Origin of the sequence: Streptosporangium canum, from assembly GCF_900113865.1 — a bacterium.
In the GTDB taxonomy this organism is placed as follows: Bacteria; Actinomycetota; Actinomycetes; order Streptosporangiales; family Streptosporangiaceae; genus Streptosporangium; species Streptosporangium canum.
In genome coordinates this window covers 1-56,843 of sequence record NZ_FOQY01000007.1, presented here as the reverse complement: position 1 = coordinate 56,843, position 56,843 = coordinate 1, and the positions used below count along the sequence as shown (strand labels likewise).

49 protein-coding genes (1 of these 49 running past the window's edge) are annotated in these 56,843 nt (G+C 72.2%); 19 read left to right on the top strand and 30 right to left on the bottom strand.

The features are described from left to right. Positions 1-702 carry the 3' portion of a hypothetical protein gene (locus BM085_RS12615; RefSeq protein WP_093887196.1) on the top strand. It extends 3 nt beyond the left edge of the window, so 702 of the gene's 705 nt are visible here — the last part of the coding sequence; its start codon lies off the left edge, out of view; it ends in the stop codon at positions 700-702. On the opposite strand, the gene BM085_RS12610 is transcribed toward BM085_RS12615, so the two are convergent. The 4 genes from BM085_RS12610 to BM085_RS12595 form a co-directional block, all read right to left on the bottom strand. After that, positions 642-1,304: a response regulator gene (locus BM085_RS12610; RefSeq protein WP_031170607.1), complete on the bottom strand. Its 663-nt coding sequence runs from the start codon at positions 1,302-1,304 to the stop codon at positions 642-644. The genes BM085_RS12615 and BM085_RS12610 overlap by 61 nt on opposite strands. Before the next feature lie 57 nt (positions 1,305-1,361). Further along, a complete protein-coding gene (locus tag BM085_RS12605; protein ID WP_093887195.1) occupies positions 1,362-2,564 on the bottom strand; it encodes a sensor histidine kinase in 1,203 nt (400 codons plus the stop codon). Between the two features lie 79 nt (positions 2,565-2,643). Next, entirely contained in the window at positions 2,644-4,158 is a 1,515-nt protein-coding gene (locus BM085_RS12600) for a serine/threonine-protein kinase (protein ID WP_245789286.1), read from the bottom strand. A 5-nt stretch (positions 4,159-4,163) separates the two neighbouring features. Beyond that, positions 4,164-5,786, bottom strand: coding sequence for a zinc ribbon domain-containing protein (locus tag BM085_RS12595; RefSeq protein WP_093887193.1), 1,623 nt, complete (start codon positions 5,784-5,786; stop codon positions 4,164-4,166). Between the two features lie 186 nt (positions 5,787-5,972). On the opposite strand from BM085_RS12595, the gene BM085_RS12590 reads away from it, so the two are divergent. Both BM085_RS12590 and BM085_RS12585 read left to right on the top strand, forming a co-directional pair. Beyond that, positions 5,973-8,030 carry a hydantoinase/oxoprolinase family protein gene (locus BM085_RS12590; protein WP_093887192.1) on the top strand — a complete coding sequence of 686 codons (2,058 nt, stop codon included), beginning with the start codon at positions 5,973-5,975 and terminating at the stop codon, positions 8,028-8,030. Beyond that, positions 8,027-9,868, top strand: coding sequence for a hydantoinase B/oxoprolinase family protein (locus tag BM085_RS12585; protein ID WP_093887191.1), 1,842 nt, complete (start codon positions 8,027-8,029; stop codon positions 9,866-9,868). Before BM085_RS12590 ends, BM085_RS12585 begins: the two co-directional genes overlap by 4 nt. 18 nt (positions 9,869-9,886) lie before the next feature. Here BM085_RS12585 and BM085_RS12580 read toward each other — a convergent pair whose 3' ends face one another. The 9 genes from BM085_RS12580 to BM085_RS12540 all read right to left on the bottom strand — a co-directional run bounded on the left by BM085_RS12580 (position 9,887) and on the right by BM085_RS12540 (position 18,595). Beyond that, positions 9,887-10,477 carry a Uma2 family endonuclease gene (locus tag BM085_RS12580; RefSeq protein WP_093887190.1) on the bottom strand — a complete coding sequence of 197 codons (591 nt, stop codon included), beginning with the start codon at positions 10,475-10,477 and terminating at the stop codon, positions 9,887-9,889. A 49-nt stretch (positions 10,478-10,526) separates the two neighbouring features. Then, positions 10,527-11,216: an adenosylcobinamide amidohydrolase gene (locus BM085_RS12575; RefSeq protein WP_093887189.1), complete on the bottom strand. Its 690-nt coding sequence runs from the start codon at positions 11,214-11,216 to the stop codon at positions 10,527-10,529. A 49-nt stretch (positions 11,217-11,265) separates the two neighbouring features. After that, positions 11,266-12,039: an ABC transporter ATP-binding protein gene (locus BM085_RS12570; protein ID WP_086578945.1), complete on the bottom strand. Its 774-nt coding sequence runs from the start codon at positions 12,037-12,039 to the stop codon at positions 11,266-11,268. 98 nt (positions 12,040-12,137) lie between these two features. Beyond that, on the bottom strand, positions 12,138-13,103 hold the full coding sequence (locus BM085_RS12565; protein ID WP_093887395.1) for a FecCD family ABC transporter permease: 966 nt from the start codon (positions 13,101-13,103) through the stop codon (positions 12,138-12,140). A gap of 270 nt (positions 13,104-13,373) precedes the next feature. Continuing rightward, positions 13,374-14,321 (bottom strand): ABC transporter substrate-binding protein, encoded by a 948-nt coding sequence (locus tag BM085_RS12560; protein ID WP_093887188.1) that lies wholly within the window; start codon positions 14,319-14,321, stop codon positions 13,374-13,376. A 237-nt stretch (positions 14,322-14,558) separates the two neighbouring features. After that, a complete protein-coding gene (locus BM085_RS12555) occupies positions 14,559-15,413 on the bottom strand; it encodes a Gfo/Idh/MocA family protein (protein WP_093887187.1) in 855 nt (284 codons plus the stop codon). 115 nt (positions 15,414-15,528) lie between these two features. Continuing rightward, positions 15,529-16,728, bottom strand: coding sequence for a cytochrome P450 (locus BM085_RS12550; RefSeq protein ID WP_093887186.1), 1,200 nt, complete (start codon positions 16,726-16,728; stop codon positions 15,529-15,531). Between the two features lie 45 nt (positions 16,729-16,773). After that, positions 16,774-17,775, bottom strand: coding sequence for a phosphotriesterase family protein (locus BM085_RS12545; RefSeq protein WP_093887185.1), 1,002 nt, complete (start codon positions 17,773-17,775; stop codon positions 16,774-16,776). Further along, complete coding sequence (locus tag BM085_RS12540) at positions 17,765-18,595, bottom strand: phytanoyl-CoA dioxygenase family protein (protein WP_093887184.1); 831 nt, start codon at positions 18,593-18,595, stop codon at positions 17,765-17,767. Before BM085_RS12540 ends, BM085_RS12545 begins: the two co-directional genes overlap by 11 nt. Positions 18,596-18,836: 241 nt before the next feature. Between BM085_RS12540 and BM085_RS12535 the strand changes: the two genes are divergently transcribed. After that, positions 18,837-19,751 (top strand): TIGR03621 family F420-dependent LLM class oxidoreductase, encoded by a 915-nt coding sequence (locus tag BM085_RS12535; RefSeq protein ID WP_093887183.1) that lies wholly within the window; start codon positions 18,837-18,839, stop codon positions 19,749-19,751. Positions 19,752-19,790: 39 nt separating this feature from the next. After that, the gene (locus tag BM085_RS12530; RefSeq protein WP_093887182.1) at positions 19,791-20,372 is read left to right on the top strand and encodes a histidine phosphatase family protein; all 582 of its coding nucleotides are present in this window, start codon (positions 19,791-19,793) and stop codon (positions 20,370-20,372) included. A 162-nt stretch (positions 20,373-20,534) separates the two neighbouring features. Here the strand turns inward: BM085_RS12530 and BM085_RS12525 are convergent, their stop codons facing one another. From BM085_RS12525 to BM085_RS12510, 4 genes are all read right to left on the bottom strand, one after another. Next, a complete protein-coding gene (locus BM085_RS12525; RefSeq protein ID WP_093887181.1) occupies positions 20,535-21,311 on the bottom strand; it encodes a hypothetical protein in 777 nt (258 codons plus the stop codon). Between the two features lie 257 nt (positions 21,312-21,568). Beyond that, positions 21,569-21,826, bottom strand: a complete 258-nt coding sequence (locus BM085_RS12520) for a hypothetical protein (RefSeq protein WP_245789285.1) — start codon at positions 21,824-21,826, stop codon at positions 21,569-21,571. 140 nt (positions 21,827-21,966) lie between these two features. Further along, positions 21,967-22,203 carry a DUF397 domain-containing protein gene (locus BM085_RS12515; RefSeq protein WP_012889234.1) on the bottom strand — a complete coding sequence of 79 codons (237 nt, stop codon included), beginning with the start codon at positions 22,201-22,203 and terminating at the stop codon, positions 21,967-21,969. Further along, positions 22,204-23,025, bottom strand: a complete 822-nt coding sequence (locus BM085_RS12510; RefSeq protein WP_218158699.1) for a helix-turn-helix domain-containing protein — start codon at positions 23,023-23,025, stop codon at positions 22,204-22,206. Between the two features lie 346 nt (positions 23,026-23,371). Here BM085_RS12510 and BM085_RS12505 point away from each other — a divergent pair, with 346 nt between their 5' ends. Both BM085_RS12505 and BM085_RS12500 read left to right on the top strand, forming a co-directional pair. Further along, on the top strand, positions 23,372-23,764 hold the full coding sequence (locus BM085_RS12505) for an ATP-binding protein (RefSeq protein ID WP_093887179.1): 393 nt from the start codon (positions 23,372-23,374) through the stop codon (positions 23,762-23,764). 238 nt (positions 23,765-24,002) lie between these two features. Next, positions 24,003-26,399: a helicase-associated domain-containing protein gene (locus BM085_RS12500; RefSeq protein WP_093887178.1), complete on the top strand. Its 2,397-nt coding sequence runs from the start codon at positions 24,003-24,005 to the stop codon at positions 26,397-26,399. A gap of 86 nt (positions 26,400-26,485) precedes the next feature. On the opposite strand, the gene BM085_RS12495 is transcribed toward BM085_RS12500, so the two are convergent. Together BM085_RS12495 and BM085_RS12490 are read right to left on the bottom strand one after the other, a co-directional pair. Further along, positions 26,486-28,717, bottom strand: a complete 2,232-nt coding sequence (locus BM085_RS12495) for an alpha/beta fold hydrolase (RefSeq protein WP_093887177.1) — start codon at positions 28,715-28,717, stop codon at positions 26,486-26,488. Beyond that, the gene (locus tag BM085_RS12490; RefSeq protein WP_093887176.1) at positions 28,717-29,622 is read right to left on the bottom strand and encodes an ABC transporter ATP-binding protein; all 906 of its coding nucleotides are present in this window, start codon (positions 29,620-29,622) and stop codon (positions 28,717-28,719) included. Before BM085_RS12490 ends, BM085_RS12495 begins: the two co-directional genes overlap by 1 nt. A 160-nt stretch (positions 29,623-29,782) precedes the next feature. On the opposite strand from BM085_RS12490, the gene BM085_RS12485 reads away from it, so the two are divergent. After that, positions 29,783-31,000, top strand: coding sequence for a sensor histidine kinase (locus BM085_RS12485; protein ID WP_093887393.1), 1,218 nt, complete (start codon positions 29,783-29,785; stop codon positions 30,998-31,000). Further along, positions 30,952-31,623 (top strand): response regulator, encoded by a 672-nt coding sequence (locus tag BM085_RS12480; RefSeq protein WP_093887175.1) that lies wholly within the window; start codon positions 30,952-30,954, stop codon positions 31,621-31,623. The genes BM085_RS12485 and BM085_RS12480 overlap by 49 nt, the downstream gene beginning before the upstream one ends. 126 nt (positions 31,624-31,749) lie before the next feature. Here the strand turns inward: BM085_RS12480 and BM085_RS12475 are convergent, their stop codons facing one another. The 3 genes from BM085_RS12475 to BM085_RS12465 form a co-directional block, all read right to left on the bottom strand. Beyond that, the gene (locus BM085_RS12475) at positions 31,750-34,281 is read right to left on the bottom strand and encodes a penicillin acylase family protein (protein ID WP_093887174.1); all 2,532 of its coding nucleotides are present in this window, start codon (positions 34,279-34,281) and stop codon (positions 31,750-31,752) included. A gap of 223 nt (positions 34,282-34,504) precedes the next feature. Beyond that, positions 34,505-35,761 carry an ArgE/DapE family deacylase gene (locus tag BM085_RS12470; RefSeq protein WP_093887173.1) on the bottom strand — a complete coding sequence of 419 codons (1,257 nt, stop codon included), beginning with the start codon at positions 35,759-35,761 and terminating at the stop codon, positions 34,505-34,507. Positions 35,762-35,765: 4 nt separating this feature from the next. Next, positions 35,766-37,379 (bottom strand): DUF885 domain-containing protein, encoded by a 1,614-nt coding sequence (locus tag BM085_RS12465; RefSeq protein WP_093887172.1) that lies wholly within the window; start codon positions 37,377-37,379, stop codon positions 35,766-35,768. An 87-nt stretch (positions 37,380-37,466) separates the two neighbouring features. Here BM085_RS12465 and BM085_RS12460 point away from each other — a divergent pair, with 87 nt between their 5' ends. Beyond that, positions 37,467-38,465, top strand: coding sequence for an endonuclease/exonuclease/phosphatase family protein (locus BM085_RS12460; RefSeq protein ID WP_093887171.1), 999 nt, complete (start codon positions 37,467-37,469; stop codon positions 38,463-38,465). A gap of 93 nt (positions 38,466-38,558) precedes the next feature. Beyond that, entirely contained in the window at positions 38,559-38,879 is a 321-nt protein-coding gene (locus tag BM085_RS12455) for a GroES family chaperonin (protein ID WP_081937808.1), read from the top strand. Positions 38,880-39,068: 189 nt separating this feature from the next. Here BM085_RS12455 and BM085_RS12450 read toward each other — a convergent pair whose 3' ends face one another. The 5 genes from BM085_RS12450 to BM085_RS12430 all read right to left on the bottom strand — a co-directional run bounded on the left by BM085_RS12450 (position 39,069) and on the right by BM085_RS12430 (position 46,077). After that, positions 39,069-40,016 (bottom strand): hypothetical protein, encoded by a 948-nt coding sequence (locus BM085_RS12450; protein ID WP_143120901.1) that lies wholly within the window; start codon positions 40,014-40,016, stop codon positions 39,069-39,071. A gap of 316 nt (positions 40,017-40,332) precedes the next feature. Further along, the gene (locus tag BM085_RS12445) at positions 40,333-41,532 is read right to left on the bottom strand and encodes a PucR family transcriptional regulator (protein WP_093887169.1); all 1,200 of its coding nucleotides are present in this window, start codon (positions 41,530-41,532) and stop codon (positions 40,333-40,335) included. A gap of 113 nt (positions 41,533-41,645) precedes the next feature. After that, positions 41,646-42,020, bottom strand: a complete 375-nt coding sequence (locus tag BM085_RS12440) for a hypothetical protein (RefSeq protein ID WP_093887168.1) — start codon at positions 42,018-42,020, stop codon at positions 41,646-41,648. 166 nt (positions 42,021-42,186) lie between these two features. Next, a complete protein-coding gene (locus BM085_RS45875; protein WP_245789284.1) occupies positions 42,187-42,828 on the bottom strand; it encodes a TIGR02611 family protein in 642 nt (213 codons plus the stop codon). Positions 42,829-43,143: 315 nt separating this feature from the next. After that, positions 43,144-46,077: a cellulose binding domain-containing protein gene (locus BM085_RS12430; protein WP_093887167.1), complete on the bottom strand. Its 2,934-nt coding sequence runs from the start codon at positions 46,075-46,077 to the stop codon at positions 43,144-43,146. Positions 46,078-46,295: 218 nt separating this feature from the next. Here BM085_RS12430 and BM085_RS12425 point away from each other — a divergent pair, with 218 nt between their 5' ends. Next, positions 46,296-47,222: a phosphotriesterase family protein gene (locus BM085_RS12425; protein ID WP_093887166.1), complete on the top strand. Its 927-nt coding sequence runs from the start codon at positions 46,296-46,298 to the stop codon at positions 47,220-47,222. 2 nt (positions 47,223-47,224) lie between these two features. Further along, positions 47,225-48,103: a sugar phosphate isomerase/epimerase family protein gene (locus BM085_RS12420; RefSeq protein ID WP_093887165.1), complete on the top strand. Its 879-nt coding sequence runs from the start codon at positions 47,225-47,227 to the stop codon at positions 48,101-48,103. 167 nt (positions 48,104-48,270) lie between these two features. On the opposite strand, the gene soxR is transcribed toward BM085_RS12420, so the two are convergent. Further along, positions 48,271-48,774 (bottom strand): redox-sensitive transcriptional activator SoxR, encoded by a 504-nt coding sequence (soxR, locus tag BM085_RS12415; protein WP_093887164.1) that lies wholly within the window; start codon positions 48,772-48,774, stop codon positions 48,271-48,273. A 52-nt stretch (positions 48,775-48,826) separates the two neighbouring features. Further along, the gene (locus BM085_RS12410) at positions 48,827-49,822 is read right to left on the bottom strand and encodes a LacI family DNA-binding transcriptional regulator (protein ID WP_093887163.1); all 996 of its coding nucleotides are present in this window, start codon (positions 49,820-49,822) and stop codon (positions 48,827-48,829) included. Positions 49,823-49,988: 166 nt separating this feature from the next. Between BM085_RS12410 and arfA the strand changes: the two genes are divergently transcribed. The 5 genes from arfA to BM085_RS12390 are packed head-to-tail and all read left to right on the top strand — an operon-like array spanning position 49,989 to position 54,737. Continuing rightward, on the top strand, positions 49,989-51,503 hold the full coding sequence (gene arfA / locus BM085_RS12405) for an arabinosylfuranosidase ArfA (protein WP_093887162.1): 1,515 nt from the start codon (positions 49,989-49,991) through the stop codon (positions 51,501-51,503). A gap of 3 nt (positions 51,504-51,506) precedes the next feature. Then, a complete protein-coding gene (locus tag BM085_RS12400) occupies positions 51,507-52,847 on the top strand; it encodes an extracellular solute-binding protein (protein ID WP_093887161.1) in 1,341 nt (446 codons plus the stop codon). Continuing rightward, positions 52,844-52,969 carry a hypothetical protein gene (locus BM085_RS46785; protein ID WP_281249840.1) on the top strand — a complete coding sequence of 42 codons (126 nt, stop codon included), beginning with the start codon at positions 52,844-52,846 and terminating at the stop codon, positions 52,967-52,969. Before BM085_RS12400 ends, BM085_RS46785 begins: the two co-directional genes overlap by 4 nt. Next, positions 52,966-53,904: a carbohydrate ABC transporter permease gene (locus BM085_RS12395; protein ID WP_218158698.1), complete on the top strand. Its 939-nt coding sequence runs from the start codon at positions 52,966-52,968 to the stop codon at positions 53,902-53,904. Before BM085_RS46785 ends, BM085_RS12395 begins: the two co-directional genes overlap by 4 nt. Continuing rightward, on the top strand, positions 53,901-54,737 hold the full coding sequence (locus tag BM085_RS12390) for a carbohydrate ABC transporter permease (protein ID WP_218158697.1): 837 nt from the start codon (positions 53,901-53,903) through the stop codon (positions 54,735-54,737). The genes BM085_RS12395 and BM085_RS12390 overlap by 4 nt, the downstream gene beginning before the upstream one ends. A gap of 465 nt (positions 54,738-55,202) precedes the next feature. Here the strand turns inward: BM085_RS12390 and BM085_RS12385 are convergent, their stop codons facing one another. Continuing rightward, positions 55,203-56,396 carry an IS630 family transposase gene (locus BM085_RS12385; RefSeq protein WP_218158696.1) on the bottom strand — a complete coding sequence of 398 codons (1,194 nt, stop codon included), beginning with the start codon at positions 56,394-56,396 and terminating at the stop codon, positions 55,203-55,205. Positions 56,397-56,493: 97 nt separating this feature from the next. Between BM085_RS12385 and BM085_RS12380 the strand changes: the two genes are divergently transcribed. Further along, a complete protein-coding gene (locus BM085_RS12380) occupies positions 56,494-56,811 on the top strand; it encodes a hypothetical protein (protein WP_093887160.1) in 318 nt (105 codons plus the stop codon). The last annotated feature ends 32 nt before the right edge of the window (positions 56,812-56,843 follow it).

Here is a 56,843-nt window from a genome sequence, read left to right as displayed (position 1 = left end):
TTCAAAGACTCCGCCGACTTCCGGCGCGTGGCCGCAGGCACGCTGCTGATCGTCGCCCCGCTGCTCCAGGCCGTCGCCGTCGTCCTCGACCCGGGCACCTGGGGCGACGACCGCGAGGCGGTCAGCTACGGCGTCAACCCCACCCTCGCCCAGGTCGAGTCGGCCATGTACCACTGGGCCTACCTGCTGATGGGCCTGGCCGCCATCGGCCTGCTGCACGTGATGCGCCGCCGCTCGGTGGTCTTCGGCCACATCGTGGGCCCGCTGACCGTCCTCGGCTACATCAACCTGTCGGGCCTGCTCATGATCGACCCGGTCGAGTGGTGGCTCGGACGGCACAACAGCCCCGAGGAGGCCACCCGGATCCTCGACGAGATGCTGGACCTGCCCGGCGTCGTCTTCGGCTTCCAGATGCCGTGGATCTTCTTCGCGATCCTCGGCCTGCCGATCCTGCTGGTCGGCGTCTGGCGCGCCGGGTTCGCGCACTGGTGGGTCCCGCTCGCCGTCGGCATCGGCTACGGCACCTCGCTGCTGGTCCCCTACGGCCCGGTGACCGTCGTGATGTGGGTCGCCCCGGCGGTCGCGCTGGGCTCGCTCGGGGTCAAGATGCTCCGGATGAGCCGCGAGGAGTGGGTCTCCTTCTACCCGACCGCCGCCCCGGGCCGGACCACACCCGACTCGTACGCGAACACGACCGCCTGAGCCCGATCACGCAGATGAAGCTTCATCAGCACCCGCGCCACGTGGGTCTTGACCGTGGCCTCGCCGACGAACAGCTGTGCCGCGATCTCGGCGTTGGTCAGGCCACGGGCCAGGAACCGCAGCACCTCCAGCTCGCGCGGGGTGAGGTCGGCGAGCTGCGGCGGGGGCGCGGGGTCGTGGCGGCCGGCGAAGGAGGCGATGACGCGGGTGGTCACGGCCGGGTCGAGCAGCGCGTCACCGCCGACGACGACGCGGATGGCCTCCACGAGCTGCTCGGGCGGCGAGACCTTGAGCAGGAACCCGCTGGTCCCGGCGCGGAGCGCGGCGTAGAGGTTCTCGTCGGTGTCGAACGTGGTGAGCATGACGACCTTCGGCGGGTCCGGCCAGTCGAGCAGCTTCCTGGCCGCGGTGAGGCCGTCCATGCGCGGCATGGAGATGTCCATCAGCACGATGTCCGGCCGGGTGCGGCGGGCCACGGTGACGGCCTCCAGTCCGTCGGCCGCCTCCCCCACCACCTCCATGCCGGGCTCGCTCTCCACGACGAGCTTCAGCCCGACGCGGACCATCGCCTGGTCGTCGGCGATCACGATGCGGATGCTCACTTCTTCTCCTCGCTCAGCGGAACGCCGGCTCGTTCACGGGATCGGCGTGTCATTGGCTTATCCGAGCCGCTCAATCGCGAACGCCTCCTGGGAGATCGGCAGGGACGCGTGGACGCGGAAACCGCCCTCGGGACGGGGGCCCGCCTCGAACGCGCCGCCGAACAGCGCGGCGCGCTCGCGCATGCCGACGAGACCGTTGCCCGTCGACAGCCCGGAGGAGGCGCTGCCGCCGCCGTCCACGATCTCCAGCTCCACCCGGCTCTCGCGGTAGGAGATCGAGATCCGGATCTCGGACTCGCCCGCGTGCTTGACCGCGTTGGTGAGGGCCTCCTGCACGATGCGGTAGGCGGACAGGTCCAGCCCCGGCGCGAGCCGTACCGGCTCGCCGGAGACGTCCAGGGTGATCCGCAGCCCGGAGGAGACGAGCGTGCTCACCGTGCCGGGCAGCAGGTCCAGGCCGGGCTGCGGGATGGCCTCGTCGAGCGGCATGCGCAGCGCGCCGAGCATGACGCGCAGCTCCTCGACGGCCTCGCGGCCCATCCGCTCGATGCCGAGGAGCACCTCGTTCTCCCCGCCCTGCGTACGGCGGAGCACCCCGGCCTGCATGACCATCATGCTGACGCTGTGCGCGACCACGTCGTGCAGTTCGCGGGCGATGCGGACCCGTTCCTCGGCGACGGCCTCGGCGGCCCGGCGCTCCCTGTCGCGTTCCACCTGCGCGGCATGGTCGGCCAGGCGGCGGGCCCGGGTGGCGTGGGCGTGCACGGCGAGACCGGTGAGATAGGCGGCGCCGAAGACGACGGTCAGGAAGATGACCTCGTCGAAGGGGAGCAGGCGGTGGTCGACGGCGCCGGAGTCGAAGACCAGGATGCCGGTCACGGCCCAGGCGAGGCCCGGCTTGAACGGGAGTTCGGCGCCGACCGTGTGGAAGACGATGAGCAGGGAGGCGAGCTGCCAGACCTGGCAGTGCTCGTAGCCCTGCCGGTGCCAGGCGTACTGGGCGAGGATCATCAGGATGTAGACCGCGACCGGCGCCTTGCGGCGCAACCACACCAGCACGCCGGTGACGACCGCCTGGCCGATCCACCACAGCTCGGGGGTCTCGGCCGCGCCGTACTCGGTCGCGACGGTGAACGCCTCCAGCGTGCCGAGGACGATGATCGCGCATCCGATGAGCAGATCGATTTTCGACACCGCGCGGAGGTGCCGGGTGAGCGACACCGTGCGGGGGTGCCGGACAAGGAGGAGGGGAACCGCCATGCGGGGAGACTAAGCCCTCGCGTCCGCATTTCACATAGGACAAAACGCCCAGACCAGCGGGTTGCAAGTCGGCCACAAGTCACGAGGCAGGGAAGGACACGCTCCGCATGAGCCGGTTGGCGAGCGCGTCGTCACACCTGCCGGGCGCGCAGAAGTAGATCATAAGTGCGGGTTCGTCCGCTCGCTCCACGGCCCACCCCGTGAACTCGAGCTTGCCGCCGCGCTGCGGATCCGTGATCGACCCCTCCAGCCGTACGGCGGGCTTGCCGCCCACCAGCACCTGGACCACCTCGGAGTAGACGTTGACCGTGCCGGGCAGCGAGGACTGCAGGGTCTCCTGGAGCTGCTGCGCGCCGCCGCGGGGATCGAGGGTGTCGAGGGTCTGCGCGTAGATGCCGGTGGCCTCCTCCGGCGCGTCCTTGATGATCTCGTTGACGGCCGCCCAGTCGGCGGTGACCGGCGTGGCGAACAGCGCGTCGAACTCCCCCGCCTTCGGTGAGGCCACCATGAACACGTCCGCGTGCGGGCGCGGGGTCCAGTCATCGGGATGCTCGAACCCGATCGGCACGGCCGCCGTGCCCTCGTAGGGCACCCAGGTGTCGCCGCCCCGCAGGAAGGTCGCGAGAATTCCCAGCAGCGCGATGATCGCCACGATCGCGACCCCCGCTCCGATGAGGATGCCCCGGCCGCCGGACCTGGGCGCCTTGCTCTCCTTCACCGGCCGGGCACCCTGGCTGAGCTGGTAGGACTGGCCGCTGATCGCGTCACGGAGCTCGGCGACGAACTGCGTGCAGGTGTCGTAGCGCTGCTCGGGCGACTTGGCCAGCGCCCGGGCCATGACGCCGTCGACCTCCATCGGGAGCTCGGGCCGGAGCGTGCTGAGCGGGGTGGGCGACTCGGCCAGGTGCGCCCAGAGCAGCGCGATCTCGTTGTCGCGCTGGAACGGCAGCCGCCCGGCCAGCGCCTCGTAGACCACGCAGGCCAGGCCGTACTGGTCGCAGCGGCCGTCGATGTGCTCCTTGTTGATCTGCTCGGGAGACATGTAGCGGGGGGTGCCGATGAACTGGTTGGTCTGGGTCAGCCCGGAGATCGAGGTGCGGTGCTTGGTGATGCCGAAGTCGGTGAGATAGGCGTGGTCGCCCTCGGTGTGACCGGCGATCAGGATGTTGGCGGGCTTGACGTCGCGGTGGATCAGGTCGTGCGCGTGCGCGGTGTCCAGCGCGGCGGCCACCTGCGCGAAGATCCGGTTGACCTGGCTGATCGGCATCGGCCCCCGGTCGTAGAAGAGTCGGCGCAGGTCGGGGCCGTCGACGTAGCGCATCGCGATGTAGAGCGTGCCGTCCTCGGCGGAGTCGGCCTCGTAGATCGGGATGATGTTGGGATGGTCGATGCTCGCGACCGTCCGCGACTCCAGCACGAAACGCTGGCGGAAGCGGTCGTCCTCACCCAGCAGCGGATTGAGGATCTTCAGCGCCACCCGGCGGTTGAGCCGGGAGTCCACCGCGAGGTAGACCACGGCCATGCCGCCTTTGCCGATGATGTCCTCGACGCGGTATCCGGCCACCTCCTGGCCGATCAGTGCTCTCTCGTTCACGGCCGTCACGTCTCGGAGGCGTGGCCGCAGTAGCCGCAGAAGCGGTGCGCGGGGCCCAGCCGCATCCCGCAGGCGGTGCAGTACTTCTGGGCCGCCGTGTCTGCGGTCTTGGCGCCGGGAAGCCGCTGGGCGGCCGGGTCGGCGGGCTTGGCCCCGGGGTCCCGGGCGACCAGCACGGGCTGGCCGGGCGAGGTGGAGGAGGTCTTGGGCAGGGCGGGGAAGGACCGGCTGACCACGACCGTGGGATCGGCCGTCTCGTCGGGCGGTGGGCGCCGCAGCGCGGGCGGCGGGCCGGCGATCGGCACGGGGGCCGTCCCGGGCCGGGTGTCCCCCGACCGGGTGGTGCCGGGGTGACCGTTGCCGGCCGGCCCCTCCCCCGGCGGCGACCTGCGCCGCCAGAGCAGCAGCGCGCCGGCCACCACGGCCACCACCAGCACGCCGCCGGCGGCCAGGAACGGCCACAGCGGCGGCCCGTCGCTCTCGTCCCCGACGGGGGCGGCGGCCTTCCTGACCCCTTCGTCCTCGGCGGTGCCGCGCTTCTGCTGGGCCGTCTTCAGGTGCGCCGCCGCCACGGTGTGCCCCGGATACAGGTCGAGGACGCGCTGGAATGCGGGCACGGCGTCGCCGTAGTACTTGGTGTGGAAGCGGGTCAGCGCCTGTTCGAAGGCGGCGTCGATCGGGCCGCGCCTGGGCGCGACCTTGGCCTCGGCCAGCGCCTTGGAGATCTCCCGGACGCCGATCATCCGGCCGTCCTTGCCGCCGCCGACGAGCAGCCCGACGACCGCGCCCTTCTTGTCCTCGATCACCGGGCCGCCGATCAGGCCCTTGTCGACGAGGGCCCCCAGCTTCGCCGGCTCGTCGACCTTGTTCTCGGGGTCCTTGAACTGCCGCCCGCCCGTCCCGGCGCCCCCTGCTCGCAGGTGGGCGATGTCCACGGTCTCCGGCAGGTCCGCGGCGGGCCGCCCGGTGAACCCGGCGACCGCCACCGGCGAGCCCTCCTTGTCGGGCACCGTGGCCGCGAGCGGCGCCGTGGGCAGGCCCGCGCCGCCGTCGGCCCGCCCGACGGGCATCAGCACGGCGGGGCCGTCGGGTCTGGAGTCGGCACGGACGATCTCGGCCTTGAACCCCTCCTTGTCGGGAGGGGAGATGTTGGGGAAGACGTGGATCTCGGTGGTGATGTCGACGATGCAGGTCGCGGTGGGCTGCTTGGGCGGATAGCACTCCTGCAGGTGGTGGTTGAGCTGGTCGTTCTTGATCGTGTGCCGCTCGAAGTCCTGGGGGATCTTGACCTTGTGGTGCTCGGCGAAGATCTTGTTCGCGGCGTACACCGCGATGTCCTTGTCGGTCCTGACCACCCGCGCGAGGGTGACGACGGCGCCGTCGGGGGTGACGACGGTCCCGGTGCCGGCGCCGATGGGCACCTCGTAGCTCCGCTCCACGTGGACCAGCTCGCCGATGTGGTCCAGCAGGGTGATGTCGACGCGCGCCTTCGCCTCCACCCGGACCACCGCGGGGGTCACCAGGTCGGTGATCCCGCTGGGATGCTCGTGCGCCAGGGCGGGCGTCATGGCGGCGACCGCGAGCGCGAGGCCGCCGAGGAGGGTCAGAGCAGATCCGGACCGCCGCATCGCCACTCCATAAGGGGGATAAGGACAAGCGTGGCAACCGTAGTGCAGAAGTCAAGAGAATGGCGGATAGACAAGCGCTTGCTAGGGAAATAGCCTGCGCTTCGTGAGTGAGCGGAGCGAGCGAGCCAGTGAACACAGCGGCGTTCGCGGTGAACACCGCGGCGGGCCACCGGGCGGAGGACGCCGGTGAGCCACGCGATCGGAGTCGACGTCGGCGGGACGTTCACCGACGCGGTGCTCAGCGGGCCGGACGGGCGGATGTCCGTCGCCAAGTGCCTGAGCACCCACGACGACCCCACCGACGGGATCGTCACCGCGGTCACCGCGGTGCTGGGCCGTACCGACCCGTCGGCGGTGACCAGGGTCGTGCACGCCACCACGCTGGCCACCAACGCGGTCCTGGAGCGCCGGGGCGTCCGGGTCGCCTACGTCACGACGCTGGGCTTCCGCTCGGCGATCCCCCTCGGCCGGTACGCCCGGGTGGAGGAGGACCGCTACGACCTCCGCTTCGACCCGCCCGCCCCGCCGGTCGCGGCGGAGGACTGCTTCGAGGTGCCCGAGCGCGTGAACAGCCGCGGCGAGGTGCTGCGGCCGCTGGACGAGGCGGCCGTGGTCCGGGTCGGCGAGGAGATCGCACGGCGGGGCGTCACCGCGGTCGCCGTCTGCCTGCTGCACTCCTATGCCAACCCGTCCCACGAACGGCGGATCGCGGAGATCCTCGGGGCCCTGGTCCCGACCGTGGTGATCTCCTCGGAGGTCTGGCCGGAGCTGCGCGAGTACGAACGGGCGACCACGACCATCATGTCCGCCTACGTCGGGCCGGTGATGGCGGGATACCTGCGGCGGCTGACCGCGCGGCTGGCCGCCGTCGGGATCACCGCCCCGGTGCACGTGATGGACTCCGCCGGCGGCGTGATGTCGGCCGAGCTGGCCGCGCGCCGGGCCGTGACCACGATCGAGTCCGGGCCCGCCGCGGGGGTTCTGGCCGCGGCGGCGACCGGCTATCCGGACGTGATCTCCTTCGACATGGGCGGCACGACGGCCAAGACCTGCGTGATCAGGGACGGCACTCCGGAGATCACCCACGAGTTCCACGTCGGCGGCAAGGGCAGCTTCGGCGGCCGCCGGGCCGGGACCGGGGTGCCGGTCAAGACCCCCGCCGTCGACCTGGCCGAGGTGGGCGCCGGAGGGGGCAGCGTCGCGTGGGTGGACCCGGCCGGCGCCCTGCGGGCCGGGCCGAGGTCGGCGGGCTCCGAACCCGGTCCGGCCTGTTACGGCCTGGGCGGCGAGGAGCCGACGGTGACCGACGCCAACCTGGTTCTCGGCTACCTCGACCCCGCCTCCTTCGCCGGGGGGACGATGCCGCTGTCCCGGGCTCTCGCCGAGAAGGCCGTCGACCGGCACCTGGCCGGACCGCTGGGAGTGTCCCGGGCCGAGGCCGCGCACGCGGTCCACGAGATCGCCAACGCCTCGATGGGGTCGGCCGTGCACGTGGTCACCGTGCAGCGCGGCATCGACCCGGCCGGTTTCGTCATGGTCGCGTTCGGCGGCGCGGGACCCATGCACGCGGCCCGGGTCGCCTCCCGCTTCGGCATCTCCACCGTGGTCGTCCCTGCGTACTGCGGCGTCGGCTCGGCGGCCGGCCTGCTCTCCGGCGACCTGTCCACCGACCGCGTCCTGTCCGCCCTGGACGCCGACCCCGGACAGGTCTTCGCCGCCCTCGCCACGGCGGCCGCCCGCGACCTCGGGGTGAGCCCGGACTCGCCCGGCGTGTCCGTCACCCGCTCGGCCGACATGCGCTTCACCGGGCAGGCCCACGACCTCACCGTCCCGTGGACCGACTCCCCCACCGAGCTGGCCGGCCGCTTCTCCGCCCGCTACCTGCAGGTGTACGGCATAGCCCAGGAGGGTCCCACGGAGATCGTCGGCTACCGCGTCCGCGTCACCCAGGCCGCCGCCCGCGCCCCCCGCTCCCCCGCCACTCCCGGCCCGCCCGCTCCCGCCGGCCTCCCCGGCGCCGGTACGGCGGACGGCGGGGTCACGCGCCCCGCGAGGAGGCGCAGCGCCTACTTCCCCGAGGCGGGCGGCTACGTGGAGGTTCCGGTGTTCACCCGGGCCGGCCTCGGAGAGGTCGCGGGGCCGGCGATCGTCGAGGACGCCGAGTCGACGATCGTGGTTCCCCCCGGATGGACGGCCCGGCTCGCGGAGGCCATGAGCGTGATCCTGACGGAGGCGGCCAGGTGAACGGCACCCCGGCGACCGGAACGGACGGCACCGCGTCCCACGGGGCGGGCGAGGCGGCCCCGCACGGCCCCGGCCCTCGCGGAAGCGGAGGCGGGACGGACCGCCGCGGCCCCGGTCCTCGCGGAGCCGGGGACGGGGGCGCCCGCGACGCGCTGACCGCCGAGGTGTTGCGGAACGCGCTGGTGGTGGCCGCGGAGGAGGCCAGCATCGTGGTGGTGCGGTCGGCCTACTCCACGTTCATCGTCGAGGGGTCGGACGCGTCGGCGGCGATCCTCGACGCGGGCGGGCGCCTGATCGCGCAGTCGATGGCCACCACGCTGATGAACAGCATGGCGCTCAAGGTGGCGCTGCCGGAACTGCTGGCCGACATCCCGGCCGCGACCATGCACCCCGGCGACGTGTTCGCGCTCAACGACGCCTACCGGGGCGGCGTGCACACCAACGACCTGCTCGTCTACCGGCCCGTCTTCGTCGAGGGCGTCCCCGCCTACTTCACCGCCACGATGATCCACGTCTCCGACCTCGGCGGTCTGTCGGCGGGCGGCATGGCGCCGCTGGCCACCGACATCTTCCTGGAGGGCCTGCAGCTCCCGCCCGTCAGGCTGGCCACCGAGCGGGGCGTCGAGGCCACGGTCGAGGCGATCCTGCGGGCCAACAGCCGCACCCCGGACAAGGTCATGGGCGACGTGCGGGCGCTGATCGCGGGCACCGCCGTCGCCGCCGCCAGGGTCGAGGCGCTGGTCGCCGAGTACGGCCCGGCCGGGCTCGCCGGGAGGATCGACGACTACCTGGACTACACCGAGACCAGGACCCGCACGGCCCTGGCCGCGCTCCCCGCCGGCCGCTACGAGGCCTCCTACCCGATCGACGACGACGGCATCGACCCCGGCACCCCGCACACGGTCAGGGTCGCGGTCGTCCTGGAGCCCGGGGCGGGGGTCGTGCTGGACTTCGACGGCACCGGCCCCCAGGTCCCCGCGGCGATCAACTCCTCGTCGTCGCAGTCGCTGGCCGCCGCCGTGTTCGCGGTGCGGTGCTTCCTGGACCCGTCCATCGCCATGAACGACGGCTGCCTGCGGGCGATCGAGGTACGGCTGCCGCCGGGCTCGCTGCTGAACGCCTGCTCCCCCTACCCCTGCGGCGGCCGGTTCGTGCCCGTCTACGCGGCGATGGAGGCGATCTTCCAGGCGCTGTCGGACGCGATGCCGGACCGGGCGATCGCGGCGAGCGGGATCCTGCAGCCCTTCTCCATCGCGGCCGTGCGGGCGCCTTACTGGATCCACCTGTCCTATGACTTCGGCGGGGTCGGCGCCCGGCAGGGCAAGGACGGACCGGACTCGACGGGCGTCCACTTCGGCATCGGCCGCAACTCGGTCCCCCAGGCCGAGCCGGTCGAGACCCGCTGCCCGCTGATCGTGGAGTCGGTGGAGACCGTCCCCGACTCGGGCGGACCCGGCCGCCACCGCGGCGGGCTGGGCTCCCGGACGGTGATCCGCTTCCTGGCCGACGCCCACGTCACCACCCGCGGCGACCGGCTGCGCAACGCCCCGCCCGGCCGTTCGGGCGGCCTGCCGGGACGGGTCGGCGGCTTCTACCGGCGGCACCCGGACGGTTCGCTCGAACGCCTGGGCTCCAAGGTGAACAACGCCCTCTTCGTCGCCGGAGAGGCGTTCGTGATCGAGACGACGGGAGGCGGGGGCATCGGCTCGCCGTACGACCGGCCGCTCGACGAGATCGAGGCCGACCTCAGGACGGGGAGGGTCACCGCCCGGGGCGCGCTCACCGACTACGGCGTCGCCGTACGGGCGGACGGCACGGTCATGCGAGAGGAGGAGTGACCTCCGGCCGGCCGGCGGCTACGCGCGCGGCCGGGCGAGCTCCGCGGGGTCGAAGCTCAGCCGGAAGGGCGCGATGACCGTGGCGACCTGCCCTGCCTCGCACCTCCGGACGAGGCGGTAGCCCTCCCCGTCCAGCTCGTGGACGTAGACCGCCGGTCCCTCGGCGGGCTCCACCCGCCAGTAGAACGGGATGCGGGCGTCGGCGTAGGCGCTGGGCTTCATGACGCGGTCGCGTCTGCGGGTGTGCGGGCTCACCACCTCGACCGCGAGCACCACGTCCCGGGGGGCGAACGCCGCTTCCGAGTCGGCCGCCAGAGCGCTCGGCACGACGGCGACGTCCGGGACGAGGAAGTCGGCCTTGCCGACGCGCAGGTTGATCCTGGGGACCGGCGCGAGATCCGGCCCGCCCGCGTCTTCCAGGAGCCGCACCAGCCGCATGACCACGAGCTGGTGCACCGGGGTGGGGGGCGGGCTCACGAGGAGGCTTCCCTCGAAGAGTTCGTACCGGTTCCCGTCGTCGGGGAACCGGAGCAGGTCGGCGACGGTGAACGGCGGCCTGCCCGGCAGAACCGTCCGGATCACGCGCGCGGCCGGTCGCTCGATCCTCATGGGGGTCTTCTTAACGGTCACCGTCCCAGTATCGGCGTCTCCACCCCTCTCAGACAGCACTTTCCGTAATCAGACGGCTCTTCAGCGTGATATCACTCCGATCGGCCCAGTCGCGGGCGCCCCGCTGTACGGCGTCGTGGACCGCGCGGGCGATCCGGGCGCCCCAGAGCGACCGGGGGCCGCCGAACAGTTCCTCGGGACCGTCGTCGCGCACGGCCACGCAGACGGCGTCGGAGGCCGTGCCCGTGCAGGGGAAACCGGCCTCCAGCAGCGCCTGGGACTTGGCCTCGGTCACCGTCATGACCGCGTTGACCAGGGCGGCGTCGCTCATCGCGACCGGCACGGCGACGATGATGTTGACCGTCCCCGGCAGATACATGGGCGCGAGTTCGGGATCGGCGGCGCCGTCGGGGGCGGCGGCCCAGGTGGGGACCCGTAGCCCGACGGTCGCCACCGCCTCCGCTCCCCCGTCGGCCGCCCGGGTGAAGTGATCCACCGACGCCGCGGTCAGCATGCCGACGCCGGGCCCCGGCGGGGCCATCTCCAGCAGGTGGTCCACCGGGTCCATCCGCGCGTAGCCGCCGATCACCTGGGCGTTGAGCACCCACTCGGCCGGGCCGATGCCGCCGCCGACCATCGCCGAGGAGATCGCCCGCCGGCCGGGGCCGAACTCCCACAGCAGCGAGGCCAGCCGGGCCCCGTCCTCGTCGCGGTGGCTCAGCTTCACGGGCACTCCCATCGGGTTGCGGGCCGGCGGCCGGGGCCGGTCCCGGCACGGCGGCCGGACGTCAAGGGCGTTCCAGATGGACCTCGGGCCTGCCTCCGGCGCCGGTCCCGACCCGGACACGGGCGTCGAAGTGCTCGCCGATCAGTCTCTCCGTCAGCACCTCGGCCGGGGCGCCGGAAGCCGCCACCCGGCCCCCGGCGATCAGCATCATCGAGTCGGCGTACTGGCCGGCGAGGCTCAGGTCGTGCAGGGTCGTGACCACGGTCAGCCCGTCGGCCAGGCGGAGGCGGTCGAGGAGCTCCAGGACCTGCTGCTGGTGTCCCAGGTCAAGGGCGGTGGTGGGCTCGTCGAGCAGGAGCACGGGAGCCTGCTGGGCCAGCGCTCTGGCGAGCACGACGCGCTGGCGCTCGCCCCCGGACAGGTGGCCCAGCGTGCGGGAGGCGAACGACGACAGGTCGAGCCGCTCCAGCACCGACGCCGTCACCTCGCGGTCACGGCGGCTCTCCCGGCCCAGATAGGGGATGTACGGCGTGCGGCCCAGCAGGGCGTAGTCGAACACGGTCATGTCGACCGGGAGCGCCGGGGCCTGCGGGGCGTAGGCGAGCAGCCGGGCCCGGTCCCTCGCCCTGAGCCTGCGGACGGGCGTGTCGTCGATGAGCACCTCGCCGGAGCACGGCAGCACCCCGGCGAGTGCCCTGAGCAGGGTGGACTTGCCGGCGCCGTTGGCCCCGATGACGGCCAGCCAGTCGCCGCCGCGCACCTCGAAACCGACGCCGGACAGCACGGTCCGCGTCTCCAGGACGACGGCGAGGTCCCGCACCCTGACGTGACTCACCCGATCCCCTCGCCTCGCGCTCTCTTCTTCTACGGCCCTCTCGCCCTGCGGCCCGGTGCTCGCGCGGGCGGGCGCGCCGGGCACGCCTCCCGGTCCGCTCACGTCTCCACCCGCCTGGTCACGCGCAGCACGGCGATGAAGAACGGCGCGCCGACGAAGGCGGTGACCACGCCGATGGGCAGCTCGGCCGGGGCCAGCACGGTCCGGGCGATCAGGTCGGCGAGGACCAGGAAGGCGGCCCCGCCGATCAGCGAGAGCGGGAGCACCGTCCGGTACGAGCCACCGGCCAGGCGGCGGACCACATGCGGGACCACGATGCCGACGAAGCCGATCAGCCCGCTCACCGCGACGGCCGCGGCGGTGGCCAGGGAGGCGGCGAGCAACACGACCAGCCGGACGCGGGCGACGTTGAGGCCGAGGCTGACCGCCTCGTCGTCGCCGACCGAGAGCACGTCGAGCAGCCTGCCGTGCAGCAGCATGATCACCACTGAGACCACGGCGTACGGGGCGACCAGCGCGATCTGGCTCCAGCCGCCGCCGACGTCGCCGAGGATCCAGGCGTAGATGCGCTGGAGCTCGTCCACCCGGAGCTGCTGCAGGAAGGTCTGGATGGCGGTGAGGAAGGAGGAGACGGCCACGCCGGCGAGGACCAGCGTGGCGGTGCCCCCGCCCCGGCCCGCGACGTTGCCCAGCGCGTAGGCGAGCAGGACGCCGCCGATGGCCCCCGCGAACGCGGCGGCCGGGATGGGGAGGGCCGTTTCGTCGCCTTTCATGAACACGATCGCCATCGTGGTCATGAGACCGGCGCCCGCGGCGGCCCCCAGGAGGTAGGGGTCGGCCAGCGGGTTGCGGAACACGCCCTGGTACCCGGCGCCCGCGATGGCCAGCAGGCCGCCGACGATCGCGCCGAGCAGGACCCTGGGCAGCCGGATCTCCGCCAGCAGGCCCTGCTCGACCGGCGCCAGCCCGGAGTCGGCCGAGACGAACGGCAGCCAGTCGAGCAGTTGCAGCGCCACCTTCCCCGGCGGGATGTCCGCCGCGCCGATCAGCAGGGCGGCGAGCATGGCGGCCAGCAGGACACCCGACGCCGCCAGCGACGCCAGCGGACGGGCCCCGGCCGCCCGCCGTACCGGGACGCCGGCCGTCACCGCCCCGCGCCCCGCCGTATCGGCGTCCGGGGAGGGCGCCACGACGGAGGCGGCGGCATCCCGGCCGGCGTCGGAGACGGGAGCCGCGGCCGAGGCGGCGTCACCCCGGCCGGTGGTCGGGGGTGGGGGGTCCGTCGGGGAGGCGCTTGTCCGGCCGGCGCCGGAGGGGCGGGAGAGGTCGGCCACTTATTCGGTCGCGGCTCTCTGCACGGCGTCGCCGACCTGCTTGGCGAGGTCCACCACGCGCGGGCCCCAGCGGGAGGCGACGTCGTCGTCGAGGGCGATGACCTGGTCGTTCTTGACGGCGGTGAGCTTGGACCAGCCGGGGCGCTTGGCGAGGGTGTCCCTGGACTGCGCGCAGCACTTGGTGTCGGCCAGGAAGACGAGGTCCGGGTCGGCCTGGGCGACGAACTCGGCGGAGAGCTTGGGGTAGCCGCCGGCCGCGTCGGGGGCCTTGTCCGCGACGTTGGTCAGGCCGAACAGTCCGTAGATCTGGCCGATGAAGGTGGTGGACGTGGCCGAGTAGGGCGTGGTGTCCAGCTCGTGGTAGAAGGTGAGCTTCTTGTCCTTGGGCGCGGCCGCCGCGAGCTCGTCGATCTGCTTCCGCATCCCGGCCACGAGCTCGTCGGCCTTGGCCTTGTTGCCGGTGGCCGCGCCGAGGTCGGCGATCTGGTCGTAGGCCTCGTCGAGCTTGGTGGCCGAGGGCTCCAGCAGCACCGGGACGTTGACCTTGGTCAGCTTGGCCACGATGTCGTCGGCGTCGTTGGCGAGCACCACCAGGTCGGGCTTCTTCGCGATGATCGCCTCGACGTTCGGCTTGAAGCCCGACAGGTCGGTCTTCGGCGCCTCGGCCGGGTGGTTCGACTGGTCGTCCACCGCGATGACCTGGGCTCCGGCTCCGACGGCGAACAGGCTCTCGGTGGCGGTGGGCGACAGCGAGACGATCCGCTCGGGCCTCTTGGCGATGGCGATCGAGCCGTTGCCCGCCTCGACGGTGACGGGGAAGTCCGCCGCGCCCGAGGGCGCCGGGGAGGCGACGGCCGCGTCCGGGGCGGGGGCGGGGCTCTGACCGCATCCGGCCAGGGTCAGCGCGCCGAGCAGCGCGCCGGCGAAGGCGGTACGTACGGGCCTCAAGAGAGGTCCTTTCAGTTACCGGAACCGAGAGACCCGTGAAAATGACGGATCACCCTTTTCCACGAGGGTTGACGGCGTCGGCGCAGCGGCAGGCGACCTGGCTCGGTCCGAGGAGACCATGACAGTTGCGGGACAGCGCCGGACTCACACCGGACTTCGCTGCGCGCTGCGCGTCGGACAAACGTTATCAATCCCCCTGCACGTCCCGGCGTCAAGGGCCGCGCGGGACGCCGCCCGCTAGCTGAGCTGCCGCTCCGCGTCGGCGATGATCTCCTGAAGGCGCAGGCCGTGCGCGGCGTCGAGAGGGTGGCCCCCGCCCCGGCCCACGGTCTCGGCGAACTCCGACAGCATGACGGCGAACACGTCGGAGCCGAGCTGCTCCCCGTTGATGGACTCCCGGCCGAGCCGGCCGTAGATGTCCACGGTGGAGGGCGGTGTCTCGCCCGGCGCGCTCATGCACAGCGAGGCCTCGCTCACCGCGCCGGTCTCGTGCTCCAGCAGCAGGCCGACCCAGCCCAGCGGGTTGCCGTGGGCGCGGACCCCGGTGACGCGGCCGAGCGCGGCGTCCAGCATGTCGATCATGTGCGGGCCGACGTCGAGGATCGCGCCGCGCTCCAGCCGCCACGGGGTGGCGAAGTCGCCGCCGAGCATGGCCCCGGAGATGTTGGCCGCGTACCCGCCGAACGGCTCGATGGCCGAGACCCGCGCCAGGAAGGACCGGGTGGCCGCCGAGTAGCGCCAGGTCAGGACCATCTGCGAGGCCACACCCGCCTCCCCGACCGCGTCGGCCAGCCGCCGGGCGCCGTCCAGGTCGGCCGCGAGCGGCTTCTCCAGCAGCAGCGCCTTGCCCGCCTTGGCGGCGAGCACGCCCAGCTCGGCCTGTACGGCGGGCGGCACCGAGAACGCGACCGCCTCGCAGTTGTCGAACAGCTCCTCGACGCGCGCGAAGACCGGGACGCCGAATCTCGCGGCCGCCTCGGGGCGCCGCGCCCACACGCCCACCAGGCGCGTGTCCGGTCCGGCCGCCAGCATCGGCGCGTGCACCATCTCCGCCCAGGGCCCCGCGCCCACCAAACCCACAGATATCGTCACGACCCCAGTTTCTCACGCCCCCATGCCCTGATCTGGTGCTCGGGGCGGTGCCCGCAGGGCGTTCCGGTCCCCGGCGCGGCCCCCGTGACCAGCGCGATCTCGCCGTCGGAGCGCGTCACCACTCCACGTGCAGCGCGGTCAGGCCCCGGCCGACGATCGAGGTGCGGTAGGCGACGGGGCGGCCGGGCGCCGGGCGCAGCCCCGGCAGGCGGCGGCCGAGCACCTCCAGGGCCGTGCGGAGCTGCAGGCGGGCCAGCGCGGCGCCCACGCAGAAGTGGATGCCGTAGCCCAGTGTCATGTGCGCGTCGGCGTTGCCCCGGTCGATCCGGAAGCGTTCGGGTTCGGCGAAGACGGTCTCGTCGTGCGCGGCGGAGTCGGTGGACAGCAGGCACAGCGAGCCGGCGGGGATGGTGACGCCGTGCATCTCGACGTCGGTGCTGGTGTGGCGGAAGGATCCGAGGCTGGCGCCGTCGACGCGCATGCACTCCTCGACCGCGTTCTGGATCATCTCGGGCGGGACCGGCCAGATCCCCTCGCGCAGCAGGCGCAGGACGCTGTTGCCGAGCTGGTTGGGCACGGTGTCGTTGCCGCCGAGCAGGATCGTGGAGATCAGCTCGACGACCTCGCGGTGCGACAGCTCGGCGCCGATCAGCGAGGTCATCAGCGAGACGAAGTCGTCGCGCGGCTCGGCCGCGCGGGCGGCGACCAGCTTGTCGACGTAGTCGAGGTAGGTCAGGAAGCTGTCGGCGAGCACGAGCTGGCGGTCCGGCGGCTGGGGTGACAGGAAGAGCTGGAACCAGTCCTTCACGTGCTTCTGGACGAAAGCCTCGTCGGCCTCGGGGACACCGATGAACCGGGCGGTGAGCTTGACCGACGGCACGTGGGCGAGCTCCGCGACGAAGTCGGCGGCCCCTCGGGGGACGACCCGGTCGAGCAGCTCCTCGTTCAGGTCCCTGAAGAGCCCCTCCATCGCGGCGACCGCGCGGGGGGTGAACGCCCGCGACACCGAGCGGCGCAGCCGGGTGTGCGCGGGAGGGTCGACGTTGGCGACGAAGCTGGACAGGAACGAGCCGTGCTCGCCCAGCACGCGCCGGGTCTCCTCGGTGAGGCTGCGGGAGATGGTCAGCGAGCCCTCGGAGGAGAAGCGCCGCGGATCGCCGTAGGCGGCGCGCACGTCCTCGTGGCGGGTGATGACGTAGGCGCCCAGATGCTCGCTGTGGAACACCGGCCGCTCGTGGCGGAGCCTGCGCAGGAAGTCGTACGGCGCGGCGATGTGCCAGGCCGCGCTGACGTCGAAGTCGCTAGCGGTGATCATGACATGCCTCTCGGTACGGTCGGCGGGGCGCGGCGGCCGGCACGGTCAGTACGGCTCGCGCCGGGCGAAGATGTCGCGGGGGTTGCCGACGAGCATCTGGCGGATCTGCTCCTCGGTGACGCCCCGCCTGCGGAGCTCGGGCAGCACGTCCCGGGAGATGTGGAGCAGGTGGTAGTTGGGGTGGCGCCGCCGTACCACGTCGTGGTCGAAGCGGTCGTTGAAGCAGTAGGAGTCGTGCGACAGGACCATCCGGCCGGCGTGGCCGCGTCCGGCGAGCTCGGCGACGACGGCCACCCGGTCCTCGAAGGAGCTGATCGTCTCGATGCCGAACCGGTCCATGCCCAGGTAGGAGCCGCCCGCGATGAGCTCCTCCAGGTAGGCGACGTCGGTGGAGTCCCCGGCGTGTCCGATGATCACCCTGGTCAGGTCCACCCCGGCCCCGGCCAGCAGCCGCTGCTGCTCCAGGCCGCCGCCGGAGGCGCTGTGGGAGTGGGTGGAGATCGGCACACCGGTCGCCCGGTGGGCTTCGGCGACCGCGCGGAACACCCGCTCGCAGCCCGCCGTCATGCCGAGATGGTCGGAGGCGCACTTGAGGATGCCCGCCCTGACGCCGGTGTCGCCGATGCCGTCGGTGATGTCCCTGACGAAGAACTCGGCCAGCCGGTCGGGCCCGCCGAACAGCGAGCCCGGCCCCCGGTTGCCGAAGTAGGGCGGGAGCGCGTCGTAGGTGTAGAGGCCGGTGGCGACCACGATGTTGACCTCGGTCAGCTCCGCCACCCGCCGCACGGCGGGCACGTAGCGGCCGAGCCCGATCACCGTGAGGTCCACGATCGAGTCGATGCCGTGGCGTTTGAGCTCGGTCAGCCTGTCCGCCGCCTCCCGGGCCCGCCGCTCCAGGTCCCAGCCCTCGGGGATGTCCGGCCAGTTCCACAGGATCTCCGGGCTGAGCCCGAAGACGTGCTCGTGCATCAGCGTCGCCCCGAGGTCCCGGACCGGGCCGTTGACCGTCTCGGTGCCCGCGGACGGCTCCCCGCGCTCAGCCCTCATGGGGGACGACCGGGAACTTCGGGTGGTCGAAGGGCCGGTTGACGGTGAGGCCCAGGCCGTCCGTCTGCCCGTACGGCGTGCCGGTGTAGAGGGCGTCCGCGTCGAAGTAGGTGACGGTGAACGACAGCCTGGCGCTGTCGCGGCGGTTGGCGGCGGCGCCGTGGACGGTCAGCGCGTGGTGCGCGGTCGCGTCTCCCGCCGCCAGGTCCAGCGGCGGGGAGAGGTCGAGCTCCCCGAGCCAGGGATGCTGGCTGAGCTGGTCGTCGCCGTCACGTGTGAAGGACCGGCCGAGGAGGCCGTGCCGGTGGGAACCGCCGTAGAACCGCAGCGACCCCATGTCGGCGGGCACGTCCACCAGCGCCAGCCAGACGGTGAGCATGGCCGAGCGGTCCATCGGCATCCAGGGGAAGTCCTGGTGGAACTCCGTGGCCCCGTGCCCGCCGCCCGCGTGGTCATGCCCGTCCGGGTCCTCGCCGGGCCGGCTCCCGCGCTCCGGCTCCTTGATCAGCAGGTTCGTCACCTGGACCCGGACCCCGGCGACGCCGTGGAGCAGCCGGGTGGCGGCCCGGCCGAGGGCGGGGGCGAGGGCCAGTTCCCTGAAGTGCCCGTCGGTCTCGGCGATGTCCCTGGACTGGCCGAACGCCTGGTCCACCTTGGAGGTGACGGCGCGCGGGCGATCCCGCAGGCGGCTCAGCGCCCGGTCGCGGAGCAGGGCCGCGTGGTCGGAGCCGACCAGACGCGGCAGCCGTACCCAGCCGTTGCCCTTGAAGAACGCGACCTCGCCGTCGGTCACGTCCCGGACCGGGGTGTTGTCAGCCATGGGGCCAGTGTCGAGCCTCCCGCCGAAATAAAGCAAGCGCTTGGTATACAGAGGGGGCGGCGAGCCGCGCCGGGGGCGGGCGCGACCTGGAGCCGTCCGGCACCGCGCCCTCGCGCCGACCCTCACCCCGGCGGCCCCCACCCCGGCGACCGGCGGGCCGGCGGCCGGGCCGCCCAGTTCCCCTGCCCGCCCGGTTCCCCTAGTCTTTAGCAAGCGCTTGGTTAGAGCAGAGGGGGTGCCGATGGACCGTCCGTTCCGGTTCGCCGCCGTGGTCCGCGAGGCGGAGTCGGCCAGGGCCTGGGCCGACAAGGCGCGCCGCCTGGAAGGCTCGGGCTTCGACGTGCTGCTCGTCCCCGACCACCTGATCGGCCACCGGTTCGCGCCGGTCGCGGCGATGACCGCGGCCGCGTGCGCGACCAGCCGCCTGCGCGTCGGCACCCTGGTGTTCGCCAACGACTTCCGGCACCCGGCCGTGCTGGCCAAGGAGGCGGCGACCGTCGACCTGCTGTCGGAGGGCCGCCTGGAGCTGGGCCTCGGCACCGGCTGGATGGCCGCCGACTACACCTCCGCGGGACTGGCCCTCCAACCCCCCGGGGTCCGGGTGGACCGGCTCGCCGAGGCGATCACCGTCCTGAAGGGACTCTGGGCGGACGGCCCGTTCACCTTCCACGGCGAGCACTACCGGATCACCGGCCTGGAGCAGTGGCCCAAACCCGCCCGCCGGCCCCACCCCCGGCTGCTGCTCGGGGGCGGCGGCCCCCGCATGCTGCGGCTCGCCGCCCGCGAGGCCGACGTGATCAACCTCGGCATGCGGGTACGGGCCGACGGCACCGGCCCCGACGGCCTGGACGGCGGCCTGGAGGCCTTCCTCGCCAAGGTCGACGTGGTACGGCGGGCCGCCGCCGGCCGCTACGACCGGATCGAGCTCGGCACGAGCATCCAGCAGCTCGGCGTCCGCAGACCGGACGAGCCGTGGAGCGCCGCCGACTCCTCCCGCCAGGACGAGACGCCCCAGGTCCTGCTCGGCACCCGCCAGGACATCGCGGACAAGCTCCGCTACTGGCGCGACACCCACGACCTGTCCTACTTCGTGCTCCACCACGAGCGCGACCTGGAGGCCTTCACCCCGGTCGCCGAAGAGCTCGCGGGGCGCTGACCGGCCGCCCCGGGCCGTACCGGCATGATGGGGGGCACGATGAACGAGATGATTCTGCTGCGGCACGGCGAGACCGAGTGGAGCCGGGACGGACGCCACACCGGGCGCACCGACCTGCCGCTGACCGACAAGGGCGACAACCAGGCGCGGGCGCTCGCCCCGCTGGTCAAGGGCCGGACGTTCGACCTGACCCTGGTCAGCCCCGCGCTGCGGGCCCGCCGGACGGCCGAACTGGCCGGGCTCACGGACTACGAGACGGACCCCGACCTGTGGGAATGGGACTACGGCGGCTACGAGGGCATCACCACCCCGGACATCCGCGAGACCCGCCCCGGCTGGTTCCTGTGGCGGGACGGGGTCATCCCCGGCGACGCCGAGCACCCCGGGGAGAGCGCGCGGGAGGTCGGCGCCCGCGCCGACCGGGTGATCGCGCGGGCCCGCGCGGTCGACGGCGACGTGGTGCTGGTCGCCCACGGGCACTTCCTGCGGGTGCTGTGCGCCCGCTGGCTCGGCCTGCTCCCCGAGAACGGCCGCCACTTCCGCCTGGACACCGGCACCTACTCCCGGCTCGGCTACGAGCGCGACGAGCCGGTCGTCCTCACCTGGAACGCCCCCGTCTGATCCACTCGCGCGGCCCGGCCGACCCCGCCCCGGGGCGGTGGGACTCCGGGCCGCGCCCACTCCCGGTCACCCGCCGAACGGCGGCGGGAACGGCCGGGGCCTTCCGGCCGCGCCCGCTCTTGCGGCCATCCGCCGGGCGGGAGCCGGACCGGTCTCTTCCGGCTACCCGCCGGGCGGAGCCTGGACCGGCGAGAGCCGCGAGCCCGGGAACGGCGCGAGCAGGGTCTCCCGCCACGGACCGGCGAGGAAGTCTCGGGAGCGTCTGCGCCAGTCGAGCAGCCGCGGATCCGGCTCCACCTCGTCGTCCAGCCCGAGCGCGGCGTCCCCGGCCCGCTGCAGCGACAGGTGGTCCTCCAGCGACATGCCCCAGACCGTGACGACCTCGCTGTCGCAGAACAGCACCTCGTACAGGCCGATCGGCCGGTGGCCGTGGTCGGCCAGGATCGGCGCGCGCTCCCGCCGGACCGCGTCGAGATACTCCAGCGCCGCACCGGGCCGCACCCGGGCGCTCTCGAACAGGTAGAAGGGCGCCGCGTAGCCCTCGGCGGTGATGTCGGCCAGCGCCGGGCTGCCGGCCACCGCGCCGAGCGGCCGGGAGAAGGCGGAGAAGCGCAGGTCGTCGATGTCGGACAGGAAGAGCCTGTCGTTCACGCCGTCGTAGATGTTCATCATCTGCCGCCAGCCGCCGTCCCAGCCGCCGTGGCAGTCCCAGAGGGTGACGGCCTTGAACTGCGGATGGCCGGTGATGCCGACGGCGTAGAAGGCGCCCACCAGGTCGATCTCGCGCGACCGGATCGACAGCCCCCTGGTCAGCTCGGGAGCGTCGAGGGTCTCGTCCTCCTTCTTGTAGCGCGTGAGCCAGGTCAGGTACTCCAGCGGCTTGCGGGAGTTCATCGGCCGGAAGTCGACCTCTTCGATCAGGTAGATCCCTCGCCGCATGGAAGGCGCCTCCCCAGCTCAAGCGAATGCTTGGTTGGCACCCTAGCCGAGGAGCCGGAGTCCGTACAGGAGCCGAGAAGACGCGGACCGCACGGCCGCCTCACCGTCGCGTCATCACATCGTCACGGCATCGCGCGGAGGGCCGGGCACGGTCGCCGACCGTGCCCGGCCCCGGTGGCGGCCCCGTGGCCTCAGCCTTCGCCGCCGCAGTGAACGTCGATCCCCAGGCCGACGGCTACCACGTCCTTCCCATACCCTCAGGCGGCCGCGGCGTGCGGTTGCGGGCCCCGCCCGGTGAGCCATTCCAGTACCTTGCGATGACCGTGGCAGGCGTCTTCGAAATGCCCCCAGCGCCAGTAGCGAGGCTGGTCGCGGACCCCCGTCACCCACGTCCGATAGGAAACCGAAGTGACCTCCCCCTCATCCACGGCCGGCGAGGCGACGCCATAGGTACGGATCACGACACGACCACCGGGCGCGAACAGCACGTCGTCGGCCACGGGATACAAGGTCATCTGGTCAAGCATGGTCTGGGCCCCCAATTCCTCTGCCCCGCTGTCACTCCGGGAACTCAGAATCTGCCCGATCCGCCTACTCGTTGCGTTACATCACCGACGCACCGGAGTTAAGAAGTGAGCCGGATGTAAAAACAGTGTTACACCATCAGGCCGTCGAACTCCCCGTCCTTCACCCCGAGCACCAGCGCGCGAATCTCGTCGCGGGTGTAGATCAGGGCCGGACCGTCGGGGAAACGGGAGTTTCGAACCGCGATGCTGCCGTCCGACAGCTCAGCGAGTTCTACGCAATTACCCTGTGAATTGCTGTGACGGCTCTTTCGCCAGCTGGCCCCGGCCAGGTCCGTGGCGGGCATGCCGTTGTAGGTGTGCTCCATTTAGATCTCTCTGAGAAGGTCGCCGAGGATCTCGGCGGTGCCCCCAGGCGTGGTGCTTTCCACGCACAGCTGCTCCATGGCCGTGAGGTACGGATCGATATCCTCACGCTTGTCCAGGTAGAGGGCACCCCAGAGCTGCTCGACATAAACGACGTCCGACAGGTCGGACTCGGGAAACCGCAAGATGCTGAACGCGCCACCCTCGGCCGCGTGCATACCGAACCGGAAGGGCATCACCTGGAGGGTGATGTTGGAGAGCGTGGCCACCTCCAGCAGGTGCTGGAGCTGCTCACGCATGATCTCCTTGCCTCCGATCGGCCGCTTCAGGGCCGCCTCGTCGATGACCGCCCACAGGCGCGGGCCGTCCTTCTTCGTAAAGCGCTCCTGCCGCTGCATGCGCATATGCACACGGCGCTCGATCTCCGCCTCCGGCACGTCCGGGTAGCCCAACCGGATCACTGTGCGCGCGTAGGCGGACGTCTGCAGCAGGCCGGGAACGAACTGCACCTCATAGGTGCGGATCACGTTCGCCGCCTCCTCCAGCCCCACATAGGTGGTGAACCAGTTCGGCAACAGGTCGCCGAACTTGTGCCACCAGCCGGGGGTGTTCGCCTCGCGGACCATCTCCAGCAGGCCGCGCCGTTCTGCGTCGTCGAGCACGCCGTACAGGGTGAGCAGGTCTTCCACGTCCCGTGTCTTGAAACCGACACGGCCGAGCTCCATCCGGCTGATCTTGGACTCGGAGGCCCGGATGTGGAATCCGGCCACCTCACGGGGGAGTCCCTTCTCCTCACGCAGGCGGCGCAGGCTTGCGCCGAGCATGATGCGCCGAACGGTGGAACCGGTACCGGGCGGGTCCATGGACACGTGTGTGCTCCTCGCTCGCTTTCCTGATCGACAGTCTGTCACTTCGCGGCCCAAGATCCCTAGCCGCGGACAAGATCCCCTTTCCATCCGGATTGCCGAATCATGGGTAACCGTAGCGGTTGCACACCCCTTATGCACGTGCATTCGCTCTTGCACCTGCACAGGAGTTTGCACCATGATGATCGCTGTGCAGTTCGCTCAAACCGCGCCCCCCCGAACGTCATGGACAGCGCTCGACTGGTGGCCCCCAGTCGGCTGGTGGCCCGACGCGGCGCGTGATCTCCTCTCCGGATCACCGGCCATGTCCAGCGCGACCTTCGTGCTCCCGCCCCAGGCCGAGTCGGTCCACTCCGCCCGCAGCTTCGCCACGGGCACCCTCACCGGCTGGAAGCTCGCCGAGCTGAGCGAGAACATGGAACTGGTCGTTTCGGAGCTGGCCACCAACGCGTTCAGGCACGGCCTGCGACTGGCCGAGACGCGCGCCAAGGAGCCGATCAGACTCTCCCTGCTCCGCCGGGACGGCCTGGTCGCCTGCGCGCTGAACGACCCGGGGTCGGGCCTCCCGGCCCTCCGCGACCCGTCGCCGCTGGACATCGGCGGCCTCGGCCTGCACATCGTCGAGTCGCTCAGCCTGCGCTGGGGCTGGGCCCCGCTGGCTCCCTACGGCAAAATCGTCTGGGCCGTCCTCCGCTAGGCCCTCAGCAGACCCTCTCGGACAGGCGCCGCCTCTTCCCCTCACCTGGCGCCGATCGATCCCGGGACCGCCGCGCCTCCCCGCCGGCGGTCCCGGGGCCGGTCAAGAATCCGGGCGAACACCTCTGGAACACATTGCATTCTGCGCGGTGCATGCCTTCGGAGATGTCCTCTGCATTACCGTGGATGCCTATGGCTCACGGAGAGTCCCCGCGCGAGATTCCTGAGAGAGCTGCGAGATGGACGATCACCTGCTCGGCTGGTTGAAAACCCTCGACGAAGAACGGCTCACCCGAGTTCTGGCCAACCGCTCGGACGCCATCGCCGCACCGTGGCCGCGCCGCCTGGACACCCTGGCGCAGCGGCTGGGCAACGGGTTCGCGGTGATGGCCGTCATGCGGGGGCTTCCGCTGCCGTGCCTTGAGGTCGCGCAGGCGTCACTGGCCCTCGGCGACCAGGTCGACCTGGAGACGCTGGCCCGGTTCATGGGCGTGCCGGAGGCCGAGGTGGCCCCCTGGGTCGACCGGCTGTTCGACCACGCCCTGGCCTGGCCCGACGACGAGGGGCGGATCCGGGTCGCCGGCGGGGTCGCCCGGTGGTGGACGGCCCCGTGCGGGCTCGGCGAGCCGCTCTCCCACTACCTCAACTCCTGGACGGTCAGCGCCGACGCCCTCCGCGCGCTCGCCAGGACGCTCGGCCTGCCCCACGGCCCCAAGCGCCGCACGGTCACCAGGGTCACCGAGGTGCTCTCGGACCCCGGACGGGTGACCGCCATGATCGAGCGGGCCCCGGAGGGCACGCGGCGGCTGCTGGAGGAGTTCGCCTGGGACGGCCCGATCCGCGACGTGGACGGCGGCCGGTTCGTCGTGCCGGGCGCCCCGGAGAAGTGGGCCGCCGACCACGGCCTGCTCTTCCGGCCGAGCTGGAACGTGGCCGAGATGCCCCGGGAGGTGGCGCTCGCGCTGCGCGGCCCCGACTACCACCCGCCGTTCACCCCCTGCCCGCCCGACCTCGCGACCGTCCCGGTGGACCCCGAGGCGGTCGACCACCTGATGACGCTGGCCGCCCCGCACGTGGTCGAGCGCTGCGCCGCGATGCTGGAGAACACCGCCAAGTTCCCGCTGCCGCTGCTGAAGGCCGGCGGGGTCGGCGTGCGCGAGGTCCGGCGGCTGGCCAGGGACACCGGCTGCGACGAGGACGAGACCCGGCTCCTGCTGGAGATCTGCGCGGTGGCCCGGCTGCTGGCCTGGGACGAACCGGCCGGCGGGCTGGTGCCCACCGAGAAGTTCGACCGCTGGCGGCTGGACGACGCGGCCGCCAGGCTACGGGTGCTGCTGTCGGCGTGGTGGCGGATGGAGCGATCCTCGCTCCGCCGGATCGACGGCAAATACGGCACCGTGCTCGGCGACGACCCCGCCGGCGCCTCGGTCGGCAGGGCCCGGCGGGCCGTGCTCGGCGTGCTGGCCCGCCTGCCCGCCAGCACGGCGTGCGCCGACCGGGCCGGGCTGGTCGGGTCGGCGCACTGGCATGCCCCGCTGCTCGACCAGGCGCTGCTGGCGGAGTGCGCCCCCGCCGTACTGGAGGAGGCCCGGATGCTCGGGCTGATCGCCTACGACACGATCACCGACCTGGGCCGCGCGCTGGCCGCCCTGGACGCCTCGGCGGGAGACGAGAACGACGACTCCAGCCCGGTCGTGGAGCACGACCCGGTGCTGGTGGAGTGCTCGACCCGCGCGCTGGCCAGCGTACGGCGGAGCGCGCTGTTCGGCGCCGACCTCACCGCCGTGGTGACCGGGCCGCCCTCCACCGAGCTGGCCGAGCTGCTGGACCGGGCCGCCGAGCGCGAGTCGCGCGGCGCGGCCTCGGTGTGGCGGTTCACCCCGGTGAGCGTGCGCCGGGCGATGGACTCCGGTTACACCGCCGACGCCCTCCTGGCCGACCTCGCCGAGGTCGGCGCGGTGCCGCAACCCCTCGACTACCTGGTGCGCGACGTGGCCCGGCGGCACGGCGAGGTCACCGTGACCACGGTCGCCTGCATCGTGCAGGCCTCCGACCCGGTGCTGCTGGCCGAGATCGCCGGGCACCGGCGGCTGGGCAGGCTGGGCCTGCGGCTGCTCGCGCCGACCGTGCTGGCCAGCGCGATGCCCGCGGGCAAGACCCTCGCGGCGCTCCGGGAGAACGGCTACGCCCCGGTGCCGATCGAGGACACCGGGGAGATCACCGTCCGCCGTGCCCGGATCGAGGAGCCGCGGAACGGGCGGCTGATCCTGCTGCCCGGCGGCCGGGTGGCCGAGCTGGAGCAGCCGCCGCACCCTCTGGTCGAGCCGCCGCCGGATCCGCACGAGCACGCCCGGCGGCTGCTCGCCGGCGAGGACGGCGCCGTCCGGCAGCAGGGCAGGACGTGGGCGGTCATCGGCCGCATGGCCTCCCGGCTGCCGACCGCCCAGCAATCGCTGCTCGGCTTCGTGGTGGACCGCGGCGTGCGGGCGGCGATCACGCTGACCGACGGCCTGACCGCCACCATCAGCCACGGCGAGCTGCGCAGCGGCGTGCTCGACGCGTGGTGCGAGGAGGCCGGCGACTACCTGGAGTTCCCGCTGGCCGACATCGTCGAGGTCCGCGGCACCTATACCTGACCCCGCCGAGGTCCACGACATCCGCGCCCGGCGGGGAATCCGGGAACCCTGCCACGTCGTGCACCCGGGATCCGGCTCGGGCGGGGCTACCCGGCGGCCGGGGGCTCGCAGGTGGTGCCCCGCGGCGGGAGGCGGAGGGAGGTGAGGTAGCGGTTGGCGTGTGCGATGGCGCACCGGTTGCCGGACAGGTAGAGACCGTGCCCGGGGCCGTTGTAGCGGACCGTGGACGAGCCCGGCACGCGCATCACGATGTCGGCGGTTATGTCGTGGTCGGTCCAGGTTCCGGCGCCGAGGAACGGCGGGAGCCGGTCGGCGGGCATCGGGGCGGCGGGGTTGGTGACGGGGGCCGGCCAGCCGACGCAGCCGAGCGGATGCCAGAGCTCGTCTCCGGCGAAGTTCGGGGAGAGCCGCTCGCCGAGCGCCTTCATCCGCTGGAACTCCTGGTAGCCGTCGAAGCCCAGCCCGTCCGTGCAGTGGGTCACGTTCATGCCCCTGAACGAGGGAACCTTCATGCTCTCCGTGGCCTGCTCGACGTAGTCGGCGAAGCCGGAGGCGTCTCCCTGCACGGCCTTGTCGACGGCCCTGGCGAAGCGCTGCCAGTTGGCGAAGTCGGGCGCGGGCCCGGGGCTGATCAGGTCGGGCGCGGCGGCGACCTTGAAGTCGAACCCGCTGTAGGCGACCCGCTCCCCCTGCACCGGAACGGGCGAACGGTCGGCGGCGGCGGTGAGGCCGCGCCAGACGGCGCCGGCGTCGCGCCCCTGCAGGGCGCAGGTGGCGGTCGACGCGCACCAGGTGGCGAACCGGGTGAACTGGCCCTCGATCATCTCGGACTTGAGCCGCAGGTCCGTGGCGTGGTCGGCGAGATGGTCGACGCCGCCGTCGATGTACATCGCGCGGACGCCGCCGGGGAACAGACGGGCGTAGGTGGTGGCGACCACCCCGCCGTAGGACGTGGCGACGAAGCTGAGCCTCTCCTCCTCCAGCGCCACGCGGATCGCCTCGATGTCCCTGGCGACGGAGCCGGAGTCGAGGTGGTCGAAGTATTCAGGATCAACCTTGCGGCACTGCTCGGCGGACGCCCGGTTCCGCGCGGCCAGACTGTCGTACTCGGCGCGGTCGGCGGGCACGGTGATCCAGGGGCCGGCGCGCAGGCAGTCGAACGGGATGACGCCCAGGTCCGTGGTGTTGCGCGGCGCGAGACTGACCACGTCGAAACGCCGGCGCAGCTCGGCGAAGCTGCCGCCTTTCTTCTTCAGATCCTCGATGCCCGAACCGCCTGGCCCGCCGGGGATGGAGAACACCGTGCCGATCCTGCGGTGGGTGCCGGCGGCCGGCAGCCGGGCGATCTGGATGGAGACCTTCCGCCCGGACGGCTTGGACCAGTCGACGGGCACCTGGACGGAGGCGCATTCGAGGTCGCCACCGCAGGGTTTCCACGGCAGCGCGGACGCCGCGGCGCTCGACGGGATCACTGTCACCGCGGCCAGCAGGGCGGCCACCAGCCCACCCACGGCCAGCGGCCTGATCCCGCGCCCCCGGACGGCGATCGCGACCGCTCCCGCGGTGAGCGCCACCACCGGGTAGGCGATCAACACGGCGGAGGCCGCGAGCGGGGAGAGGATGCCCGCTCCCTCTCCGGCGACGATCTGGTCGGGCAGGCTCTCCATCATGAAGGAGCCGATCCGCGCGCGCCACGGACCGGGCAGCGTCTGCGCCACCACCGGCAGGACGAACAGGATCATGATCAGCGTGACCATCGAGCCCGCGGTGGAGCGGATCACCGCGCCCAGTCCGAGCCCGACCATGGCGACCAGCGGCATGGCCGCCCCGGCGACCAGCAGCCCGGCCGCCACTCCCGGATCCGTCAGGGAGGCGCCCAGCGTCCGGCCGTCGAGGAGGACCTGCCCGGCGCGGTCTCCCAGCACGGCCTGGGCGGCGAAGTGCATGCCGAACACGAGCACCTGGCCGGCGACCAGCGTGACGGCCACCAGCGGCGGAATCTTGGCGAACAGGAAGAGCTGCCGCCTCGGCACGGCCACCAGGCTCGTGCGGATCAGGCCGGTGGCGTGCTCGGAGGTGATCGACAGGGCGCCGAGCGCGCCCATGACGAAGTAGGCGACCGGCAGCCCGGCGCCCAGCCCGGAACCGATGCTGTCGAAGCGCAGCCGGTCGTCCCCCGTCTGGTTGTCGATGCCCCTGGAGACCATGAACGCCAGTCCGGCACAGAGCAGCACGGACAGCACCGAGAAGGCCAGGAGGTACAGATTGGACCTCAGCGAGCGCAGCTTCAGCCATTCGGAGACGATGGCGTCGATCATCAGGCGGCCCTCCCCGCGCCGAACTCGACGCTTTCCCCGGTCAGTTCCATGAACGCCTCCTCCAGCGAGGCGCTGCGCGGTGTCAGCTCGCGCAGCGCGATCCCGCGTGAGAGGGCCAGCTCGCCGATCCGCGCGGCGTCCAGGCCGCTCACCGACAGCCCGCCGTCCTCCTCGCCCACGCTCGCGCCGCCCGCCCGCAGCACGTCGGCCAGTGTCCGCTGGTCGGCCGCGCGGACCAGCACGCCCCGCTGGAACCGCTCGACCAGCTCGGGCATGGTGGTGTCGGCGATCAGCCTGCCGCGCCCGATGACCACGACGTGGTCGGCGGTGAGCGCCATCTCGCCCATCAGGTGGCTGGAGACCAGGACGGTGCGGCCCTCGCCCGCCAGGAGGCGCATCAGCTCGCGGATCCAGCGGATGCCCTCCGGATCCAGCCCGTTGACCGGCTCGTCGAACATCAGCACGTCGGGGTCGCCGAGCAGCGCGGCCGCGATGCCGAGCCGCTGGCGCATGCCCAGCGAGAACCCGGCGATCCGCCGGTCGGCCACCTCGGCCAGACCCACCTGCTCCAGCACCTCGCCCACCCGCCCGCGGCCGATGCCGTTGCTGCGGGCCAGGCACCACAGGTGCGCGGCGGCGCTCCGCCCGCCGTGCACCGCGCCCGCGTCGAGCAACGCGCCGACCTCCCGCATCGGCTCCTTCAGGGAACCGTACGGCCGGCCGCCCACGAGCGCCGTCCCGGTGCCGGGCGTCTCCAGGCCGAGTATCACCCGCATCGTGGTGGACTTGCCCGCGCCGTTGGGGCCGAGGAAACCGGTCACCAGGCCCGGTCTCACCGCGAAGGTCAGGTCGTCGACCGCGAGTGCGTCGCCGTACCGCATCGTCAGGCCGGTTACTTCGATCATGAGATTCCCGTCGTTTTCAAGGCAGGTCTCCAGCTTCGGGGTGCGGTACGGCCTCCTCCATCGGCCTGCGCCCATCGCGTGGGGGGGATTTCGCCCTCTCCGTGGTGGGGCTGGGCCTACCGCCTTCGCGGCGCCGAGCGGGCAGACTGTTGCGGTGACCATGATTGGCCGCATCCTGCGGCGCGGGCTCGGTCCGGTCGGCGGGCTCTCGCTGAACATCGCCACGGGCGCGGCCGCGCTGCTGCTGACCGCCGTGGTGCTGGCGGGCGTCGCGCTGATCCCGGTGGCGGGGCTCGGCCTCGCGGTGCTGGCCCGCGCGCTCGCGCCGGTCCGGTCGCTCGCGCGCTTCCAGCGGGCCTGGGCCGGCCGGGTGCTGGAGCGGGACCCGGCCGAGCCGTACCGCTCACCGGCCGGACCGGGGATCCGGGCTCACCTGATCCCCTGCCTCCGGGATCCCGCCACCTGGCGCGATCTCACGTGGCTGGCCGTCCACGGCGTCACCAGCGCGGTCTTCGTGATCGCCGTCTGGGCGATGTTGTCCGCCGTCGGCACGATCTGGCTCCTGCGGACGGTGGACGCGAACTGGATGGTGTCGTTCACCCTCTCGCTGTCGATCCTGGCGATCCTGGCGATCACCTTGGCGGCCGTGTCGCTGGTCCGCGCCGGGCAGGCGCGGCTGGCTCACCTGCTGCTCCAACCGAAATCCTCGCTGGCTCAGCGGGTCAGGGAACTGACCGAGTCGAGGGCCGCGACGGTCGACGCGCAGGCGGCCGAGCTGCGCCGGATCGAGCGCGACCTCCACGACGGCGCGCAGGCGCGGCTGGTCGCGGTCCGGATGAATCTCGGGCTGGCCCGGGGCGCCCGCGATCCCGCCCAGGTCCGGGAGCTGATCGAGGAGGCCTGGGAGTCCACCGGCCAGGCCCTGGCCGACCTGCGCGACCTCGTGCGCGGCATCCATCCGCCGGTGCTCGCCGACCGGGGGCTGGCCGGGGCGATCGAGGCCGCCGCACTGCTCTGCCCGGTGCCGGTCGAGGTCGACGTCGACCTGCCGGAGCGGCCGGAGGCTCCGGTGGAGTCCGCCGTATACTTCGCTGCGAGCGAGGCCCTGACCAACCTGGCCAAGCACAGCGACGCCGGCCGGGCATGGGTACGGCTGCGCCATTCGGGCGGCGTCCTGCGCCTGACCGTGGGCGACGACGGGCGCGGCGGCGCCGACCCCGCAGCCGGCACGGGCCTTCGCGGCATCGCACGCCGCCTGTCCGCCTTCGACGGCTCGCTCGCGGTGAGCAGCCCCTCCGGCGGCCCGACCGAACTCACGATGGAGCTGCCGTGCGCGTTGTCGTCGCCGAAGATCTCACACTCCTGCGGGACGGCCTGATCCGCCTGCTGTCCGCCAAGGGCTTCGACGTGGTCGAAGCCGTCGACAACGGCCCGATGCTGCTCGACGCGCTGACCCGGCACCACCCCGACGTGGCCGTGATCGACGTACGGCTGCCGCCCACCTTCACCAACGAGGGTCTCCGCGCCGCTCTTGAGGCCCGGCGCCGCCTGCCGGGGCTGCCGGTGCTGATCCTGTCGCAGTACGTCGAGCAGCTCTACGCCCGCGAGCTGCTGTCCGACCGCGCCGGCGCGGTGGGCTACCTCCTCAAGGACCGGATCGGCGACGTCGACGAGTTCGTCGACTCGGTGCGGCGGGTGGCCACCGGAGGCACCGCCATGGACTCCGAGGTGATCTCCCAGCTGCTGACCCGGCACGGCAGGGACGAGCCTCTCGCCGAGCTGACCCCGCGCGAGCGGCAGGTGCTCGCGATGATGGCCGAGGGCATGTCCAACCTCGCGATCGCCGGACGCCTCCACGTCACGGACAAGGCGGTCGGCAAGCACACGAACAACATCTTCGCCAAGCTCGGACTGCCGCCGTCGGACGACCACAACCGGCGCGTGATGGCCGTGCTGGCCTGGCTCGAAGCCGACCCCGGGCCCTCCGGCCCGCCGCGATGAACCCGCCGGGGCGCGGGCCGGCCGGCTCCGGTCCGGAGCTCTCCGGCCCCGGCCAGGGTGGTGAGCCCCTCCGGCACGGCGGGGAGCGGACAGGGCACCGAGGCCGGCGGCCGGGAACCGCCGAGGTCACGGCCTCAGCGTGAGGGTGTCGGCGGCGTCTCGCCGTACGGCCTGCTCGGTGGAGCGCATCGGGGTCAACCCGCCGTCCGCCCAGAGCGCGGCCTGGTCGTCGTAGTTGGCGTGGAAGGCGTGGCCGGACGCGCCGGTCAGGTTGATCCACCACGAGTGGTCCAGATCCGCCAGGTCCACGACCATCCGCATCGACGGCACCCAGTTGACCCCGTACCCCTCGGTGGCGTCCCAGCCGGTGGCGTTCACGGTGTCCTTGCCGCCGGCCGTACGCAGCGGGCCGCGGTTGAACAGCCATTCGATCGGCCCGATGCCGCTGGTGCCGAAGGTCTCGTGGGTCAGCTCCAGGGTGTGCAGGTCGCCCCACTTCCACTCCCCCGGGTCGTCGCCGAGCAGCTCGCGCAGCTCGGCGTCCGCGTCCGCCATGGCGGCCTTCAGCATGTCGTCGCGTCCCTCGGTCCGGTCCTTGGTGCGCACGTCGTCCCAGAACGGGTCGGCGGGCCGCTCCAGCAGGGAGCGGACGACCTCGTACCACCGGTCACCGCCGCCCGGCCGGGCCCCGCCGGTCAGCTCGTCCTCGAAGACGCGTCCGAGCAGGTGCCGCCAGACCGCGTTGAAGTAGGCTGCCCCGGCCGAGTCGCGGCCCTGCCCGGCGTCCCAGCCCTGGAGCGTGCCGTTCGGGACCCCCACGCGCAGCAGGTGCGGCAGGAGGACCGGGGCCAGGCCGTTGTGGTCGTCCATCTGGATCCGCCCCATGGTCTCGGCGGTGATCCTCCCCTTGCCGATCTCCTGCTTCAGCCGGTCGGCGATGCGCTGGGAGCGGTAGCCGTAGGACCAGTCGGTGGTCAGGAACAGATCCTTGCCGGGGCGCGTCACCGCGTTGTTGGCGGTGACGATGTAGCCCTCGGGCGGGTTGTAGACGTGGGGGAGCTTCTCGAAGGGGATGAAACCGGTCCACTCGTGCTTCCCGGTCCAGCCGGGCGCGGGCCAGCGGCCGTCGCCCCCGGCCCGCACCGGGATCTTGCCCGGGGCCTGGTAGCCGATGTTGCCGTCCACGTCGGCGTAGATCAGGTTCTGTGCGGGGGCCTCGAAGAAGGACGCGGCCTCGCGGAACTGCTCGAAGTTCCCGGCCCGGTTGAGCAGCAGGATGGCGTCGGCCGTACGGCCGGGGTCGAGCGCGGTCCAGCGGAGCGCGACCTCCATGCCGTCCGCCGCCCCGCCGGCCGTCCGGCCCAGGTTCGCCGCGGCTCCAGGCACGGCCCGGCGGGCGTCGCCGAGCACGTCGGAGATGATCGGGCCGTGCGCGGTGGCGCGGACCTTCAGGTCGACGGTCCGGCCGCCCGCGACCTTGATCTGCTCGGTGCGGACTTCCATGGGCCTCCACTCGCCGGCGACCTCCACGGTGTCGCCCCTGGTCCGCTCCAGGTACAGGTCGGTGACGTCGGGGCCGAGGTTGGTGAAGCCCCAGGAGATCCTGGCGTTGTGGCCGATCACCACGCCGGGCAGGCCGGCGAAGGTGTAACCGGTCACGTCGTAGGGGCAGGCCGCGCTCGGCGTACGGCAGTGCAGGCCGGCCTGGTACCAGATCGACGGCATCCGGGGGCCGAGGTGCGGGTCGTTGGCGAGCAGCGGCTTGCCGGTGGCGGTGTGGGCGCCGCCCACCACCCAGGAGTTGGAGCCGATCCCGGCGGAGTCGCCGCCCCTGGTGCCGAACGGGGACGGCGCCGCGTCGACGAGATCGGCCACCCGGGCGAGCGCGTCCGCCGCGCCGACGGCCTGGCCGGCCGCGGGCCTGTCCTCCGTCGCGGCCGGCGTGTTCATGATCGGCTGGTGGCGGTCGAAGGGGTAGTCGGGGAAGAGCCGGCCGGCGCGTTCCGCCGGGACCTGGGACGCGACGAGCGCCCGGTCGAGCTCGTCGCCCATGTTGGAGCGCAGGTCCCAGGCCATCGCCTTGAGCCAGGCGAGGGAGTCGGCCGGGCTCCACGGCTCGGGCTCGTAGCCGCCGTTGGTCAGCTTGAGCACGCCGTACTCGAGGCTTCTCTCGGCGAAGCCGTCGTTCTGGGCCATCCACGCGTTGACCCCGGCGGCGTAGTCGTCCAGGGCCTGCCGGGTCTCCGGCCTGATCACGGCGAGCTCGGCCTCGGCGGTGCGCCGCCAGCCGAGCGTGCGGACGACCTTGTCGACGTCCGTGGTCGAGGAGCCGAAGATCTCCGACAGGCGGCCGGCGGTGGTCTTGCGGCGGAAGTCCATCTCCCAGAAGCGGTCCTGGGCGTGCACGTAGCCCTGCGCCTTGAGCAGGTCGGCGGGGGTGTCGGCGTAGATCTGAGGGATGCCCCGGGCGTCACGGTAGACCGTCACGGCGGCCCCCAGCCCCGGGAGCGCGACCTCCCCCGCGAGCTGCGGGAAGGACCGGCGGACCGTCCAGGTCACGGTCCCGGCCAGGACGATCGCCAGGACGAGAACGGCGGCGAGGACCCGCGCGAGCCGGCGCAGCGGACGGGACAGTCGAGCAAATGGCGCGATCCGCACAGAGATCACCTTTCATCGCACAAGTGACGCGTCATCGATTGTGAGGCGAACTCATGTGACTTCGGTTACCTACAGGTAGCTTTTCGGACTCACCCGTGGGCTCCCGATGCCGGACGGCCGTCCCCCGGGAGGCGGTGCGGACTCACGCCAGGGCGAGGGCCCGCACCGCCCGCCTCGTCCGCGTCTCGCCGTACTCACCCGCCGGGCGCCACGCTCCGGACGCTCAGTCCCGGACCCCGCAGCGGCGCAGGACCAGCAGGGCGAGCGCCCGGGTGACGTCCCGGAGCTCGCGCAGGTCGACCTGCTCGCGCGGGGCGTGGGCCAGTCGCACGTCACCCGGCCCGTAGTGCAGGGCCGGGATGCCGCCCGCGGCGTACAGGCGCAGGTCGCTGCCGTACGGCGCGGCCGTCTCGGCGGGACGGGTCCCGGTCACGTCGGCCACCGCCGCGGCGACCTGGTCCAGCAGCTCGTGTCCGGCCGGCAGCCGCCCGCTCGCGAACTGGCCGCCGGGCCAGGTGACGGCCGGGGGATGCTCGCGCAGCCACGGGTGGCCGATCTCGGCGATCGCGCCCTCCAGGGCGAGGCGGGCCTCGGCGGGATCCTCGTCCAGACGGACGCCGAGACGGCCCTCGGCGACGAGCAGGTCCGGCACGCTGCTGGCCCAGTCACCAGCGCGGACCGTCCCGATCTCGATCGGATAAGGCAGCGGGTTGCCGTCGAAGACCGGGTCCGGGTCGCGGTTGCGGTCGGCCTCCAGCCGCCTGATCGCCTCGAAGACCGGCCAGAAGACCTCCAGCGCGTTGACGCCCTCGTAGCGGGTGGCGCCGTGGGCCGCCCGCCCGGCGACCTCGATCCGGAACGTCAGCGCGCCCGCCGCGGCGGCGATGATCGTCCCGCCGGTCGGCTCGGTGATCACCGCGGCCTCGCCCCGGTGGCCGCGTGCCAGGGTCGCGAACGCGCCCAGGCCGCCGTCCTCCTCCCCCACCACGCAGTGCACGGCCAGCGGCCGGACCAGCCGTACCCCGGACCTGCGGAGGGCGGCGACGACGGCGAGGTTCGCCGCCAGCCCCGCCTTCATGTCGCAGGCGCCCCTGCCGTGCAGGACGTTGCCGCTGATCCGGGCGCCGAAGGGGTCGCCCCCCTGCCACCTGGCCAGGTCGCCGGTCGGCACCACGTCCACGTGCCCCTGCAGGACGAGCGCGGGATCGCCCTCGCCCTCGGTGACGCCGACCACCCCGTAGCCCTCGACGCGCGGGGCCTCCATGCCCGGGAACCCCGGAGCGGCCCGGAGCGCGTCGAGGTCGAACTTCCAGGCGTCGACGTCCAGCCCGGCCTCGGTGAGCAGGCCTCCGCAGCGATGCTGCAGGTCGGACTCGGCGTCGGTGCCGGTCACGCTCGGCACCCGCACGAGCTCGGCCAGGAGCCGGACCGTCTCCGCCTCGTCCAGGGCGTCCAGCACCCTCGCCTCGTCGTCGGACATGCCGCTAGCCTTCCAGAGCCACCCGGCGGGCCAGTCCCAGGGGGAGGCCGCCGGATCCCGCCAGGGTGTCGTGGAAGGTGCGCAGGTCACCGCGGCCCGCGGCCAGGTAGTCGTCGCGGATGCGGTCGATCTCCAGGGCGCCGGTCAGGTAGGAGGGGGCCTGGGTGGGCCAGGCGCAGTAGCGGTTGACCTCGCCCTTGGCCGTGCCTGGGGTGAGCGTGGACTTGGTGGTCATGAACTCCTCGGCCTGCTCGACGCTCATGTCACCGCAGTGCAGCGAGGCGTCCACGATGATGCGGGCCGCCCGGAAGAGGCGGAAGTCCAGGTGGGCCAGCTCCTGGGCGGGGGTGGTGAAGTAGCCCTGCTCGCGCATGACCTTCTCGACGTACAGGGCCCAGCCCTCGGTGAAGTACGGCGTGCGGAACAGCTTGCGGGCCCGGCGCGGGTTGCCCGCCATCCAGGACAGGTGCCAGTGGTGGCCGGGATAGGCCTCGTGGACGGCGATGGAGGGCATCTGGGCCCTGGCGTTGGTGCGCAGCCGCTGGCGCACCTGCTCCCCTGTGAAGGAGGCGGGGGTGAACGGCACGAAGAAGTGCCCGGTCCGGGAGGTGGACAGGGGCGGGGGCTGCAGGTAGGAGGCCACGGCGAGGATGGGCCGCTGGAACTCCGGCGACGGCACCACCCGGCACTCCTCGCCGTCGGCGAACGTCACCAGACCGTGCTCGCGCACGAACCTCCTGGCCCGCTCGGTCTCGGCGTCGTATTCGGCCCGCATGTCCTCCAGGGTCGGCGCGTGGTCGTCCTGGAGCCCGATCACGGCCGCGTGCCAGTCGTCGGAGCCGCCGGGCAGCCGCCGGGCGACCTCGCGCATCTGGGCGTCCAGCTCGTCGTAGGCCTCCTGGCCGCGCTTGAGCAGCTCGCCGGCTCCGTAGCCGAGCATCTCCCGCTCACGCAGCAGCGTGGAGTACAGCTCCTCGCCCATCCGCCAGGTGCCGGTGGCCCGGAAGCCCTCCAGGAACTCCACGAGCCCGTCGAAGGCCGCCGCCGCGGGCTCGGCCGCCGCGGCCAGCCGGGCACGCAGGGTCTCGTCCGCGACCAGGCCGGGGACCGTCTCGGTGAGGAAGCGCCGGGCCGTCCGCGCCTGGCCCAGGCCCCGCTCGACCAGCAGGGGGGCCGCCAGCGCCGGGTCCAGGTTCGTACGGCAGGCCGCGATGACGTCCGGCACCTCGGCCAGCCGGGCGACGGCCGCCTCGACCAGCTCGCCCTCGGGGGACAGCCGGTGCAGGAACGGGCCGAACATCGAGCCGAAGATCGGCCCCAGGTAGACGGAGGGGTCGCGCCGCCAGGCGGGCCAGACCTCGTAGGCCAGCCCGCCGCGCAGCGTGGACATGATCAGCTCATGGTCGATCATGTCCTCGAAGTCTCCGGGCTCCCCGGCCTCCCGGAACCGCTCCAGCCAGCGTCTCGACTCCCGCTCCCGGGCGAGGATGCCCGTCTCGGTGAAGTCGCCCAGGGTCCTGTCGTACCCCTCGGCGCCCGAGAGGGCGGCATGGACGGGGTGGGCGCCGAGGTACCAGTCGAGATAGTCGCCGACCAGGTCGGGGGAGAGGTCCGTCATGTCCGGTGAGCCTACTCCGCGCCCCGTCTGCCGGGCACCGCCGCAGGCCCTTCACCAGCGCCGCGCGAGACGGTAGCGTCCGGCGGAATGACCACGGAAACGATCTCCAGTACGCCCCCTCCCGCCGGGCGCCCGCGCCGGCGGCGCTGGATCACCGCCCTGATCTGGATCATGATGGTGCCCTTCGCGGCCTGGGCGGTGCTCCGGACGACCGGATGGGACGCCGGGTTCCGGTGGATCCAGCTCGCGGCGTTCACGCCCTACGTGGCGGCGGCCTCGGTCGTCGCCCTGCTGCTGACCCTGTCCCTGCGCCGCTGGACGGCGGGCGTGGCCGGCCTGGTCGTCATGGGGGCGTTCGCGTGGGCGGTGCTCCCCCGGGCCTTCGCCGACCCGGCTCCGGAACCCGGCGGGACCGCGCTGCGCGTGCTGGCCGCCAACCTCGCGCGCGGCGCCGCGGACACCAAAACGATCATGGACCTCGTCGTACGGCTCAAGCCCGACATCCTGACCCTTCAGGAGCTCACCCCCGAGGCGGTCGAACGCCTGGAGGAGGCCGGCATCCGCAAGGCCCTCCCCCACATGGTCGGCGAGCCCACCCCGGGCGTCTGGGGCTCCGGGATCTACGCCCGGTTCCCCCTGCGCGCGGACCAGGCCGCGCTCAACTACGGCAACTTCCGCCAGTCCGTGGCCGTCGCGCCGGAGCAGAACCTCCAGATCGTCTCGGTCCACCCCTGCGCGCCCCGGTTCGACTACAAGGCCACCTGCTGGGCCCAGGGCCTGCGGGAGCTGCCCAAGGCCGGGGCCGGGCCGTACCGGATCCTGGCCGGGGACTTCAACGCCACCCTCGACCACGCGATCATGCGGGATCTGCTCGCCACCGGCTACCGCGACGCCGCCGATGTCACCGGGCGGGGGCTCATTCCGACCTGGCCCCAGCAGGGCTGGGAGCCGGTCCCCGGGGTGGCCCTCGACCACGTGTTCGCCGACGCGCGGCTCGCGATCCGGTCGTTCGGCGTCCACCGCGTCCCCGGCACCGACCACAGGTCCGTGTTCGCCGAGCTGGAGATCCCCAGGACCGCGCGATAGGCGGGGCGCTCCGAGCGGTCGCGGCGCCCCGTCCGGACGGTCCGCGTGCCGGGATCAGCCGGCACGGCTCCGCCGGTCCCATAAGCTTCTGCTGTGGGTGACCCGAAGTTCGAGATTCAGATGCTCCACGACCGCGTCATGGTCAAGGTCGAGCATGAGTCGGAGGAGCGACGCAGCACGGCGGGCATCGTCATCCCTGCGACGGTGAAGATGGCCAACCGGCTCGTCTGGGGCGAGGTCTGCGGTGCGGGCGCGAGCGTCCGGGCGGTGAAGGTGGGCGACAAGGTCCTGTTCAATCCCGAGGACCAGTACGAGGTCGAGGTCCACGGCCAGCTCTACCTCGTCATGCGCGAACGCGACCTGCACGCCATCGCCACCCCGCAGACCGACAACGGCACCGGCCTCTACCTGTAGGCCCGCGCCCTGTTCCGCGAGGCTCCCGCCCCGTGGGCATGCGCTACGCCGTGAAGCCCCCGCCTGCCCCGCGGGCACGCCCCGCTCAGTGAGGGCCGTGCCCGTCCGGTGAACATCCTGTCCGCCGGGGCCGCGGAGCCGGGCCTCCCGATCCGGTACGGCGGGCGCCCGCCGTACCGGATCGGGCCGTCACCTGCGGGTGTAGCTGAGATAGAGCTTCTTGTCCCAGTCTTCGGCGGAGATGGCGGCCAGCACCCGCACGGCCTTGCCCTTGAGATCGACCACGACGACCCGGTAGGAGCCGGCGCTGGGCACGACGGCGAGGAAGTGCTTGTCGTCCCACCAGCCCAGCAGGGCCTTCGGCTGGACGTTCACCTTGGCCGCGAGCTTGCCCGAGGTGCGGCTCCAGAGGCAGACGTGCTCGGTGTAGGTCACCGGGCACCAGGTCATGAGGGCCTTCCCGGAGGGGGAGAACACGTCCTCGCCGCCGGCGGGGACCCCCGTCCTGAGCAGGGTGCGCCGGACCGCCCCGTCCTGGCCGTAGAAGCGGGTGCCGCCCTGGTAGGCGGCCACCACGTCGGCCCCGTCGGGGCTCCAGCGGAACCTCGCGGTCCGGTCCACCCCCGTCACGTTCACCCGCCGGGCGGTCTTCGCCGTCGCGTCGACGACGACGAAGCCGGTCGTCTCCCAGGCCGTGCCGTTCTTCCGCTGGACGGTCAGGACCGCCTTCCCGCCGTTGCGGGTCCAGTGGGCGAACTTGGCGACGAGCGGCTTGTCGACGGTCTGGATCTTGGTGCTGCTGTTGGCGACCAGGTCGGCCAGGAGCACCGAGTCGCGTCCCCCGCTGTAGGAGGTGGGGACCGCGACGGCCATGCCCCCCTTGGGCCCCACCGTGATCTCCTGATAGCCGGTCTGCTTGGCGAACCCGGCGTCCCTGCGCAGGTATGCCACGTTGCCGACGGTGTAGGAGGTGACTTTCAGCGGGTCCGCGGGGTCCTCTCGCACGGTCACCCGGGTGTCGGGCAGCGTGAGATCCGCGGACTCGGCGGCGTGTGCGGTGGGCGGAGTCAGCGCGGCCACCGAGACGGCGATGACGGCGCATCCGAGCAGTCGGTAAATCCCAGGAGTCACAGACACGGCGGCATTTTAGGCTTGGGAATCATCCAAGATCACGGCCTATACCGAATCGGTTTAACCGGCATATTCCCGTATAACTGGATATTCGCATGTAAAGCTTTACGGGCGGATTTTCAAATTGCCTTCTTCTCCCCTTTCCGGGCAGACCGATACGGCGACGCCCGGAGCCGGGGACCGGCCGCCGTCCGGCACGGGGCTCGGCCGGTGCGGGCTCTCCGCGGCGCACGCATGCGGCCGCCACCGTGGCGCGGAGCCGCCGCTCCTGGTGGAACCGGTGGCCCAGCGCCGCCACCACCCGGTCAGCGGCCGCGGGAGGTCAGTCCGGTACGGCGTGCAGCCCGGCGGCCCGGGCGCGCAGGACGACCTCCAGCTCGAAGCGGTCGCCGGGGGTGCCGAGCTGGTCGGCGAAGAGCTCGGTGGCCTGGCGCAGCCGGTAGCGGACGGTCTGGGGGTGGATGTGCAGCCGGGCCGCCACCTCGGTGGCGTTGCCGCTCTGCAGCCAGGCCAGCAGCGTCTCGGCCAGCCGGTCGCGCTGGGCGGGGCGCAGCGCGCGCAGGGGCGCCAGCCGGGCCCGTCCCATGATCTGGATCAGCGCCTCGTCCTGGAAGATCATCAAGGTGGCCAGGTGGTGGGCCGCCCGGATGCTGCGGCCGTCGTCGAGCACGCCACGGCGGGCCAGAGCCAGGGCGTCACGGGCGAGCCTGAGCGACAGGGCCGCCTCGCCCAGGCCGACCGCGGGGCCGATCACCACGGTCCAGTCGGCGGCCAGCGCGTCGAGCAGGCCGTGCCGTCCCGGGCCGTCGGGGTCGGGAACGACCAGGCAGGGATCGGAGCGGTCGAGGTCGGCGAGCACGTCGGGCGGCAGGCCCGGCCTGGACGGCTCGTCCCGGGCACGCGCGGCCAGCGCGACGCAGGCCACGGTGCGCGGCATGGTCCACCGCACCGACCTGGCGAGGTCGGCCACGGCCCGGGGGTCGGCGGGCGGGTCGGCGACCAGCAGGTCGAGCAGCCGCCGGCGGCGCAGTTCGAGCTCGCCCGCCACCCTCGCCTGGGCCTCGGCGTAGCCGTCGGCCGCGGCGGCGGCGATCTCGTCGAGGTAGACCAGGATCGCCTCCCCGATGTCGCACATGCGCTGCCTGGACAGGTTCAGCCGTTCGGACTCCTCGGCCAGCTTGCGCCACGCCACCCTGGCGCAGATCCGCAGCGCGGACTGGAGCGAGTCCAGCGGCCGCCCCTCGGCCGCCTCCCCGCCGCCCACCGCGCGGTAGACCTCCAGCAGCCGGGACCGGCTGGCTCCCCTGTCGCCGACCCGGTTCACGAAGCCCGCCAGGGCCTCCTCGACGGCGTGCCTGACGTTGCGGGCGTAGGCGCCGCTCTGCCGGGAGTATTCGGGCACGCTCGCCTGGATCTCGGCGGCCATCTCCTCGGTCAGCTCGTGCAGGTAGGGGCGGAGGGCGTCGGCGAACTCACGGGGGATGTCGGCCAGCGGCTGTTCGACGGCACGGGCAAGGCTCACGTGGGTCCTCCTGCCCCGGACGGTACTCCGATCCCCTCGCCGCTTCTTCTTGCCGGAACGCACATTTTCCGGTGTGATTCCACTCACAGTGGTGACAAGGGGATGGTGACCGGTCAGAAGTAACCGGCGCCCACGATGGCGGCCGGGGTGGTGCCGAGGTTCTTCACCTTGAAGCGGATGCAGGCCGGGGCCGTGTCAGGGTCGGCGGCGACGTAGGGGGCGTGGTCGTTGGCGATGATCGACACCGCGCCCAGGTACCTGCCCTTGCAGTTGCTGATCTTGATCTCGGTCGGCACGCCGTTGTTCTCCAGCTTGACCAGCACCTTGCCCTTGTAGGGGGCCGTGGGGACGAGCTCCTCGGTGAGGAAGACCTCCGCGCCGGGCTGGACCGTCGCCCCCAGGTTGACGGCGTCGGCGTGGGCGGGGGCGCCGGTCACGGCGACGATTCCGGCCGCGGTCAGGGCGGCCGTCGAGGACAGGACGCGCATCGGAGGTCACTCTCCTTGTGTCTCGGGATGTCTCCGGGGATCGGACGGAGAGAGACTACGGAGAGTGATGCATGGGGACGACAGTGTGGCGGCCGGTCCCGGGTAAAACCTCTGTGCCCCATCCCGTCGGCGGGGCACGCCCGTGGCCGCCCGGCGGAGAGGGCGGCTAGCGGTTGATGAGCTTCTGGGCTTCGGTGACCAGGTCGAGGCCGAGGCTGAGCTTGAGGCCGTAGTAGACGATGGCCGTGGCGGCCACCGCGGCGACGAGGACCACCAGGATCTTGACGGTCCAGCCCTGGCGGCCGAGCCAGGTCGTCCAGGCGGACAGGGTCCGCTTGCCGAACTCCAGCAGCCGGCGGGCCCAGTGGAACTCGGTGGCCAGGACGGCGAGGCCGGCGAAGACCACCAGCCAGCCGGGGCCGGGGAAGGGGACCATGATGAGGCCGGCGATGACCAGCATGGCGCCGATGACGCCAATGACGATCTTGAGGGTGAGGTGGCCCGTGCGGGTCGACCTGACGCCGTCGAGCCAGCCGTGGATGCCGGACCGCCGCGCCGCCTCGTCCTTCAGCACGTCGGCGTCGCCGGTCTCCGCCCACGGAGCCCCGGTGCCGGACTGTGGCGCACCGGTCTCCGCCCACGGAGATCCGGTGTCACCGGTGCCGGACCGCGACGTGCCGGCGGCACCGGCTCCGGACGGCGACGCCCCGGTGTGGCCGGGCTCGGGCCGCGACGCGCCCGCGCCGCCGGTTTCGGACGGCCACTCGGCCCCGTCCTGGGTGTTCCGTACCCCGTCTGAGATAGCCACGCGATCCCCCGGACAGTTGTTTCGCTCCAGAATAGGCTAGCTCAACTGATCTACGCTCATTCCGGGGGATGAATCGCGCCTGTTCCGGGGGATGAGCCGCGCCTGCGACTCAGGGCGCACAGCGGGACCGGCGCCCCCTCCTTCCGGCGCCGCGGCCGGGCGGCCCCGCGCCTCCCCGGAGGGCCGCGCGGGACCGTGACGGCCGGGACGGCCGGGCTGTCCGGCCGTGCGGGCGACGGTGGCGGTCAGGCCAGCCGGCCGTGCGGGTGACGGTCAGGACGGCCGGCCGTGCGGGTGACGGTCAGAACGGCCGGGCTATCCGGCCGTGCAGGTGACGGTGGCGGGGACGCCGTTGGCGCCGGTCCAGCTGCCGCCGAAGCCGAACGCCGTGGACGCCCCGCCTCCCAGGCCGCCGTTCCAGCTCGCGTTCCTGACGGTGACGTCGGCGCCGGTCTGGGTGTGGACGCCGCTCCAGAGCTGGGTGATCGTCTGACCGTTCGGGAACGACCACGTGACGGTCCAGGCGCTGATCGCCGAGGTCCCGGTGTTCTTCACCGTCACCTCGCCCTGGAAGCCGCCGGGCCAGGAGTTGGTCACCTTGTAGGCGGCGGCGCACCCGCCGCCCACCGGCCCGGCGGCCGTCCTGAAGGTGACCGGGCCGGAGGCGGTGGAGCTGTTGCCCGCCCCGTCGCGGGCGATCACGTAGTAGGTGTGGGAGGTGTCGGCGGCCAGCCCGGTCAGCGCGAACGACGCCGAGGAGGACGAGCCGGCCTTCACGTCCGTCGCCCCGGCCTCCCGGTAGACGTCGTAGCCGGTCACCGCGGTGTCGTCGGTGGACGCCGTCCAGGTCAGCGTCGCGCCCGACGAGGTGATCGCCGAGGCGGCCGGCGTGCCGGGCCTGGACGGCGGGGTGGTGTCGTCGGGCGGCACGGTGCCGCCGTTGTCGGCGTAGAGGATGCCCCGGCCGTTGGTGCCGAGGTAGACCCGGCCGTAGACCCGGGGGTCGCCGGTGACGGCCTCGCCCATGTTGCCGTACCGGTGCTGGTCGTCGTTGATCCTGACCCAGCTCGCGCCCGTGTCGTCGGAGCGGAAGACGCCGTTCACCCCGCCGACCGTGGCGACCGCGTACAGCGCCTGGTAGGCCCGGCCCGGCGCGGCCTTGCCGAAGCCGATGTTGACCGCGCTCGTGACGCCGGACAGCCTGGTGAAGGACACGCCGCCGTCGGTGGAGTGCCAGATCCCGGACGTGCCGCCGGCGGCGGTGTCGCCGCCCGCCAGCCAGATGTCTCCCTCGCGGCCGGGGACGGCCTTGAACTTGACGTTGCCCGTGGCCGGCAGCCCGGTCGCGGCGGTGGCCGCGAAGGAGGCGCCGCCGTCGGTGCTGGTGTAGAACCTCCCGGCGCCGAACCCGTAGAACCTGGCCGGGTTCACCCGGTCCGACTCCACCACGGCCCCGGTGGGGATGCCGGTGGACGCGGTCCAGGAGGTGCCGAAACCGGTCGAGTGGTGGACGGCCACGCCCTTGGGCGCCCAGACGAACCGGGAGCCGTCGGCCGCCGCCGCGACCGTGCCGCCCTCGTCGATCCCGCCCGGTTCGGCACCCTGGAACCAGTTGGCGCCGCCGTCGGTGGAGAAGGCGACGTGGCTGTCGGAGGGGCGGTCGGCGTCGGTGAAGCTGCCCGCGCGGACCATCACGGCGGGTCTGGTCTCGGCGTAGTCGAGGCTGGTCGTGCTGGTGAAGCCGGGCGAGGTGAACATCATCGGCGGCACGGCGGCGAGGTCGGTGTGGCGGAAGCCGCCGATGTCGCCGAGGCCGCTGACCAACGGGGCCCCGCTGGGCGGGCTGATCAGGTCGAGGACGGCGGTCTCCTCAAGCCCCTTCACCATCGGCTTGATGGTGAACTGGCCGCCGGTGTCCCACTTGAGCAGGTCCTCGGTGCCGTAGAGCGTGGCGCCGGTGCCGTACATCATGCGGTTGGAGTCGAACGGGTCGATCTCCAGCGATTCCGTCATCCAGCCGAGCTTGGGGGTCGTCTCCGGTGGCTGCGGGTTCGCCCCGAAGGTCAGCCACGGTGAGGAGGAGACGTCCATCTTGTAGCGGAAGGTCCTGTCGGGGTAGGAGGCCCAGTCCCAGATCCGGGTCCAGGTCGCGCCGGCGTCGGTGGAGCGGAAGAAGATCACGTCAGGCCACCAGGAGACCTGGGTGGCGACCATCAGCGTGCCGGGAGCCCGGCGGTCGATCGTGAGCCCGCTGTAGCCGAAGTAGTCGTCGGCCGAGCTGGACGGGATCGGGCTGATCCGGGTCCACGCGCCGGTGACCGTGTCGAGCTTCCACACGTCGCCCTTGCCCCCGTCGTACGGCCCGCCGGTGTCGCTGGTGGCGATGTAGAGCGCGTGGCCGACGTGGTCGAGGACGCCCTTGTGCGCGATGTGGCCGGTCGGCTGCCCGGCGACCCTGGTCCAGGTGACGCCGGCGTCGGCGGAGCTGTAGACCGTGTTCTCCTTGTCCGCGACGCCGACGTAGATCCTCTGGGTCCGCCGGCCCGCGGTCGCCGAGGACGGGTCGAAGGTCACCCAGACCACGCCCGGCCGGTGGCTGAGGTAGCCGCTGGGATCGGAGGGGTCCTGGGCGTAGTTCCCCGGGTTGGGGAAGCTCGCGACCTTGGCCCAGGTGACGCCTTTGTCGGTGCTGCGCCACAGGCCGTTGCCGTCGGGCGCCCCCAGATACACGACGGCGTTGTCGTTGGGGTCGACGGCCAGCCGCTCACCCATCCCCCGGCCCGGCATGTTGCCGCCGAGCTTGAACGGCAGCGCGGCGGCCTGCCAGGTCCTCCCCTTGTCCGCGGAGCGCAGGATCGCGCCGTTGTTCGGGTCCCAGTCGTTGGTGTACATCCCGGCGGCGACGTAGACCCGGCTGGTCTCCACCGGGTCGGTGGCGAGGCTGACCACGCCGTTGTAGCCCCACTTGTCCCAGCCCACCCAGTCGAGCAGCGGGGTCCAGCTCCGGCTCGCCTGCTCCCAGCGGTAGGCGCCGCCGATGTCGGTGCGGGCGTAGATCAGGTTCTTCTCGGTCTGGTTGAAGACGATCCCGGGCACGAACCCGCCGCCGTCGATCCGGACGTTCTTCCATTCGTACGGCTCGGCGGCGGCGGAGGAGGTCGCCGACGCGGCCCCGCCCCCGACCGCCGTCCCGACCGCCGCGCACGCCACCGCCACGGCGGCGAGCACGCTGAACAGCCTTCTTCGCATGTACGGCTTCCCTTCGCAAAGCAACGGACAAACCGCCATGCACGATCAGGTGACGGGACCCTGACCTTCGACCGCCCATGATGCGCGTGCATGAACGCCCAGAGATTCACACGCCGGACTGCGAACCGTCAATAGTTTGAAGCCACAACTAACACCCCCAAGGTAAAACCATTCGGACTTCCGCGATTTTTACACCAAATATGGGTTAATGTCCGTTCATGCCAGAGGCTTCCCTCGTCACACGCGAGGCTCCCCTTGTCAGGACCGTCAGCGGCCCCTGCGCCCCGTCCGCCGTCAACGGAGCGGTCCTCCCCCGCGAGCACCTGCGCAGCGACATGCGCTGGGCGGCCGGTGTCGTCTCCGACCCCCACCGATGGCTGGACGAGGAGCAGGAGGTCACCAGGGAGCTGTGCGGGCTGCGCCAGTCCGACAGGCTCGGCCTGGTCGTCGAGCTGAGCTGCATCGGCATGGGCCGCGACGCCGCGTCGCTGGCTCGGGTCACGGCCGGCAGCGGGGTGGCCGTGGTGGCCGGGACCGGCTTCTTCGCCGGTCCGTTCACCCCCGCCTGGGCACTCGACGCCGAGGTGGACGCCCTCACCCGCCACCTGCTGACCGAGATCGAGGACGGCCTGGACGGCACCAGCGCCCGCCCCGGCGTGATCGGCGAGATCGGCGTCTGGGGCGACGAGCCGACTCCGGCCGAGGAGCGCTGCGTGGCCGCCGCCGCCAGGGCGTCCCTGGCCTCCGGCCTGCCGGTCGCCACCCACCACCGCGGCGGCCTGACCCTGCTGGAGATCCTCCTCGGTGAGGGTCTGCCCGCCCACCGGGTCAGTGTCGCCGACGCCGGGACCGACCCGGCGGCCCCCCGTAAGATCGTCGAGAGGGGCGGCTACGTCTGCCTCACCTCCCTGGGCGTCGACCGGCTCCGGCAGGCGCTGGACCTCATCGACGCCGGATACGCGCACCGGCTGCTGCTCAGCAGCGGCCTGTCCAAGGTCTCCGAGATCGAGCGGTACGGCGGAGGCGGCTACAGCCACCTGTTCCGCACCTTCCTGCCCCGGCTGCGCGAGGCCGGGATCAGCGAGGAGACCATCAGCCTGATCACCCACGACAATCCTCTCCGCTGGCTCACCTGCATGGAGTGAACATGTCGATCAAGGTCGCGAACGCCCCCGTCAACTTCGGGATCTACCGGGCGGACGGCGCCCCGCTGGACGCCGACGCCATGCTCGGCGCGCTCGCCGGGGCGGGCTACGACGGGATCGACTCGGGGCCGATCGGCTACCTGGGCACCGGCGCCGAGCTCCGGGAACGGCTGGCACGGACCGGGATGGGCCTGGCGGGCGGCTGGGTGGACCTGCGCTACGAGGACGCCGGCGGGTTCGCTGCCGACCTCGCCGGGCTGGACGCGGCGCTGGCGGTGTTCGCGAGCGTGCCGGTCGCCGACGGGCGGTTCGCCCCCCGTCCCACCCTGGCCTGCCCGGCCCATCCGGCGCGGTTCGCCGGAGGCGACGTCCCCGGCCTGCCGGGTGAGGCGTGGGCGGGGTTCGCCGCCCGGGTCCAGCGGGCGGCCGACCGCTGCCGGGACCACGGTCTGGAGCCCGTCTTCCACCACCACCTGGGAACGCTGGTGGAGACCTCGGAGGAGGTCGAACGGCTGCTGGAGCTCACCGACGTCTCGCTCTGCCTGGACACCGGCCACCTCTGGCTGGCGGGCGGCGACCCGGTGACGGCGCTGCGGGAGTGGGGCGGCCGGATCAGGCAGGTGCACCTCAAGGACGCGAGCCGGGAGGCGCGCGACCGGGTGCGGGCGTCCGGCGGCGACCTGGCGGCCGTCGTCGCGGGCGGCGCCTTCCCCGCCCTGGGCGCCGGGGAGGTCGATCTGGCCGGCGTCCTGGACGGGCTCGGCGGCTACGAGGGCTGGCTGGTCGTCGAGCAGGACGTTCCGGGCTCCGGCCAGGACCTCGGCCGGGCCCTGGCGGACCAGCGCGCCAACCGCGCCTGGCTGCACGCCCACGGCCTCTGAACGCGTGTCCGGGCAGATGTCCCGGACGGGATCCCTCCACGTCCGGGCCGCCCGCCTCGCAGCGGACGACCGGTGAGCCCCTCGCCGCGGGGTCCTCGCGCCCCGGCGACGGAGGGACGCCCGAGATGAGCGGATGGCCTCCGGCGCGATGGGCCGGGGCGGCGACGCTACGCGCCCACGGCCTTCTGTTCCGGGTCTTCGCACACCGGGTCCGGGGCGCAGTCACGGCGCGGGACGACCATCAGCCGCGAGCCGGGCCCCCTGACCGCTGCCACGTCGTCGGGGTTGGCCAGCGCGCAGCGGTCCAGGGAGAGGCAGCCGCAGCCGATGCACTCCGTCAGGCCGTCGCGGAGCCGCTGGAGCTGCCTGATCCGGTCGTCCAGCTCGCTCCGCCACGCCTCGGAGAGGCTCGCCCAGTCCTCGCGGGTGGGGGTGCGCTCGTCGGGCAGCGCGGACAGCGCGTCCTGGATCGTCCTGAGGGGGATCCCCACCCGCTGCGAGACCCGGATGAAGGCGATCCTGCGCAGCGTGTCGCGGGTGAAGCGGCGCTGGTTGCCCGCCGTACGGCGGCTGCGGATCAGCCCCTTGGACTCGTAGAAGTGCAGGGTGGACACGGCGACCCCGCTGCGCGAGGCGAGCTGGCCGACGGTGATCTCCAGGTTCTTGGACACGCTCAACTCTAGCCCGGCCCCCGTCTTGACCTCGGTCGAAGTTTCCGCGCCCTCACCTCCCGAGGGTGCTCTCCCTCGCCATGAGCCGGTAGCCGGCCCGGGTCTCCTGCGGAGGATGGCCGGGCAGTCCGTCGATCCGCCGCTTGAGCAGATCGACCGCGATCCGGGCCAGCTCCGCCTTGTCGGGAGCCAATGTGGTCAGGGTCGGCGTGCTGTAGCGGCCGTCCTCGATGTCGTCGAGCCCGGCCAGCGCGATGTCCTCCGGCACCCGCAGGCCCGCCGACAGGATCGTCCGCATCGCGCCCAGCGCCAGCAGGTCGTTGAAGCAGAACACCGCGTCGGGCCGGTGCCCCAGCAGCGCGGCCATCGCCGCCGCCCCCTCGTGCCGGCGGTAGCGCTCCACCTTGGCCACCGTCTCGGGCAGGCCGTGCGCGGCCAGAGCCTGACGGTATCCGGCCAGGCGGAGCGGGGCCGTGCCGCTGGCGGAGTTGTCCTGGGCGCCCAGCGCGGCGATCCGGGTGCGGCCGAGCCCGATCAGGTGCTCGGTGACGTCGCGGGCCGCCCGCACGTTGTCGATCGCCACGTGGTCGGCCGGGCCGTCGTGGATCCGCTCGCCCAGCAGGACGAGCGCGGTGTCGTCGGTGCGGGCCGCGAGCTCGTCCACACCGATCGCGACGGGGCTGAGAATGAGCCCGTCCACCCGATGGTCGCGGACCCCGTCGAGGATCTGCCGCTCCCGCTCCAGGCTCCCGTCCGTCTGCTCGATGACCACCAGCCACCTCAGCTCGGCCGCGGCCTCGATGACGAACCGGGACAGCTCCGCGAAGTAGGGCGCGTCGAGCTCGGGGAGGGCCAGGGCGATCACACCGGTACGTCCCCGGCGCAGGTTCCTGGCCGACAGGTTGGGCCGGTAGTCGAGCTGCGAGAGCGCGTGCTCCACCTTCGCCCGGGTCGCCGGCGAGACATGGGCGTACCCGTTGACGACGTTGGAGACGGTCTTCACCGACACCCCCGCCAGGCGCGCGATGTCGCGCAGGCTCGCTCCCATTCCGTCCCGCCTCCCAGGTCGTACGGCTCATGCGGGCCGTACAAGATCTGCCGTCGTCGATCGTAACGCCCAGGTATCGACTCCGGCAGCACCTGTTTACAACGTTGAAACAACGTTGTACAAACGCACCTACCACGAAACGCCGCGACAACAGAGAGGTCGTGTCTTGGCGACCACCGCCCGTCTCACCTTGGACCCCGCCTTCCGGATCGGCCCGGTGGAACCCCGGATCTTCGGCTCGTTCGTCGAGCACATGGGCCGCTGCGTCTACACCGGCGTCTTCGAGCCCGGCCATCCCCTGGCCGACGCCGACGGCTTCCGCACCGACGTGCTGGAGCTGACCCGCGAGCTCGGGGTGACGCTGGTCCGTTACCCCGGAGGCAACTTCGTCTCCAACTACCGCTGGGAGGACGGCGTCGGCCCGGTGGAGGACCGACCGGCCCGGCTGGAACTGGCCTGGCGGAGCCTGGAGGGCAACAGCTTCGGGCTCAACGAGTTCATGGCCTGGGCCGCCAAGGCCGGGGTGGAGCCGATGATGGCGCTCAACCTGGGCACCCGCGGCGTGGCCGAGGCGCTGGAGCTGGTGGAGTACGCCAACTATCCCGGGGGCACGCGCCTGTCCGACCTACGCCGCGCGCACGGCGCCGACAGGCCGCACGACGTGCGGCTGTGGTGCCTGGGCAACGAGCTGGACGGCCCCTGGCAGATGGGCCACAAGACCGCCGGGGAGTACGGCCGGCTCGCCGCCGAGACGGCGCGGGCGCTCAAACGCTTCGACCCGGGGCTGTCCCTGGTGGCCTGCGGCAGTTCCAACAGCGGCATGCCGACGTTCGGCGCATGGGAGGCGGAGGTCCTGGAGGCGACCTACGAGATGGTCGACTACGTCTCGCTGCACGCCTACTACGATCCGTCCGACGGCGACGTCGACTCCTTCCTGGCCAGCGGCGCCGACATGGAGCACATGATCCGTTCGATCGCCGCCACCGCCGACCACGTGGGCGCGAAGCTGCGCAGCGACAAGAAGATCAGGCTCTCCTTCGACGAGTGGAACGTCTGGTACCAGAGCCGTTTCGACGGAGAGTCCTCGCTGGAGTGGACCGAGCGCCCCCGGCTGATCGAGGACTCCTACGACGTCACCGACGCGGTGGTGGTCGGCAGCCTGCTCATCACCCTGCTGCGCAACGCCGACCGGGTAGGCGTCGCCTGCCAGGCGCAGCTGGCCAACGTGATCGCCCCGATCAGGACGGAGCCCGGCGGCCCCGCCTGGCGGCAGACCATCTTCCACCCGTTCGCGCTGACCGCCAGGCACGCCCGCGGCGAGGTGCTCCGGGTGGAGCCCGAGTGCGCCGCGATCCCCACCGCCAAGTACGGCGAGGCCCCCGCGATCTGGGCGACCGCCACCCACGACGCGGCGACCGGCGAGCTGGTGCTGTTCGTGGTCAACCGCGACCGCGACGACGCCTGCGCGCTGGAGATCACGCTCCCCGAGGGCCTGCGGCCGGTGGAGCATGTCGAGCTCACCGACGACGACCTGTCGGCCGCCAACTCCGCCGACTTCCCGGACCGCGTCACCCCCAGGCCCGGCGCCGGCCTCAGCCAGGAGGGCCGCCAGGCTTCCCTGACCCTCCCGCCGGTTTCGTGGAGTATTGTCCGCTTTGCTCCCAATTCCCCCCAGGAGTAGAAAATGACCAGCCCCCTGTCCCGCCGGTCCTTCCTCGGCCTGTCCGGCGCCGTGGGACTCACCGCCGCGCTGTCCGCCTGCGGGGGCGGCACCAAGATCGGTGGCGGCTCCTCCGCCCCCGCCTCGGCCGCGCCGACGTTCTCGGGCGGCGACTACTCCGGCCCCAAGGTGGCCCTGGACTACTGGAACGGTTTCACCGGCGGCGACGGCCCCTACATGCGGACCATGCTGGAGGCGTTCAACAAGGAGTTCTCCGGCCGGATCGAGGTCCGCAACGTCACCCGGCGCTGGGAGGACCTCTACCCGGCGATGCCCACAGCCATCACCGCGGGCAAGGGCCCCGACGTCGCGGTCATCCACAACGACTGGGTCGGCACCTTCGCCGCCCGGCAGACCCTCATACCGCTGGACGACGTGGTGGGCGCGCTCGAGCTGACCGAGTCGGACTTCATCCCGGCGGTGTGGAAGGCCGGGATCTACGACGGCAAGCGCTACAGCGTCCCGCTCGACGTGCACTGCCTGGGCGACTACTGGAATCAGACCCACCTGGAGAAGATCGGGCTGACCGACGCCCCCGCCGACAAGGCCTCCTACGAGGGAGCGCTCGGCAAGCTCAAGGACGCCGGAATCGCCAACCCCTTCTGGATGCCGAACAAGTGGCCGGGACACCTGATGTTCATGAGCCTGCTCTGGCAGTTCGGCGGAGAGCTCTACAGCGAGGACGGCGCGCGGGCGCTGTGGGGCTCCGACGAGGGCGCGCAGGCCCTGGACTGGATGGTGAAGCAGATCGACAAGGGCTTCAGCCCCGCCCAGGTGGCCCAGGACAGCCAGTACGCCGCCTTCAAGAACGACAGGAACAGCTTCACCTGGGACGGGATCTGGCAGATCAACGACCTGAAGACCAACGCCAGGTCGCTCAAGTGGAGCCTGTCGCCGATCCCGAACATCGGCGGCACGGCCGCGGTGTGGGGCTCCTCGCACAACTTCGTGATGACCTCCCAGGCGGGCAAGGACCCGAACAAGGTCCAGGCGGCCAAGTTCTTCATCGACCACATGGGCCGCCTGTCGACCGAGTGGGCCAAGGCTGGGATGATCCCGGCCCGCAACTCGGTCCGCGAGGACCCCGCGGTCGCCGACCTGCCCCAGATCAAGCTGGCCTCCGATGTGAACGCCTTCCGCTTCCTGCCCGCGCTCCCGGGAGTCGGCGACGTCCAGTCCAAGGCGCTGGAGCTGGCGGTGGCCAAGGCCGTACTGAAGCAGGCGTCCCCGGCGGAGGCGCTGAAGGAGGGCGTGGCGACGGCGGACAAGCTGCTCGCCGACAACAAGCGGAAGTACGGGCGATGAGCGTCCGCACCGCGGAGACCCTCACCGCCACCGCGATCCGCACCGCGGAGGAGCCCACCGCCACCGCGACCACCGGCGTCCGCACCGCAGAGGAGCCCATCGCCGGGGTGGAGCGGCCGTGAGTGCGCTGACCGAATCCGGGGACCTGACCGTGGCGGCCGAGCCCGGCAGGTCCTCCGGGACCACCCGCAGGATGCGGCCCTGGACGCCGTACGCGTTCCTCGCCCCCTATCTCGCGCTGTTCGCCGTCTTCATGGTGCTGCCGATCGGATTCGGGTTCTGGACCAGTCTGCACGAGTGGGACATCAACCTCCCGGACCGACCATTCGTCGGACTGCGGAACTACGCCGAGCTGTTCGACCCGGCCGGCGTGGACGGATCACGCTTCTGGACGGCGATGAAGGCCACCGGAATCTTCACCGTCGCGTCGGTCCCGCTGCTGGTCGTGCTGCCCCTGGCGGTGGCGCTGCTGATGAACGGCCGCTTCAAAGGACGCAACGTCTACCGCGCCGTCTACTTCGCGCCCTATGTGCTGGGCGTCGCGGTCGTCGGCTTCGTCTGGCGGTTCCTGCTCGACGGCAACATCGGCCTGGTCAACCACTATCTCGGCCTCGACGTGCAGTGGACCACCGACGTGCCGCCCGCCTGGATCGCCCTCGTCGGGGTGACGGTCTGGTGGACGCTGGGCCTGAACTCGGTCATCTTCCTCGCCGGCCTCCAGGACATCCCGCGTGAGCTGCACGAGGCGGCGATGGTCGACGGCGCCTCCGCCTGGCACCGGTTCCGTTCGGTGACCCTGCCCGGCCTGCGGCCCGTCACGATCTTCGTGGTCAACGCCACGATCCTGGCCTCGGCCAACATGTTCGGCCAGTCCTACCTGATCACGGGCGGCGCTCCCGCCGACCAGACCAAGACCGCGATCTACCTCATCGCCGAGACCGGCCTGCGCCAGTTCGACATGGGAACCGCCTCGGCCATGAGCTTCATCCTGGCCGCCTTCCTGATGACGGCCAGTGCCCTGGTCTTCGGAGCCTTCCGAGACAGGAGCAGGCGTTGACCCGCGACATCCGCAGCCTGCGACGGGCCCTGCTCCACCTGGTCCTCGCGGTGATCGCGGCGCTCTATCTGAGCCCGCTGGTCTACATGCTGTCCACCTCGTTCAAGACCCGCGAGGGAGCCGGATCCACCGATCCCCAGTGGGTCCCCGCCCCGGCCACCCTCGACGCCTACCGGGAGATCCTCGGCAGCCCGGACAGCCCGATCCTGACCTGGTTCCTCAACAGCCTCGTCGCCGCCACCGGCCACGCCGTCCTGGTCCTGGTCACCGCGGCGCCCGCCGCCTACGCGCTGGCCAGGCTCCGCTTCCGCGGCCGGAGCGCGATCTTCGCGACGGTGGTGGCCACGCTGTTCGTGCCGCCGGTGGTGCTGCTGATCCCGAACTTCCTGATCGTCAACGAGCTCTCCTGGGTGGACAGCCTGCCCGCGGTGATCATCCCCGCCGCGGCCGGCGCGTTCGGGGTGTTCTTCCTGCGGCAGTTCTTCGTCACCCTGCCCGGCGAGCTGGAGGAGGCGGCCGAGCTGGACGGCTGCAACCGGTGGCAGATCTTCGTCACCATCGCGCTCCCCCTGGCCCGCCCCGCGCTGGTGACGCTGTTCCTGCTGTCCTTCCTCACCAACTGGAACGACTTCCTCTGGCCCATCTACGTCCTGCTCAGCCCCGAGTCCCTGACCCTCCCCGCGGGCCTGGGCAACTTCCAGGGCGCCAACAACATCCGCTACGACCTCCTGATGGCCGGTGCGGTGATCGCCAGCCTGCCGGTGATCGTGCTCTACCTCGTCGCCCAGCGCTGGGTGATCGAGGGAATCTCCCGCTCGGGGCTCAAGGGATGATCGGTCGACATCCTCTTTCCGGTAAGAAGGTCGGCACCCTCTTTCCGGTAAGAATGGGCGCATGACGAGGACACCGGTGCCAGGTGGCGGAGGCCCCGCGGGAACCGCATGGCAGGACTGAGGGTCCCCGAGGACGGAGGCCCCGGCCGGGACATGACGGGACCGGGGGCGTTGTGGGTGGTGAGCGGGCGCGCCTGGCGCGGGCAAGACGACGCTGCTGCCATACCTCCTCGGCGCGGCGGACGGGCTGGTCGTGATGGACATGGACGAACTCCTCGAAGACGGCGAGCTGATCGGTGTACCAATCGCCGAGCCGGAGGCCGCGCCCGTATGGCCGGCCTACGACCGGTTGTGGCTGCGCATCGTGACCATGGTGCGCCTTCTTCCGAGCTGGTCCGGGCCCTGGATTGGACCGCCCTTCGATAGCCCCTGCTTAGTGGTCCCGCCCGTAAGTTCTTCGGGGGTTCACGCGGCTGTTGGCAGTGCGGCAGGCTGGTGGCTGTGGCCGGGAGGCTGCTGGGAGCACTCTTTCTGTTCGTGCCGCTCGATCCGGGCCACCAGGTCCTCGAGATCGGCCGGGGTGAACTCCCATTCGAAGGGCCGGGCGGTCTCGTTGTAACGACGCTCGAAGGCGGTGAGCCGGTCTTTGACCTGGTCAAGGCTGGTGAAGTCGTTGGGTGTGACGACCTTGCGCTGCACGATGGAGAAGAAGATCTCTATCTGGTTCAGCCACGAGGCGTGCACCGGGGTGTGCACCATCACGGCGTTGGGGAAGCGCGCGGCCAGCCGGTCGCAGGCGGCCTTGCCGCGGTGGCTGGAGCCGTTGTCGACCACCCAGAACACCCTGCTGGCCGAGGCGTAGGGCTCTTGGGTCATGACCTGTTCGACCAGGGTCATGAACGGCAGGATGCCGGTCGTGGGCGCGCAGTGCCCGAACACGCGGGAGCGGTGGACGTCGTAGGCGGCCAGGTAGGCCAACGATCCGCCGCGGTCGTACTCGTGGTTGACCCGCATCATGCGGGCCGATCCCGGTGGCAGGGTCGGGTGGCAGCGGCAGCGCGCCTGGATCGAGGTCTTCTCGTCGCAGGAGATCACGTACTCGTCGCCGCCGAGCGGCCGGCCGTCCCAGACCCGTTGGTAGAGGTCCAGCACCCGGCCGGCCTTGATCGCGAAATCTGGGTCGCGGATGAACACCCACGACTGGTACTGCCAGGGTTTGAGCGCGGCGGCGGCCAGGATCCGGCGAACGGTCGACGCCGAGATCGCCGTGATGATGCCCCGGCCGGTCACCTCGGCCGCCAGGTCGCCGCTGCTCCACCGCGACAGCGGCACCCCGGTCTCGGCCGGTAGCTGGCAGGCCAGCGCTTTGACCTCGGCCCGCTGAGCAGGGCTGAAGCGGGGTGGCCGACCCGATCGGGGCCGGTCCTTCAGTCCGTCCATCCCCTGGTCGGCATAGCGGCCCCGCCAGGTCCGGACGGTGTCGATATGGACCTGCCGCCGGAGGGCGATACGCGCGTTGGCGTAGCCGTGCGCGGCGTCCAGCACGATCCGGATACGGACGACCTGCTGGTAGGGGGCGGTGCGGGAGTAGGCCAGCTTCTTGAGCCGACGCCGCTCGGACGCGGCCAGAACGATCTGGCGGGCACGGGGAAGAGGCACTGGGGGACTCTCGGGGAGATCTTGGGGACCCCTGCGACCCTGCCCGATCCGCCCGCCCCGCCGTGATCGACACGCCGGGGACGGCAAGATATCTCTCATGCCCGCGATCCCGGACTCGACCAAGACCTCGCTTGCTCAGCGGCTGCGCCAGCACGCCCGCGACCACTGGCCTGAGCTGTCCAGCCTGCATATCCGCTACCACGGTCAGTTTGCCTATGTCGAAGGCGAACTGACCGACGGCGACCGGCTGCCTCTCCTTCGGTTGCGCTACAGCGGCTCGGCTTCCATTTGGGGATTCGGGCTCTACCTCGCCAGCAGCGGCAAATACGACAACCAGATCCTGCCCACCGGCCTCATCGCCGGCAGCCCTCAAGAAGCCCTCGACTGTGCCTGCGGCCTCTACCTTGGACGCTGACCCCCGAAGAACTTACGGGCGGGACCACTTAG

What these genes read in the sequence shown, in the direction of transcription:
- BM085_RS12605 (WP_093887195.1), bottom strand. Translation starts at nt 2,564, where the DNA reads ATGGCGGTTCCCCTCCTCCTTGTCCGGCACCCCCGCACGGTGTCGCTC.
- BM085_RS12595 (WP_093887193.1), bottom strand. Translation starts at nt 5,786, where the DNA reads ATGCGGCGGTCCGGATCTGCTCTGACCCTCCTCGGCGGCCTCGCGCTC.
- BM085_RS12580 (WP_093887190.1), bottom strand. Translation starts at nt 10,477, where the DNA reads ATGAGGATCGAGCGACCGGCCGCGCGCGTGATCCGGACGGTTCTGCCG.
- BM085_RS12575 (WP_093887189.1), bottom strand. Translation starts at nt 11,216, where the DNA reads ATGGGAGTGCCCGTGAAGCTGAGCCACCGCGACGAGGACGGGGCCCGG.
- BM085_RS12565 (WP_093887395.1), bottom strand. Translation starts at nt 13,103, where the DNA reads ATGCTCGCCGCCCTGCTGATCGGCGCGGCGGACATCCCGCCGGGGAAG.
- BM085_RS12550 (WP_093887186.1), bottom strand. Translation starts at nt 16,728, where the DNA reads ATGATCACCGCTAGCGACTTCGACGTCAGCGCGGCCTGGCACATCGCC.
- BM085_RS12545 (WP_093887185.1), bottom strand. Translation starts at nt 17,775, where the DNA reads ATGAGGGCTGAGCGCGGGGAGCCGTCCGCGGGCACCGAGACGGTCAAC.
- BM085_RS12540 (WP_093887184.1), bottom strand. Translation starts at nt 18,595, where the DNA reads ATGGCTGACAACACCCCGGTCCGGGACGTGACCGACGGCGAGGTCGCG.
- BM085_RS12535 (WP_093887183.1), top strand. Translation starts at nt 18,837, where the DNA reads ATGGACCGTCCGTTCCGGTTCGCCGCCGTGGTCCGCGAGGCGGAGTCG.
- BM085_RS12530 (WP_093887182.1), top strand. Translation starts at nt 19,791, where the DNA reads ATGAACGAGATGATTCTGCTGCGGCACGGCGAGACCGAGTGGAGCCGG.
- BM085_RS12525 (WP_093887181.1), bottom strand. Translation starts at nt 21,311, where the DNA reads ATGCGGCGAGGGATCTACCTGATCGAAGAGGTCGACTTCCGGCCGATG.
- BM085_RS12520 (WP_245789285.1), bottom strand. Translation starts at nt 21,826, where the DNA reads ATGACCTTGTATCCCGTGGCCGACGACGTGCTGTTCGCGCCCGGTGGT.
- BM085_RS12515 (WP_012889234.1), bottom strand. Translation starts at nt 22,203, where the DNA reads ATGGAGCACACCTACAACGGCATGCCCGCCACGGACCTGGCCGGGGCC.
- BM085_RS12510 (WP_218158699.1), bottom strand. Translation starts at nt 23,025, where the DNA reads ATGCTCGGCGCAAGCCTGCGCCGCCTGCGTGAGGAGAAGGGACTCCCC.
- BM085_RS12505 (WP_093887179.1), top strand. Translation starts at nt 23,372, where the DNA reads ATGTCCAGCGCGACCTTCGTGCTCCCGCCCCAGGCCGAGTCGGTCCAC.
- BM085_RS12500 (WP_093887178.1), top strand. Translation starts at nt 24,003, where the DNA reads ATGGACGATCACCTGCTCGGCTGGTTGAAAACCCTCGACGAAGAACGG.
- BM085_RS12495 (WP_093887177.1), bottom strand. Translation starts at nt 28,717, where the DNA reads ATGATCGACGCCATCGTCTCCGAATGGCTGAAGCTGCGCTCGCTGAGG.
- BM085_RS12490 (WP_093887176.1), bottom strand. Translation starts at nt 29,622, where the DNA reads ATGATCGAAGTAACCGGCCTGACGATGCGGTACGGCGACGCACTCGCG.
- BM085_RS12485 (WP_093887393.1), top strand. Translation starts at nt 29,783, where the DNA reads ATGATTGGCCGCATCCTGCGGCGCGGGCTCGGTCCGGTCGGCGGGCTC.
- BM085_RS12470 (WP_093887173.1), bottom strand. Translation starts at nt 35,761, where the DNA reads ATGTCCGACGACGAGGCGAGGGTGCTGGACGCCCTGGACGAGGCGGAG.
- BM085_RS12465 (WP_093887172.1), bottom strand. Translation starts at nt 37,379, where the DNA reads ATGACGGACCTCTCCCCCGACCTGGTCGGCGACTATCTCGACTGGTAC.
- BM085_RS12460 (WP_093887171.1), top strand. Translation starts at nt 37,467, where the DNA reads ATGACCACGGAAACGATCTCCAGTACGCCCCCTCCCGCCGGGCGCCCG.
- BM085_RS12440 (WP_093887168.1), bottom strand. Translation starts at nt 42,020, where the DNA reads ATGCGCGTCCTGTCCTCGACGGCCGCCCTGACCGCGGCCGGAATCGTC.
- BM085_RS12430 (WP_093887167.1), bottom strand. Translation starts at nt 46,077, where the DNA reads ATGCGAAGAAGGCTGTTCAGCGTGCTCGCCGCCGTGGCGGTGGCGTGC.
- BM085_RS12425 (WP_093887166.1), top strand. Translation starts at nt 46,296, where the DNA reads ATGCCAGAGGCTTCCCTCGTCACACGCGAGGCTCCCCTTGTCAGGACC.
- BM085_RS12420 (WP_093887165.1), top strand. Translation starts at nt 47,225, where the DNA reads ATGTCGATCAAGGTCGCGAACGCCCCCGTCAACTTCGGGATCTACCGG.
- BM085_RS12410 (WP_093887163.1), bottom strand. Translation starts at nt 49,822, where the DNA reads ATGGGAGCGAGCCTGCGCGACATCGCGCGCCTGGCGGGGGTGTCGGTG.
- BM085_RS12400 (WP_093887161.1), top strand. Translation starts at nt 51,507, where the DNA reads ATGACCAGCCCCCTGTCCCGCCGGTCCTTCCTCGGCCTGTCCGGCGCC.
- BM085_RS46785 (WP_281249840.1), top strand. Translation starts at nt 52,844, where the DNA reads ATGAGCGTCCGCACCGCGGAGACCCTCACCGCCACCGCGATCCGCACC.
- BM085_RS12380 (WP_093887160.1), top strand. Translation starts at nt 56,494, where the DNA reads ATGCCCGCGATCCCGGACTCGACCAAGACCTCGCTTGCTCAGCGGCTG.